At 60.6% G+C, this 44,752-nt stretch carries 45 protein-coding genes (1 of these 45 only partly in view); 20 read left to right on the top strand and 25 right to left on the bottom strand.

The annotated features are described in order from the left end of the window. From AC1RDQ_RS24285 to AC1RDQ_RS24330, 10 genes are all read right to left on the bottom strand, one after another. On the bottom strand, window positions 1-243 hold the beginning of the coding sequence (locus AC1RDQ_RS24285; protein WP_057715914.1) for a flagellar basal body P-ring protein FlgI. It extends 846 nt beyond the left edge of the window; the window shows 243 of its 1,089 coding nt (coding positions 1-243); the start codon lies at window positions 241-243; its stop codon lies beyond the left edge, outside the window. Window positions 244-270: 27 nt separating this feature from the next. Then, on the bottom strand, window positions 271-966 hold the full coding sequence (gene flgH, locus AC1RDQ_RS24290; RefSeq protein WP_057715915.1) for a flagellar basal body L-ring protein FlgH: 696 nt from the start codon (window positions 964-966) through the stop codon (window positions 271-273). A gap of 52 nt (window positions 967-1,018) precedes the next feature. After that, complete coding sequence (flgG, locus tag AC1RDQ_RS24295; protein WP_057715916.1) at window positions 1,019-1,804, bottom strand: flagellar basal-body rod protein FlgG; 786 nt, start codon at window positions 1,802-1,804, stop codon at window positions 1,019-1,021. Window positions 1,805-1,849: 45 nt separating this feature from the next. Beyond that, window positions 1,850-2,590 (bottom strand): flagellar basal body rod protein FlgF, encoded by a 741-nt coding sequence (locus tag AC1RDQ_RS24300; protein WP_090453789.1) that lies wholly within the window; start codon window positions 2,588-2,590, stop codon window positions 1,850-1,852. 203 nt (window positions 2,591-2,793) lie between these two features. After that, a complete protein-coding gene (locus AC1RDQ_RS24305; RefSeq protein WP_085723386.1) occupies window positions 2,794-3,390 on the bottom strand; it encodes a cytochrome c3 family protein in 597 nt (198 codons plus the stop codon). Between the two features lie 9 nt (window positions 3,391-3,399). Continuing rightward, window positions 3,400-3,861, bottom strand: a complete 462-nt coding sequence (locus tag AC1RDQ_RS24310) for a nitrate reductase cytochrome c-type subunit (RefSeq protein ID WP_371319448.1) — start codon at window positions 3,859-3,861, stop codon at window positions 3,400-3,402. Window positions 3,862-3,902: 41 nt separating this feature from the next. Continuing rightward, complete coding sequence (gene napA / locus AC1RDQ_RS24315) at window positions 3,903-6,407, bottom strand: nitrate reductase catalytic subunit NapA (RefSeq protein WP_492588341.1); 2,505 nt, start codon at window positions 6,405-6,407, stop codon at window positions 3,903-3,905. Then, window positions 6,398-6,664 (bottom strand): chaperone NapD, encoded by a 267-nt coding sequence (locus tag AC1RDQ_RS24320; RefSeq protein ID WP_492588343.1) that lies wholly within the window; start codon window positions 6,662-6,664, stop codon window positions 6,398-6,400. Before AC1RDQ_RS24320 ends, napA begins: the two co-directional genes overlap by 10 nt. A gap of 37 nt (window positions 6,665-6,701) precedes the next feature. Further along, the gene (locus tag AC1RDQ_RS24325; RefSeq protein WP_173677902.1) at window positions 6,702-6,869 is read right to left on the bottom strand and encodes a periplasmic nitrate reductase, NapE protein; all 168 of its coding nucleotides are present in this window, start codon (window positions 6,867-6,869) and stop codon (window positions 6,702-6,704) included. Window positions 6,870-7,026: 157 nt separating this feature from the next. Then, window positions 7,027-8,586 carry a sigma-54-dependent transcriptional regulator gene (locus tag AC1RDQ_RS24330; RefSeq protein WP_057715922.1) on the bottom strand — a complete coding sequence of 520 codons (1,560 nt, stop codon included), beginning with the start codon at window positions 8,584-8,586 and terminating at the stop codon, window positions 7,027-7,029. Window positions 8,587-8,970: 384 nt separating this feature from the next. On the opposite strand from AC1RDQ_RS24330, the gene phhA reads away from it, so the two are divergent. The 5 genes from phhA (at window position 8,971) to AC1RDQ_RS24355 (ending at window position 13,376) form a co-directional block, all read left to right on the top strand. After that, entirely contained in the window at window positions 8,971-9,762 is a 792-nt protein-coding gene (phhA, locus tag AC1RDQ_RS24335; protein ID WP_489339993.1) for a phenylalanine 4-monooxygenase, read from the top strand. A 105-nt stretch (window positions 9,763-9,867) separates the two neighbouring features. Continuing rightward, window positions 9,868-10,224, top strand: a complete 357-nt coding sequence (locus AC1RDQ_RS24340; RefSeq protein ID WP_007938547.1) for a 4a-hydroxytetrahydrobiopterin dehydratase — start codon at window positions 9,868-9,870, stop codon at window positions 10,222-10,224. Further along, window positions 10,224-11,417, top strand: a complete 1,194-nt coding sequence (locus AC1RDQ_RS24345) for an amino acid aminotransferase (RefSeq protein WP_492588345.1) — start codon at window positions 10,224-10,226, stop codon at window positions 11,415-11,417. The genes AC1RDQ_RS24340 and AC1RDQ_RS24345 overlap by 1 nt, the downstream gene beginning before the upstream one ends. 474 nt (window positions 11,418-11,891) lie before the next feature. Then, window positions 11,892-12,077: a hypothetical protein gene (locus AC1RDQ_RS24350; RefSeq protein ID WP_057715925.1), complete on the top strand. Its 186-nt coding sequence runs from the start codon at window positions 11,892-11,894 to the stop codon at window positions 12,075-12,077. A gap of 99 nt (window positions 12,078-12,176) precedes the next feature. Further along, complete coding sequence (locus AC1RDQ_RS24355) at window positions 12,177-13,376, top strand: MFS transporter (protein WP_492588346.1); 1,200 nt, start codon at window positions 12,177-12,179, stop codon at window positions 13,374-13,376. Here the strand turns inward: AC1RDQ_RS24355 and arfB are convergent. The 7 genes from arfB to AC1RDQ_RS24390 form a co-directional block, all read right to left on the bottom strand. After that, entirely contained in the window at window positions 13,373-13,786 is a 414-nt protein-coding gene (arfB, locus tag AC1RDQ_RS24360) for an alternative ribosome rescue aminoacyl-tRNA hydrolase ArfB (RefSeq protein WP_489339992.1), read from the bottom strand. The genes AC1RDQ_RS24355 and arfB overlap by 4 nt on opposite strands. Window positions 13,787-13,944: 158 nt before the next feature. Beyond that, the gene (locus AC1RDQ_RS24365) at window positions 13,945-15,366 is read right to left on the bottom strand and encodes an amino acid permease (RefSeq protein ID WP_057715928.1); all 1,422 of its coding nucleotides are present in this window, start codon (window positions 15,364-15,366) and stop codon (window positions 13,945-13,947) included. Between the two features lie 770 nt (window positions 15,367-16,136). Continuing rightward, complete coding sequence (rluB, locus tag AC1RDQ_RS24370; RefSeq protein WP_057715929.1) at window positions 16,137-17,357, bottom strand: 23S rRNA pseudouridine(2605) synthase RluB; 1,221 nt, start codon at window positions 17,355-17,357, stop codon at window positions 16,137-16,139. Window positions 17,358-17,645: 288 nt separating this feature from the next. Next, window positions 17,646-18,617: an SMC-Scp complex subunit ScpB gene (scpB, locus tag AC1RDQ_RS24375; protein ID WP_492588347.1), complete on the bottom strand. Its 972-nt coding sequence runs from the start codon at window positions 18,615-18,617 to the stop codon at window positions 17,646-17,648. An 11-nt stretch (window positions 18,618-18,628) separates the two neighbouring features. After that, the gene (locus tag AC1RDQ_RS24380) at window positions 18,629-19,447 is read right to left on the bottom strand and encodes a segregation and condensation protein A (RefSeq protein ID WP_007984128.1); all 819 of its coding nucleotides are present in this window, start codon (window positions 19,445-19,447) and stop codon (window positions 18,629-18,631) included. Beyond that, the gene (locus AC1RDQ_RS24385) at window positions 19,448-20,077 is read right to left on the bottom strand and encodes an L-threonylcarbamoyladenylate synthase (RefSeq protein WP_032829738.1); all 630 of its coding nucleotides are present in this window, start codon (window positions 20,075-20,077) and stop codon (window positions 19,448-19,450) included. It lies immediately after the preceding gene. A 13-nt stretch (window positions 20,078-20,090) separates the two neighbouring features. Further along, entirely contained in the window at window positions 20,091-20,954 is an 864-nt protein-coding gene (locus tag AC1RDQ_RS24390) for a PHP domain-containing protein (protein WP_489847433.1), read from the bottom strand. Window positions 20,955-21,041: 87 nt separating this feature from the next. Here AC1RDQ_RS24390 and AC1RDQ_RS24395 point away from each other — a divergent pair, with 87 nt between their 5' ends. From AC1RDQ_RS24395 to AC1RDQ_RS24420, 6 genes are all read left to right on the top strand, one after another. Then, window positions 21,042-21,638 (top strand): septation protein A, encoded by a 597-nt coding sequence (locus AC1RDQ_RS24395; protein WP_057715933.1) that lies wholly within the window; start codon window positions 21,042-21,044, stop codon window positions 21,636-21,638. Window position 21,639: 1 nt separating this feature from the next. Next, on the top strand, window positions 21,640-21,939 hold the full coding sequence (locus tag AC1RDQ_RS24400; RefSeq protein ID WP_053156484.1) for a YciI family protein: 300 nt from the start codon (window positions 21,640-21,642) through the stop codon (window positions 21,937-21,939). Window positions 21,940-22,061: 122 nt separating this feature from the next. After that, complete coding sequence (locus tag AC1RDQ_RS24405) at window positions 22,062-22,475, top strand: SH3 domain-containing protein (RefSeq protein ID WP_057715935.1); 414 nt, start codon at window positions 22,062-22,064, stop codon at window positions 22,473-22,475. A gap of 7 nt (window positions 22,476-22,482) precedes the next feature. Continuing rightward, window positions 22,483-23,160, top strand: a complete 678-nt coding sequence (locus tag AC1RDQ_RS24410; RefSeq protein ID WP_007984138.1) for a response regulator transcription factor — start codon at window positions 22,483-22,485, stop codon at window positions 23,158-23,160. 248 nt (window positions 23,161-23,408) lie between these two features. Beyond that, a complete protein-coding gene (locus AC1RDQ_RS24415; protein WP_090453778.1) occupies window positions 23,409-23,858 on the top strand; it encodes a Spy/CpxP family protein refolding chaperone in 450 nt (149 codons plus the stop codon). Between the two features lie 176 nt (window positions 23,859-24,034). Next, window positions 24,035-25,378 carry a sensor histidine kinase gene (locus AC1RDQ_RS24420; RefSeq protein WP_057715937.1) on the top strand — a complete coding sequence of 448 codons (1,344 nt, stop codon included), beginning with the start codon at window positions 24,035-24,037 and terminating at the stop codon, window positions 25,376-25,378. 138 nt (window positions 25,379-25,516) lie between these two features. On the opposite strand, the gene AC1RDQ_RS24425 is transcribed toward AC1RDQ_RS24420, so the two are convergent. Continuing rightward, complete coding sequence (locus AC1RDQ_RS24425; protein WP_090453776.1) at window positions 25,517-26,083, bottom strand: NAD(P)H nitroreductase; 567 nt, start codon at window positions 26,081-26,083, stop codon at window positions 25,517-25,519. A 121-nt stretch (window positions 26,084-26,204) separates the two neighbouring features. Here AC1RDQ_RS24425 and AC1RDQ_RS24430 point away from each other — a divergent pair, with 121 nt between their 5' ends. Next, entirely contained in the window at window positions 26,205-27,659 is a 1,455-nt protein-coding gene (locus AC1RDQ_RS24430) for a TrkH family potassium uptake protein (protein ID WP_057715939.1), read from the top strand. Here AC1RDQ_RS24430 and AC1RDQ_RS24435 read toward each other — a convergent pair. Continuing rightward, a complete protein-coding gene (locus AC1RDQ_RS24435; protein WP_079246791.1) occupies window positions 27,616-28,677 on the bottom strand; it encodes an AraC family transcriptional regulator in 1,062 nt (353 codons plus the stop codon). The two genes, AC1RDQ_RS24430 and AC1RDQ_RS24435, sit on opposite strands and share 44 nt — an antisense overlap. A 159-nt stretch (window positions 28,678-28,836) precedes the next feature. On the opposite strand from AC1RDQ_RS24435, the gene AC1RDQ_RS24440 reads away from it, so the two are divergent. Together AC1RDQ_RS24440 and AC1RDQ_RS24445 are read left to right on the top strand one after the other, a co-directional pair. Next, entirely contained in the window at window positions 28,837-29,148 is a 312-nt protein-coding gene (locus AC1RDQ_RS24440) for an Mpo1-like protein (protein ID WP_008051185.1), read from the top strand. A gap of 27 nt (window positions 29,149-29,175) precedes the next feature. Then, window positions 29,176-29,766, top strand: a complete 591-nt coding sequence (locus AC1RDQ_RS24445) for an HD domain-containing protein (protein ID WP_492588348.1) — start codon at window positions 29,176-29,178, stop codon at window positions 29,764-29,766. Between the two features lie 177 nt (window positions 29,767-29,943). Here AC1RDQ_RS24445 and AC1RDQ_RS24450 read toward each other — a convergent pair whose 3' ends face one another. Continuing rightward, complete coding sequence (locus AC1RDQ_RS24450) at window positions 29,944-30,759, bottom strand: UDP-2,3-diacylglucosamine diphosphatase (RefSeq protein WP_057715943.1); 816 nt, start codon at window positions 30,757-30,759, stop codon at window positions 29,944-29,946. Between the two features lie 134 nt (window positions 30,760-30,893). Between AC1RDQ_RS24450 and AC1RDQ_RS24455 the strand changes: the two genes are divergently transcribed. Further along, a complete protein-coding gene (locus AC1RDQ_RS24455) occupies window positions 30,894-31,652 on the top strand; it encodes a helix-turn-helix transcriptional regulator (RefSeq protein ID WP_090453771.1) in 759 nt (252 codons plus the stop codon). A gap of 77 nt (window positions 31,653-31,729) precedes the next feature. Then, the gene (locus AC1RDQ_RS24460; protein WP_150813390.1) at window positions 31,730-32,623 is read left to right on the top strand and encodes a DMT family transporter; all 894 of its coding nucleotides are present in this window, start codon (window positions 31,730-31,732) and stop codon (window positions 32,621-32,623) included. Here AC1RDQ_RS24460 and AC1RDQ_RS24465 read toward each other — a convergent pair. The 4 genes from AC1RDQ_RS24465 to recQ all read right to left on the bottom strand — a co-directional run bounded on the left by AC1RDQ_RS24465 (window position 32,617) and on the right by recQ (window position 36,993). Further along, window positions 32,617-32,904, bottom strand: a complete 288-nt coding sequence (locus AC1RDQ_RS24465; protein ID WP_056721456.1) for an Rdx family protein — start codon at window positions 32,902-32,904, stop codon at window positions 32,617-32,619. The two genes, AC1RDQ_RS24460 and AC1RDQ_RS24465, sit on opposite strands and share 7 nt — an antisense overlap. 33 nt (window positions 32,905-32,937) lie before the next feature. Next, window positions 32,938-34,185: a type IV pilus assembly protein FimV gene (locus AC1RDQ_RS24470; protein WP_492588350.1), complete on the bottom strand. Its 1,248-nt coding sequence runs from the start codon at window positions 34,183-34,185 to the stop codon at window positions 32,938-32,940. A gap of 127 nt (window positions 34,186-34,312) precedes the next feature. Beyond that, the gene (locus AC1RDQ_RS24475) at window positions 34,313-34,747 is read right to left on the bottom strand and encodes a MarR family transcriptional regulator (RefSeq protein ID WP_492588351.1); all 435 of its coding nucleotides are present in this window, start codon (window positions 34,745-34,747) and stop codon (window positions 34,313-34,315) included. Between the two features lie 119 nt (window positions 34,748-34,866). Further along, window positions 34,867-36,993, bottom strand: coding sequence for a DNA helicase RecQ (gene recQ / locus AC1RDQ_RS24480; protein WP_057715948.1), 2,127 nt, complete (start codon window positions 36,991-36,993; stop codon window positions 34,867-34,869). A gap of 427 nt (window positions 36,994-37,420) precedes the next feature. On the opposite strand from recQ, the gene AC1RDQ_RS24485 reads away from it, so the two are divergent. The 4 genes from AC1RDQ_RS24485 to lapD all read left to right on the top strand — a co-directional run bounded on the left by AC1RDQ_RS24485 (window position 37,421) and on the right by lapD (window position 41,347). Continuing rightward, window positions 37,421-38,008: a UPF0149 family protein gene (locus AC1RDQ_RS24485; protein WP_057715949.1), complete on the top strand. Its 588-nt coding sequence runs from the start codon at window positions 37,421-37,423 to the stop codon at window positions 38,006-38,008. 10 nt (window positions 38,009-38,018) lie between these two features. Then, window positions 38,019-38,414 carry a YbaN family protein gene (locus AC1RDQ_RS24490; protein WP_057715950.1) on the top strand — a complete coding sequence of 132 codons (396 nt, stop codon included), beginning with the start codon at window positions 38,019-38,021 and terminating at the stop codon, window positions 38,412-38,414. Window positions 38,415-38,670: 256 nt separating this feature from the next. Next, window positions 38,671-39,378 (top strand): cysteine protease LapG, encoded by a 708-nt coding sequence (gene lapG / locus AC1RDQ_RS24495; protein ID WP_218497002.1) that lies wholly within the window; start codon window positions 38,671-38,673, stop codon window positions 39,376-39,378. Between the two features lie 22 nt (window positions 39,379-39,400). Further along, window positions 39,401-41,347 carry a cyclic di-GMP receptor LapD gene (gene lapD, locus AC1RDQ_RS24500; protein WP_057715952.1) on the top strand — a complete coding sequence of 649 codons (1,947 nt, stop codon included), beginning with the start codon at window positions 39,401-39,403 and terminating at the stop codon, window positions 41,345-41,347. Between the two features lie 82 nt (window positions 41,348-41,429). Here lapD and AC1RDQ_RS24505 read toward each other — a convergent pair. Further along, a partial coding sequence (locus AC1RDQ_RS24505; protein WP_492588353.1) for a cadherin-like domain-containing protein occupies window positions 41,430-44,752 on the bottom strand: 3,323 nt, incomplete at its 5' end.

Consider the following 44,752-nt stretch of genomic DNA (forward strand, 5'->3'; position numbering starts at 1 on the left):
GACGTTCTTCAACTGCACGTTGCCCGAACCCGGCGGCACCTTGATGCCGAACTGCGAGAGCATGTTGTTGAAGGTCTGCAGGGTGAACGGGGTCTGCGTCGTCTGGTCGCCGGTGCCGTTCAGCCCGACCACCAGGCCGTAGCCGATCAATTGGTTGGAACGCACGCCGGAAATGCTGGCGATGTCCTTCAGGCGCTCGGCTTGAACGTTGAACGCTGCGGACATCAGGAACGCAGCCATCATGAGACTTCTGAAATTCAACGTAACCACCTAGAAAGGGAACAGCGGGCTGAGGAAGAAACGGTCGAACCAGCCTGGCTGACTCGCATCGGCAAACGAACCGGTGCCCGAGTAGGTAATGCGCGCATCGGCGACACGGGTCGACGGCACGGTGTTGTCGGTGGCGATGTCATCGGCGCGAACCAGGCCGGCAATCCGCACCAGTTCGTCACCGGTGTTGAGGGTCATCCACTTCTCGCCGCGTACCGCAATAATGCCGTTGGGCAACACATCGGCGACGGTGACAGTGATCGAACCGGTCAGGGTGTTGCCCTGAGCCGCCTTGCTGTCCCCCTTGGTCGCGCGGTCACCTTCGTAGCTGGCACTCAGGCTCAGGTCGCCATCGCTGAACGGGTTGTTGGTGGTGGCGCTGCTGCCGAACAGCGAACTCAGGCCGATGTTGGCCTTGCTGTTCTTGCCAATTTGCGAGTTGGCGTTTTTGCTGGCCTGGGTCCTTTCGTTCAGGGTGATGGTGATGATGTCACCGACCCGGAACGCCTTGCGGTCGCTGTAGAGGTTCTGTTCGAAACCGGCCTGATAGATCGAGCCATTGTTCGCGGCCGCCGGCAACGGCGTGCGCGGCAACACCGGAGCGTAGTAAGGGTCATTGGGCTTGGGCGTCGCAGGCACGCAACCTGCGAGCGCGGTGATCCCACTCAGTGCCAGAACAGATACATAGCGATTCATGACCCTACCTCACGGTGTTGCAGGCGACCCAATGGCCGCCACATAGACTTGATTACAGATTCTGCGTTACGAACGAGAGCATCTGGTCGGCGGTGGAGATCACCTTGGAGTTCATCTCGTAGGCGCGCTGGGTGGTGATCATGTTGACCATCTCCTCAACGGTGCTGACGTTGGACGTTTCCAGGGTGTTCTGCAGCGTGGAGCCGAAACCGTTCAGGCCCGGAGTCCCGACTTGCGGCGCGCCACTGGCGGCGGTTTCCAGGAACAGGTTGTTGCCCACCGCCTGCAGGCCGGCCGGGTTGATGAAGTCGGCGGTTTGCAGGTTGCCGATCACCTGGGCTGCCGGGTTGCCGGCAACGGTGATGGACACGGTGCCGTCGCGGCCGACCGTGAAGGTCTGCGCGTCGTTCGGAATGACAATGGCCGGCTCCAGGGCAAAGCCGCTGGCGTTGACGATCTGGCCGTTGGAGTCCAGGTGGAACGTACCGTCACGGGTGTAGGACGTGGTGCCGTCCGGTTGCAGGATCTGGAAGAAACCACGGCCGTCGATGGCCATGTCCAGCGGCTGCTCGGTAGTTTGCAGGCTGCCGGCGGTGAAGTTTTTCTGGGTGCCAACGATGCGCACACCGGTACCCAGTTGCAGACCCGACGGCAGTTCGCTGTCCTGGGTCGACTGGGCGCCTGGCTGGCGCTTGATCTGGTAGAGCAGGTCCTGGAACTCGGCGCGGTCACGTTTGAAACCCGTGGTCGACACGTTGGCCAGGTTGTTGGAAATGGTGGTCAGGTTGGTGTCCTGGGCGGACAGACCTGTTTTGGCAACCCATAGAGCCGGAAGCATTCGATTCTCCTCGTGCGCCTGTTTTACGGCGCGACGTTCTGGTAATTAGCTGATCTGCAAGACCCGAGCCATGGCCTGGTCATCGTCTTTGGCGGTGTTCATCATCTTGATGTGCAGCTCGAACTGCTTGGCCAGGGCCAGAACGGAGGTCATCTCCTCCACGGCATTGACGTTGCTCGATTCGAGGAACCCGGACACCAGCTTGACGTTGGCATCGGCCTGCGCAGGCGCGCCGTCCTTGGTGTGGATCGAACCATCCAGGCCCTTGGTCATGTTCTTGAAGTCCGGGTTGACCAGCTTGATGCGGTCGACTTCCGCCATCACCCGGGGACCTTCGCCCATCGCGCGGATGCTGATGGTGCCGTCCTCGCCGACTTCGATCTGCTGCTCCGGCGGCACGGAAATCGGCCCGCCATTGCCCATGACCGGCATGCCGTTGCCGGCGCGCAGCACACCCAGGGCGTCAACGTTCAGGCTGCCGGTGCGCACGTAGCTTTCACCGCCATCGGGATTCTGTACGGCAATCCAGCCGTTGCCTTGCACGGCAACGTCGAGGTCGCGGCCGGTTTCCACCAGTGAGCCGGGGGAAAAATCCGTGGCCGGGCGTTCGGACATGGCAAACGCACGCGCCGGAAAGCTGTCACCGAACACCGGCATCGAACGGGCCTGCTCCAGGTCTTTCTGGAAGCCGTTGGTGGAGATGTTCGCGAGGTTGTTGGCATGAGCCTTTTGCGCCAGTGCATTCTGGCTGGCGCCGGTCATTGCCACATAAAGGTACTTGTCCACACTCTTTCCTCTGCCTGCCGGACGTTTGCCGCCCACTGCTGTGTTGCGCAGGCTGTAGCAATTTGCAGACCAACTTGCGCGCAGCGGCTCCAACCCCCTTTAAACAGAGGGCTGGAGGCTAATCAGAAGGGAATCGAACGATGTATCGAAGACGAAAAACCGGCGCGGTTATGCCGCTTGGCGGCAACGCCTTGAAAAGCCGGCTACCAACCTTTCACGCCGCTCATGTCGGGCAATTTGTGGGCAATGCCTTTATGGCAATCGATACAGGTCGCCTGGCCGCTGGCCAATGAGGTGGAGTGCATGTTGGCGGCGCGTTTACCCTGGCGTGTGAAGTCCATGAACTCGAAGTTATGGCAGTTGCGACACTCCCGGGAATCGTTGGCCTTGAGCCGTGCCCACTCGTGTTCGGCCAGCTCCCGGCGCATGCCCAGAAACTTGTCCCGGGTACTGATAGTGCCGAACAGCTTGCCCCAGACCTCCTTGGAAGCCTGCATCTTGCGGGCGATCTTGTGCGTCCACTCGTGGGGGACGTGACAGTCCGGGCACGTGGCGCGCACACCCGAGCGGTTGGTGTAGTGAATGGTTTCCTGCAACTCGACAAAAACGTTGTCACGCATTTCATGGCAGGACGTGCAGAACTTCTCGGTGTTGGTCGCTTCCAGCGCGGTGTTGAACCCACCCCAGAAAATCACCCCGGCGATAAACCCGCCGAGAGTCAGGAAACCCAGGCTGTAATGCACGCTGGGCCGACGCAGCACACCCCAATAATCCTTGAGCAAGGCAAGCAAAGATTTCATGGCCTTTCCTCAAGGTTTCGGCTGGTGGTTGATTTCGTCTTGCAAGACCTGGTCGATGTTCTTGAAGCTGTTGCTCACCAGTGGCTTCACATCCTTTTGCGGCACGTGACACTGGTTGCAGAAGTATCGGCGCGGCGACACCGCCGCCAATGCCTGGCCGTCACGGTCCATGTAGTGAGTGATGCTGATCATCGGCGCCTGGGTACGCGCACTGTTGGCGCGACTGTGGCAGGTCAGGCACTTGTTGCTGTTCATGTCGATGGCATACCCGCGAATGCTGTGGGGTATGGTGGGCGGTTGATCGGGGTAATTGCGCTCACGCTTGAGGTCCTTGTTCTCGTCTTCGGCAATGGGCGGTGCCGGCAGCTCCTGGGTCAGGGTCCCGCCGACTCGCCGTCCATCCGGTGCCGGCGCATCCAGTGGGTAACCGGGTTCTGCCGCAAATGTCGCGGGCAGCCACATCAGCAGCATGACAAGCAAGGACAGCGAACGATAATTCATGAAAGCTCTCCTTATGCCGTCTTGATCAACTCAATCCTGATCGCGCATTTCTTGTAATCGGTCTGTTTGGAGATCGGGTCCGTCGCATCAAGCGTGACTTTGTTGATCAGCTTGTTGGCATCGAAAAACGGCACGAACACCAAGCCTTGGGGCGGCTTGTTGCGCCCCCGAGTTTCAATCCGTGCACGCATTTCGCCGCGCCGACTGATCAACTTTACTTCGCTGCCACGCCGGGCATTCAAGGCCTTGGCATCGGCCGGGTGCATGTAGACCAGCGCATCGGGGACCGCCTTGTAAAGTTCTTCGACACGCTGGGTCATAGTCCCGGTGTGCCAATGCTCAAGCACCCGACCGGTGCTCAACCAGAACGGGAAGTCCGCGTCCGGGGCTTCCGCAGGAGGCTCGTAAGGCAGCGCGAAGATGATTGCCTTCTTATCGGGGTAGCCGTAGAACTGCACGCCACTGCCCTTCTCGACATACGGATCGTAACCTTCGCGGAAGCGCCAAAGCGTTTCCTTGCCTTCGACGACAGGCCAGCGCAACCCGCGCTCGGAGTGATAACGATCAAAGGGCGCCAAGTCATGACCATGTCCACGGCCGAACTGGGCATATTCTTCGAACAGGCCTTTTTGCAGGTAGAAACCGAAATCCCGGGCTTCGTCGTTCTGATAGCCCGCCGCCATTTGTTCAACAGGGAACTGATCGACCTGGCCATTCTTGAACAGCACCTCATACAGGGTCTTGCCCTTGTATTGCGGTGAGCCGGCCAACAGTTCCTGCGGCCAGACCTCGTCGGTTTTAAAGCGCTTGGAAAACTCGACCAATTGCCAAAGGTCCGACTTGGCGTCACCCGGCGCCGAGACCAGTTGATGCCAGAACTGCGTGCGCCGCTCCGCGTTGCCGTAAGCGCCCTCTTTCTCGACCCACATCGCCGTCGGCAAAATCAGATCGGCCGCCTGTGCCGAGACGGTGGGATACACATCCGACACCACCACGAAGTTCTCGGGGTTGCGCCACCCCGGCAGCACTTCCTGCATGATGTTGGGCCCGGCCTGCATGTTGTTGCTGGCCATCGTCCAATACACATTGAGCACGCCGTCCTTGAGCATGCGACTCTGCTGCACGGCATGGAACCCGACCTTTTCCTTGATGGTGCCCGCCGGGAGCTTCCAGATTTTTTCCGCGGTGGCGCGGTGCGCCGGATTGGTGACCACCAGGTCGGCCGGCAAACGATGGGAGAACGTGCCCACTTCACGTGCCGTCCCGCAGGCCGAAGGCTGGCCCGTCAGGGAGAAAGGACTGTTGCCCGGCTCGCTGATTTTCCCGGTCAGCAGGTGAATGTTGTAGATCAGGTTGTTGGCCCACACACCCCGGGTGTGCTGGTTGAAGCCCATGGTCCAGAACGAAACCACCTTGCGCTTGGGGTCGGCGTACAGTTCGGCCAATGCCTTGAGGCGCTCGGCCGGCACACCGCTTTCTTTCGCGGTGCGCTCAAGGGTGTAGGGTTTTACAAAAGCGGCGAATTGCTCGAAGTCGATGTCGGTCCAGGTGTTCGCCTTGTCGGCATTTTTGGCTTTCATCTCCAGCGGATTATCGGCACGCAAACCGTAGCCGATGTCATCCGTGCCTTTGGCGAACTTGGTGTGTTTGCTGACGAAGTCTTTGTTGACCGAACCGCTTTCAATGATGTGATTGGCGATGTAGTTGAGAATGAGCAGGTCAGTCTGCGGCTTGAACACCATCGGAATGTCGGCCAGTTCAAAACTGCGATGTTCGAAAGTAGAGAGCACGGCCACTTTCACATTCGGCTGGCTTAAACGGCGATCAGTGACCCGACTCCACAGAATCGGATGCATTTCCGCCATGTTCGAACCCCACAAGACGAATGCATCGGTGACTTCGATATCGTCATAACAGCCCATTGGCTCATCGATACCGAACGTGCGCATAAAGCCCATGACCGCCGAAGCCATGCAATGGCGTGCATTGGGATCGATGTTGTTCGAGCGAAACCCCGCCTTCATCAATTTGTTGGCCGCGTACCCTTCCCAGATCGTCCACTGTCCGGAGCCGAACATGGCGATAGACTCCCCGCCCTTGTTCTTCAGTGCCTCCTTGTACTTCAACTCCATCACATCGAACGCCTGTTTCCAGGACACCGGGTGAAACTCGCCTTGTTTGTCATATTGCCCATTGGTCATGCGCAACAGCGGCTGAGTCAGCCGATCAACGCCGTACATGATCTTGGACAAAAAGTAGCCTTTGACGCAGTTCAACCCGCGATTGACCTCGGCTTTTACGTCGCCGTGGGTTGCAACAACCCTGTTGTCCTTGGTCGCCACCATGACGCTGCAACCGGTGCCGCAAAAACGACAGGGCGCCTTGTTCCAGTCCAGGGCGACCATGTCTTGTTCGGTAATCAGGTTGCTGGCAGAGGTAAACACCGGGAGGCCCGCAGCTGCTGCCGCGATCCCGGCAGCCTGGGCTTTGACAAACTCTCGCCGCGTCATAGGCATGTGCTTTCTCCCGTTACATCGAGAATCTCGTGATAAACCAGGGCGGCATTGAGCACGCCTGGCAAGCGATTGATCTGATCGATTCGCTGAAGAATCTGGCTTTCGTGATCGGTTTCCAGCACAACCACCAGTTTGCCGGCGGAACTTTCCTGATGAAGTTCAACGCCCTTGAGCAAACGCAAGTTGGCTTTCACCGCCTCGAACAGGGCCGGACGGGCATGTACTACCAGACTGGCAATGTGCAGCGTCTTTCCCATGTCCCGTACTCCCTGCTGAATTAGAGATAGATGGCGATCAGTTGGGGGGGCCTGGCGGACCGAGGAGCATTTGCAGGAACCAGACAAAAAAACCGTAACCACCGACTATCGCCACCGATAACAGTGGAAACAGAACAATGATCAGGAAATAGAAGAGGCGTGTTTCTTTGCGAACTCGCTGGGTAGAGTCATCCATTGATGGCATGGTCAGCACTCCTGCCAAACTTTGAGAGGAGCCTAGATGGCTTCCTCTATAAGTTCCATGATTCAGATCAATAGCAGAAGCTTTAGCGCTTTAAATGCGAACTGACAGCACTGGACAAATATTGACACTCGAGAAGAGTTATTATTTGAGTGAGTTTTTAACGCTCCAGTTTGCCTATTTCATATTCACGCAACTTGTTGGCAATCGTTGTGTGGGAAACCCCCAGTCGCTTGCCGAGCAATCGGCTGCTGGCATGTTCCGAATAAAGCCGTTCCAGTACCGCCTTCTCGAAACGCCCGACGATCTCGTCCAACCCACCCTCCAGCGAAAAATCGCCAAGGGGCTGACGCACGCCATAATCCGGCAGACGAATATGCTCGGCCTTGACCGTGCCGCCGTCGCATAGGGAAACCGCCTGGAATAGCACATTCTCCAGTTGCCGCACGTTACCCGGCCAATGGTAATGGCTGAGCCGCTCCATGGCCGCCGGCGCCAGCTTTGGCAACGAGCAGCCGATCTGCCGACTGGCCTGATCGAGGAAGTGCTCCACCAGCGGCGTCAAGCCGTCGAGGCATTCGCGCAACGGCGGGATGTGCAGCGACAACACATTCAAGCGGTGGTAGAGGTCCTGGCGGAACTCACCGCGAGCGCACAATTCGGACAGGTCGACCTGGGTCGCGCAGATCACTCGCACGTCGAGGTAGACCTCTTCATCACTGCCCACACGACGGAAGCAACCGTCCTGCAAAAAACGCAGCAATTTCACCTGCAAGCGCGGGCTCATTTCCCCGACGCCATCGAGAAACAGCGTGCCGCCCGCCGTCAGCTCCAGCAGCCCGAGCTTGCCTTCGGCCCGCGCCCCTTCAAAGGCGCCCGGGCCGTAACCGAACAGTTCCGTCTCGGCCATGGACTCCGGCAGACCGGCGCAATTGAGCGCCATCAACGGCGACTGCCCTCGAGGACTGGCCAAGTGGCAGGCCCGCGCCAGCAACTCTTTGCCGGTGCCGGTTTCCCCTTCGATCAACAGCGGTGCATCCAATGGCGCCATGCGTCGCGCTTCGCGCACCACGGCGGCCATGACTTTCGAGCTTTGGAAGATGCTGTCGAAGCCGCGCAACTCCTGCTTGCGCACGTTGTAGATGCGCTCGCCCACCCGGTCGGCGCGGTGCAATGTCAGCACCGCACCGGCCATGGCCTCGCTGTCGTCATGCTCCGATTGCAGCGGCGCGATGTCGGCCAGGAACACATCCCCCTTGACCTTGACCCGCAGCCCGTTGATCCGCGACTTGTTGGCGCGCACCAGTTCCGGCAAATCGAAATCCTCGGCGTACCGCGACAGGGGAATCCCCGGCACCTCGTCGACGCGCACCCCGAGCAACTGCGCCGCCGCACGGTTGGCCGCGACAATGGAACCGCCCATGTCGATCGACAGCACCGGAAACTCCAGCGCACCGAGCAGTGCATTGAGTTCCATGTGCCGACGCTCGCTGGGCATCAGCCCTACACGCTTGACGCCAAAGACCCCGGCAATCGCTTCGAATTTCGGACGCAAGGCCTGGAACTGAATGTTGATCAGGTTTGGGCAATGCAGGTAGATGGCATTGCCATGCTCCCCCCCCACCTCACCGCGGGCCACGTTGATCCCGTACTCCACCAACAGGTTGAGAATGTCGCGCAGGATGCCGATGCGGTTCTGGCAGTGGACTTTGATACGCATATTAAAGGCCCGAAAAAACGATGAATGGGGTGCGTAACCTGTAGGAGCGAGCCTGCTCGCGATGGAGTCGAGCGCAACGCGTTTATTCAGGATGAACGCGTTTTCGTTAACGTCCATCGCGAGCAGGCTCGCTCCTACGGGGATTATTTTTCTGCTGAGGTGCTCAGATAGTCGTCAAGATTATGTGACAGGTACGATGCTTTTCAAACCCGAAAAACTCAACATCTGCGCCACAGCAGTTAATCCGTAACGAAAAATTTACGAAAAACGGTAAATCTTCCTGCGAATTACCAGAGTCACCTGCTGCAACAGCGCAATTCTTGAGGTATTTCTAGGTCCATAGCAGTACATAACAAGAACGAAATCCCCTAGCAGGAGAGCAGCATGAAGCAGACGCAATACGTGGCTCGCGAGCCCGATGCGCAAGGTTTTATCGACTACCCCGCCGAAGAACACGCGGTGTGGAACACGCTGATCACTCGTCAACTGAAAGTGATCGAAGGGCGTGCGTGCCAGGAGTACCTGGACGGTATCGAAAAACTCGGTCTGCCCCACGACCGCATTCCTCAACTCGGCGAAATCAACAAGGTCCTCGCTGAAACCACCGGCTGGCAGGTTGCCCGGGTTCCCGCACTGATTCCCTTCCAGACCTTTTTCGAATTGCTGGCCAGCAAGCAGTTTCCGGTGGCGACTTTTATTCGTACCCGCGAAGAACTGGACTACCTGCAAGAGCCGGACATTTTCCACGAGATCTTCGGTCACTGCCCGCTGCTGACCAACCCGTGGTTCGCCGAATTCACCCACACCTACGGCAAGCTCGGCCTCAAGGCGTCCAAGGAAGAACGCGTGTATCTGGCGCGCCTGTACTGGATGACCATCGAGTTCGGCCTGCTCGACACCCCGCAAGGCCAGCGCATCTACGGCGGTGGCATCCTGTCCTCACCGAAAGAGACTGTCTACAGCCTGTCGAACGAGCCTGAACACCAAGCCTTCGACCCGCTGGAATGCATGCGCACGCCTTACCGCATCGACATCCTGCAACCCCTGTATTTCGTTCTGCCGAACCTCAAGCGCCTGTTCGACCTGGCCCACGAAGACATCATGGGCATGGTCAAGCAAGCGATGCAGATGGGTCTGCACACGCCGAAATTTCCGCCAAAACCAAAAGCTGCGTGAACCGCGACTTTTGCTGACAAGTGAGTCTGTCAGTCACCGTCGCTTTGGTTTAGCGTGACGGCACTGTCGACCGATATAAAAACACTCGATTACAGGAAACACACCATGTCCACTTTGAACCAAGCCCATTGCGAAGCCTGCCGCGCCGACGCCCCACAAGTCAGCGACGAAGAACTGCCGATCCTGATCAAGCAGATCCCGGACTGGAACATCGAAGTACGTGACAGCGTCATGCAGCTGGAAAAGGTCTTCCTGTTCAAGAACTTCAAGCACGCCCTGGCGTTCACCAACGCCGTCGGCGAAATCTCCGAGGCCGAAGGCCATCACCCGGGCCTGCTGACCGAGTGGGGCAAAGTGACCGTGACCTGGTGGAGCCACTCGATCAAGGGCCTGCACCGCAACGATTTCATCATGGCCGCGCGCACCGACGAAGTGGCGAAGGACGCTGAGGGGCGCAAGTAATGCATTTCGACGCCATCGGTCGAGTGCCTGGCGACCCGATTCTGGGCCTGATGGAGGCCTACGCGCAGGACCCGAACCCGCGCAAGTTCGATTTGGGCGTGGGTGTCTACAAGGACGCCCAGGGCCTGACGCCGATTCTCGAGTCGGTGAAGCTTGCCGAGCAGCGCCTGGTGGATCACCAGTCCACCAAGACCTACATCGGTGGTCACGGCGAACCGGCGTTCGGCAAAGCGATCAATGAACTGGTGCTGGGTGCCGACTCGAAGCTGATCAGCGCACAACGCGTCGGCGCCACCCAGACTCCGGGCGGCACCGGGGCTTTGCGCCTGAGCGCGGACTTTATCGCCCAATGCCTGCCAGGGCGCGGCGTGTGGTTGAGCAACCCGACCTGGCCGATCCACGAAACGATTTTTGCCGCAGCCAAGGTCAAGGTCAGCCACTACCCGTACGTGGGCAGCGACAACCGTCTCGACGTCGATGGCATGCTGGCGGCGCTCAACGAAGCGCCCAAGGGTGACGTGGTCTTGCTGCACGCCTGCTGCCACAACCCGACGGGTTTCGACCTGTCCCAGGATGACTGGCAACGGGTGCTGGAGGTCGTACGCAAGCGTGAATTGCTGCCGCTGATCGACTTCGCGTATCAAGGATTCGGCGATGGGCTGGAACAGGATGCCTGGTCGACCCGGCTGTTCGCCGCCGAGTTGCCGGAACTGCTGATCACCAGTTCCTGCTCAAAGAACTTCGGCCTCTACCGCGACCGCACCGGCGCGCTGATTGTCTGCGCGAAAACCGCCGACAAGCTGGTGGATATCCGCAGCCAACTGGCCAACATCGCCCGCAACCTGTGGTCGACGCCGCCGGATCATGGCGCTGCCGTTGTAGCGACCATCCTCGGTGATCCAGAGCTGAAACGCCTGTGGGCCGACGAAGTTGAAGCGATGCGCCTGCGTATCGCCCAACTGCGCAGCGGTTTGGTGGAAGCGCTGGAGCCTCACGGTTTGCGCGAGCGCTTTGCCCATATTGGCGTGCAACGCGGGATGTTCTCCTACACCGGCCTGTCGCCTGAGCAAGTGAAGAACCTGCGTGATCATCACAGCGTTTACATGGTCAGCTCGGGCCGGGCCAATGTGGCTGGCATTGATGCCACGCGCCTGGATTTGCTGGCCGAGGCGATTGCCAGCGTCTGCAAGTAACTCACAAGCACTGCAAATCCCCTGTAGGAGCGAGCTTGCTCGCGATGGACGCCAGAACACCGCGGGGTGTCAAGCACCCCTGCGTTATCGTTGACGTTTTTCGCGAGCAAGCTCGCTCCTACATTTGTTTCAACCTGTCTAGACAATCCCATCCGTCGAAACAAATGGATATAAAAGTCCGTTTGTCATTTTCAGTGCTGTATCCTGCCCAGGCTTTTTTAAAGCGCGGATCTACCAGATCTATCAACAGACTTAGCGAGGAGCGCAACCATGCACGAGATTCCTAATCTCCCCTTCCCAAGCCTGCACGTACCTGAGCAGACGACCACGCAGCAAGCCGGAGCCCAACAGCCCGAGCCGAAAGAAGCCACTGACAGCCGCCAGGCTGACAGAGAAGACTGAAACACCCGCCGTACAGACCGTGTGGAAAGCGCTACCATGCGCTTTCCACACTGCCTGAAACGAGAACTTTCCATGACCGATGAATTCAGCGAAGCGCAGGCCAGCGTCCTGATCGGCACCGCCGAGAAAATGATCGAGATCTGGAATCGCCTCTCTCCCGAGAAACAAGCCGCTTTGCTCGCCCGCTTCGGCACCCAGGAAAATGCGCTGGCCGCCCTGGTCACCACGCAACTGGTCGCTCCCGTCAAAGCTGAATGACACCGCCCGGTAAATAGTTTTACTTTTTCACAACCGACGACCGTCCACACCGCTATCATAAGCAGCCTATCTATCCTGCTTTACCGTGGACCTTTACCCATGCCTGAAAACCAGCGCCCCCTGGCGGTCACGCTGCAAGTCGTTTCCATCGTCTTTTTCACCTTCATTGGCTACCTGAACATCGGCATCCCCCTGGCCGTATTGCCCGGTTACGTCCACAGCGACCTGGGCTTCGGTGCGGTGATCGCGGGTCTGGTGATCAGCGTGCAATACCTGGCCACCCTGCTCAGCCGCCCCTATGCAGGGAAGATCATCGACAACAAGGGCAGCAAACTGGCTGTGATGTATGGCCTGGCCGGTTGCGGCTTGAGCGGTGTGTTCATGCTGGTCTCGGCCTGGACCCAGAGCCTGCCGACCTTGAGCCTGATCAGCCTGTTGATCGGCCGTCTGGTTCTCGGCAGCGCGGAAAGCCTGGTGGGCTCGGGCTCGATTGGCTGGGGTATCGGCCGGGTCGGTGCGGCGAACACCGCCAAAGTCATCTCCTGGAACGGTATCGCCAGCTACGGCGCACTGGCCGTCGGCGCGCCCCTGGGCGTGTTGATCGTCCATCAACTGGGCTTGTGGAGCATGGGCGTCAGTATTGTGTTGCTGGCCGTGCTCGGTCTGCTGCTGGCCTGGCCGAAAACCGCCGCGCCGATCGTTGCCGGTGAGCGCCTGCCGTTCATGCACGTGCTCGGGCGGGTCTTCCCCCACGGCTGCGGCCTGGCCCTCGGCTCCATCGGTTTCGGCACCATCGCCACCTTCATCACCCTGTATTACGCCACGCGACACTGGGATAACGCCGTACTGTGCCTGAGCCTGTTCGGTGCCAGTTTCATCGGCGCGCGCTTGCTGTTCGGCAACCTTATCAATCGCCTCGGCGGCTTTCGCGTGGCCATTGCCTGCCTGTCAGTGGAAACCCTGGGATTGCTCCTGCTGTGGCTGGCACCGGATGCCCATTGGGCACTGGCGGGTGCGGCGCTGAGCGGCTTCGGCTTTTCGCTGGTGTTTCCGGCACTGGGCGTGGAGGCGGTCAACCTGGTCCCGGCCTCCAGCCGTGGTGCAGCGGTCGGCGCCTATTCGCTGTTCATCGACTTGTCGTTGGGGATCACCGGACCGGTCGCTGGCGCCATTGCCGCCGGGTTCGGTTTCGCTTCGATCTTCCTGTTCGCCGCCATTGCCGCATTGAGCGGATTGACGCTGAGCGTTTACCTGTACCGGCAGGCAACGAAGCAACGCGAGGCACGGGACGCCCGTTAGAAATCGACCTTGCCGCGCCCGGCCTTGATGTTGCCGCGCTTGCTCTTGGATTCGAGGCGACGGGTCTTCGAGCCGAGGGTCGGCTTGGTCGGACGGCGCTTCTTCTCGACCTTGGTGGCACTGAGGATCAACTCGGTCAGCCGCAACAGCGCATCGGCGCGGTTCTGCTCCTGCGTCCGGTACTGCTGGGCCTTGATGATCAACACACCGTCGCTGGTGATGCGACTGTCGCGCAGCGCCAGCAGCCGCTCCTTGTAGAACTCGGGCAAGGACGACGTCGGAATGTCGAAGCGCAGGTGCACGGCGCTGGAAACCTTGTTGACGTTCTGCCCACCCGCGCCCTGGGCGCGAATGGCCGTCAACTCGATCTCGGCATCCGGCAGCTGCACGTTGTTGGAAATCACCAGCATGGAAAAGCGTCCGTATTCAGAGTGTGCAGGATACCGCGAATAGATGGGAGGAATCCGGACCTTGTGGGAGCGAGCTTGCTCCCACAAAGGGATTTATGTGAACCCCGAAAACAACAAACCCGGCACATGGCCGGGTTCGTTGTTTCTGCGCTCTGCGTTTACTTCGCCGCAGAGCCGGCAACCTGCAGTGCATGTTGCGCACTGCGCTTGTTCTTGATGCCGTAGCAGACCCACATGAACACGAGCCACACTGGAATCGCGTACACCGATGTCTGGATCCCCGGAATCAACAACATCACGCCAAGGATGAACAACACGAACGCCAGGCAGATGTAGTTGCCGTACGGATACCACAAGGCCTTGAACAGCGGCGTCTGTTTTGTCTTGTTCATGTGCTGGCGGAACTTGAAGTGCGAGTAGCTGATCATCGCCCAGTTGATCACCAGGGTGGCCACCACCAGCGACATCAGCAGTTCCAGCGCGCTGTGCGGAATCAGGTAGTTCAGCAGTACCGCGATCAGAGTCACGGCGGCCGAGGCCAGGATCGAGCGCACCGGCACACCGCGCTTGTCGATCTTCGCCAATGCCTTTGGCGCATCGCCTTGCTCGGCCATGCCCAGCAGCATGCGGCTGTTGCAGTAGGTGCCGCTGTTGTACACCGACAGCGCAGCGGTCAGGACCACGAAGTTGAGGATGTGCGCGGCGGTATTGCTGCCCAGCATCGAGAACACTTGCACGAACGGGCTGCCGCTATAGGAATCACCGGAAGCGTTCAGGGTGGTCAGCAAGCTGTCCCACGGCGTCAACGACAGCAGGATCACCAATGCACCGATGTAGAAAATCAGGATCCGGTAGATCACCTGGTTGATCGCTTTCGGAATCACGGTTTTCGGCTTGTCGGCTTCGGCAGCGGTGAAACCGAGCATTTCCAGGCCACCGAAGGAAAACATGATGAATGCCATGGCCATCACCAGACCCGTGACACCGTTCGGGAAGAAGCCACCGTGGGACCACAGGTTGCTGACCGCAGCTTGCGGGCCGCCATTGCCACTGACCAGCAGGTAGCTACCCAGAGCAATCATGCCGACGATCGCCACGACCTTGATGATCGCAAACCAGAACTCGGCCTCGCCAAAGACTTTGACGTTGGCCAGGTTGATGGCGTTGATCAGCACGAAGAAGGCAGCTGCGGAGGCCCAGGTCGGGATGTCCGGCGCCCAGTAGTGGATGTACTTGCCAACCGCGGTCAGCTCGGACATACCCACCAGAATGTACAGGATCCAGCAGTTCCAGCCCGACAGGAAGCCGGCAAAGCCGCCCCAGTACTTGTGCGCGAAGTGGCTGAAGGAGCCGGCCACCGGGTCTTCGACGATCATTTCACCCAGTTGGCGCATGATCATGAAGGCGATGAAGCCGCAGATGGCGTAGCCGAGGATCATCGACGGGCCGGCGGATTTCAGCACCCCGGCCGAGCCGAGGAACAAGCCGGTACCGATCGCGCCACCGAGGGCGATCAATTGAATGTGGCGATTTTTCAGGCCGCGTTTCAGCTCGCCTGATTGCGGGTTTTGTCCACTCATGAAAAGGGTCTCACGCAAGGTTTGATGATGTTCAGTAGACGTTGCTGCTCAAGAAAGGCGTTAAGCGGCACCGATCAAACCCCAGCGCAGGCACCAGGAGTTCAGCGTAATTACAACGGTCATGCGTCACCTGTTTGTTTTTATCTGTGACGAAATCGAACCCGACGCGCTCGTGACGCGACGGAGTGAACAAGGCGGATAGCCTTGAGGTTTGCGCAGATGCGCAGGAGGTCACAGGTAAAACGCGGCGCATTGTACACCTGTAACCCCCTGCTGCCAGACCCGCTGGACAAGCGTGTCTATGGCCGGGATTGCCTGTGTCCGCCCCGAGAGGCTCGGGCGGCTGCAAAAAATGGGTCAGATCCTTGCGGATCATCGACGCAGACGGCGCCAAACACGCCACTCGCGGAGAGATGAAAACGGATTGCGGCGTTCATTGCGCCTCCTTTTTGTTATGCACCTGCACGACAGGCATGGCGCGCATAACACCCTGCATGGAGCGGTGAAACAAGCGGGCCAGAGGGTCGGAAGGAGGAAGGAAGACGCTGAAGCGTAAGCGTTTTCTTACGGTATCCAGGGAGTGGCGAATCCACGGGGTTAATCCGTGGTTTTTGTCAGGATTTCTTTACATCGCGTAAACCATGATTTCCATATTGGAGGTCTCAGCGCGATGGCGCCCTCAAAAACAATACGGACATAAAGCCAGACGAAAAAAAACGCCAACCCGAAGGTTGGCGTTTTTCACTTGCCGCTAACAGCTTACCGCTGCCTCACTCCGGCTTGCGACGACCGAAGCCTGGACGCTGGCCGGAACCGGCCGGTGCGCCACGGCGCTTGCCCGATGGCGTGTCACCGTCGACCAGCTTGATCCCTGGACGCTTCGGCGCAGGCTTGGCCGGGCGCTTGGTGTCGGCCGGGCGATCGGCTACCGGCGTACCACGACCTTCGCCACGCTCGGTACGGCCGTTGGCCGGACGTGGCGTACGTGGACCGCGTTCGCCGTCCTGACGGGCAGCAGGCTTGCGCCCTGGACGCTCGCCTTCGATCTGCGGCTCGCGGCTGGCACGAGGCGCGGCAGGTGCGGCGGCTGCACCAGTGGCTGGACGCAGGGTACGAACGCGTTCGGTCTTGGCCATCGGACGCGACGACTTGCGCTGCATCCGGTCAAGCTTGTCCTTGCTCTTGGCGTTCATCTGCGGCATCGCGACCGGCGTCAGGCCGACCTCGGCACTCAGGATGTCGACTTCGTACTGGCTCATTTCGCGCCAGCGGCCCATCGGCAGGTCGGAGTTGAGGAACACCGGGCCGAAACGCACGCGCTTCAGACGGCTGACCACCAGGCCCTGGGATTCCCACAGGCGACGAACTTCGCGGTTACGACCTTCCATCACCACGCAGTGATACCAGTGGTTGAAACCTTCACCACCTGGCGCCTGCTTGATGTCGGTGAACTTGGCCGGGCCGTCTTCAAGGACAACACCAGCCTTCAGACGCTCGATCATCTCGTCATCGACTTCACCACGCACACGTACCGCGTATTCACGGTCCATTTCGTAGGAAGGGTGCATCAGGCGGTTGGCCAGTTCACCGTCGGTGGTGAACATCAGCAGACCGGTGGTGTTGATGTCCAGGCGACCGATGTTGATCCAGCGGCCTTCTTTCGGGCGCGGCATCTTGTCGAACACGGTCGGACGGCCTTCAGGGTCAACGCGGGTGCAGATCTCGCCGTCGGGCTTGTTGTACATGATCACGCGGCGGACCGACTCGGCAGCCTCTTCGCGCTTGATCACCTTGCCATCGATGGTGATGGCGTCGTGCATGTCGACACGCTGGCCAAGGGTGGCGTCTTTGCCGTTGACCTTGATGCGGCCGTGGCTGATCCAGGCTTCCACGTCACGGCGCGAGCCGACGCCGATACGGGCGAGGACTTTCTGCAGTTTTTCGCCTGCTGGGCCGATTGGCTGGTCGTCTTGCTGGTCTTTGATACTCATCTGGGCACCTCCCGGTGTGGTCTGAAAACTGGGTACTTGGGCGAAGGGATCGCCGAAGGGTCGCGAATCATACGCGCATGAGGGCGTTTGCGCATCAGAGACTAGCTGATCAAGGCAAGGTTATTTGCTTTTCCGCCGACCGGTGACACGCAACTTGATCATTCGGCGATCACAGCCCCCTGTAGGAGCGAGCTTGCTCGCGAAAAACCCAATGGCGCCACGGGCATCCGGATGTGCGCGTCATCGTTCACGACCATCGCGAGCAAGCTCGCTCCTACAGGATCGGTGTCAGTCCTCGAACTGGCGCCGTTCGGCCTCGATGGCTTCGGCCAGGGCCTGGGCTTCGGCTTCTTCGTCCGACAGTTCGGGCTCGGGTTTCGGTTGTTCGAGAGCGGCAACGGCGGCCAGGAGCTTTTCCCGGGCTTCGGCGACACCGAGGATGTCGTCTTCTTGCTCCGGTTCAATTTCCGGTTCAGGCTCGGGCTGTGCCGCTTCGACTTCTGGCTCGATGACCGACTGTTCCGGATCGAATTCAGGCGACACCCCATCACGCAGCAAATCGTCGAAATCGGTCTTGATCCCCTCCTCCATGCTGTCCAGCTCCAGCAGCAGCGTGTGGAAACTGGTTTCTTCCTTGGGTTCTTCCGGTTCGGCACTGGCGTCGGCCAGTTCCTGCAGGGCTGCCGGTACCGGGGCATCATCGAAGTCGAGCACCGGATCCGGTTCCAGCTCGCGCAGTTCCGCCAGCGGTGGCAGGTCGTCGAGGTTCTTCAGGTTGAAGTGATCGAGGAACGCCTTGGTGGTGGCGAACATCGCCGGCTTGCCGGGCACATCGCGGTAGCCGACGATGCGGATCCACTCGCGCTCCATCAAGGTCTTGACGATATTGCTGTTGACCGCCACGCCCCGCACGTCTTCGATTTCACCGCGGGTGATCGGCTGGCGATAGGCAATCAGCGCCATGGTTTCCAACATGGCCCGAGAGTAACGCTGCGGGCGCTCTTCCCACAGACGCCCGACCCAAGGCGCAAATTTCTCGCGAATTTGCAGGCGATATCCCGAGGCCACTTCCTTGAGTTCAAACGCGCGGCCATCGCAGGACTTGGCGAGAATCGTCAGGGCCTTCTTGAAGACCGGTGGCTCCGGGCGTTCGCCTTCTTCAAAGAGTTCGAACAGGCTTTCCAAAGATTGCGGCTTTCCCGAGGCCAACAGAAAGGCTTCAAGCAAGGGTGCCAGATCACGGGGTTCAGTCAGGTTCATGTTTCGACTCGTTATTCGGCTCGGGCTCGCACGTGGATCGCGGCAAATGGCTCATTCTGCACCAGCTCGACCAGGGATTCCTTGACCAATTCAAGGATCGCCATGAAGGTCACCACCACCCCCAGACGCCCTTCTTCAGCGGTGAACAGCTCGACAAACGGTACGAAACCGCCGCCCTTGAGCCGTTCCAACACATCGCTCATGCGTTCGCGGGTCGACAGCGCTTCGCGGCTGACCTGATGGCTTTCGAACATGTCGCCACGGCGCAACACCTCGGCCATGGACAACAGCAGCTCTGACAAGCGCACATCCGGCAACAGCTTGCGCGCCCGGGCCTCCGGGGCGTCAAGCTTAGGCACCACCACATCACGGCCGACGCGACTCAGGCCGTCGATGCCTTCGGCGGCAGCCTTGAAACGCTCGTATTCCTGCAAGCGGCGGATCAGTTCGGCGCGCGGGTCTTCCTCTTCGTCTTCGACGGTTTCGGCCCTTGGCAACAGCATCCGCGACTTGATCTCGGCCAGCATCGCGGCCATCACCAGGTATTCGGCGGCCAGCTCCAGGCGCACCGACTGCATCAATTCGACGTAGCCCATGTACTGGCGAGTGATTTCCGCCACCGGGATGTCGAGGATGTTGATGTTCTGTTTGCGGATCAGGTACAGCAGCAGGTCGAGCGGGCCTTCGAACGCCTCGAGAAAGACTTCGAGGGCATCCGGCGGGATGTACAGGTCCAGCGGCATTTCCATGACCGCCTGGCCATAGACCATGGCGAAGGGCAGTTCCTGCTGGGCTCCGGCCTGACTGTCGACGGGTTCTACTGCGGACATCTAGGCCTCGACCATGAACGGCGCAGGGTCGCCGCAACCAACGCGAATGACTTCCGGCTCGCCGTCGGCGAGGCTGATCACGGTGGACGCCTTGATCCCGCCGAAACCGCCATCGATGATCAGATCGACCTGATGTTCGAGCAACTGGCGCATTTCGTGCGGATCGCTCAACGGATCTTCATCACCTGGCATGATCAGGGTTACGCTCATCAACGGTTCGCCCAGTTCAGCCAGCAGCGCCAGGGCAATCGGGTGGCTCGGCACACGCAGGCCGATGGTGCGTTTCTTCGGGTGCAACAACAGCCGCGGCACTTCGCGGGTGGCGTTGAGAATGAAGGTATACGGCCCCGGCAGATGGGCCTTGAGAATGCGGAAAGTGCCGGTGTCGATCTTGGCGAACAGCCCCAGTTGCGACAGGTCGCTGCAAATCAGCGCGAAGTTGTGCTTTTCATCCAGCTGCCGCAGACGCCGAACGCGCTCCACGGCTACCTTGTCGCCGATCTGGCAACCTATGGCGTAGGAAGAGTCCGTGGGATAAATCACCACCCCGCCCTTGCGGATGATCTCGACCGCCTGTTTGATCAGGCGCGCTTGCGGGTTTTCCGGATGAATCTGGAAAAATTGACTCACATTCTCTACCTGTTCAGACGGCGGCAATAATTGGGTCATGTTTGAATCGACACCATAGCGGTGGCAGATCCTCCGGGAGTGGCCGGTATTCACCGATCTCCGACCAGCCTCCGGGGCCATGAAAATCACTGCCGGCACTGACCAGCAGACCGAACTCGCGGGCCAGAATGGCCAGGCTGCCCACTTGCTCGGCAGGCTGGTAACCATTGACCACTTCGATGGCGTGGCCCCCTGCTTGAATATAGTCGGCAATCAGGCGACGTCGCTTGCTGCGCGTGAAATCATAGTGCCATGGGTGTGCCAGACTGACCCAGGCCTTGGCCGCGCGCAGGGTTTCGACGGTTTCCTCCAGGGTCGGCCAGTGTTGCTTGACGTCGCCCAGCTTGCCGGCGCCCAGCCATTTGCGGAACGCCTCGGCGCGATCCTTGACAAAACCTTCACGCACCATCCAGTCGGCGAAATGCGGGCGAGCCGGCGCGTTACCGCTGTCGCCCAGCTCCTGCTGGATCTCCCTGGCGCCATCCAGCGCCCCCGGCATGCCTTTCAATGCCAGTTTGCGGCTGATTTCCTCGGAGCGTAGCCAGCGGCCATCATGCAATCTGGCGATGGCCTCGACCAACGGCGCGGCGTTGACGTCAAAACCGTAGCCCAGGATATGAATGGTCGCGCCGCCCCAGGTGCAGGACAATTCGACGCCGTTGACCAGTTGCATCCCCAGCGCGGTAGCCGCGTGCCGGGCCTCGTCGAGGCCCTCAAGGGTGTCGTGATCGGTCAAGGCCAGGACTCGCACGCCTTTCTCGAACGCCCGCGCCACCAGAACCGCAGGCGCCAGGGCGCCATCGGAGGCCGTGCTATGGCAGTGCAAATCAACATTCACAGGGCTTTGTAACCTCAAATCAGCTGGCGCTATCGCGCGCCCATATGTTTGTTATTATGCCGCCACATCCTGCTTCTGGCTGCCACTGTGAAACAATTCATCGATTTCATCCCGCTACTGCTGTTTTTCATCGTCTTCAAAATCGACCCACAGGTCGTCGACATCGCCGGTCATGAGATCACTGTAGGCGGTATTTACAGCGCCACCGCGATGCTGATCGTCAGTTCACTGGTGGTCTACGGCACACTGTTCATCAAGCAGCGCAAGCTGGAGAAGAGCCAGTGGCTGACCCTGATCGCCTGCCTGGTCTTCGGCAGCCTGACGCTCGCGTTCCACAGCGAGACGTTCCTTAAGTGGAAAGCCCCGGTGGTCAACTGGCTGTTCGCCCTTGCGTTCATCGGCAGCCACTTCGTCGGTGACAGCCTGCTGATCAAACGCATCATGGGCCACGCGCTGACCTTGCCGGAGCCGGTCTGGACGCGCCTGAACATCGCCTGGATCGCCTTCTTCCTGTTTTGCGGTGCCGCCAACCTGTTTGTCGCGTTCACCTTCCAGAGCTACTGGGTCGACTTCAAGGTCTTCGGCAGCCTGGGCATGACTTTGCTGTTCCTGATCGGCCAGGGCATCTACCTGTCCCGTCATCTGCACGATGCCGACACCACAACGCCAAAAACCGAGGACTGACATGCTTTACGCAATCATTGCCACAGACGTCGCCAACTCCCTGGAAGCCCGCCTGGCCGCTCGGCCTGCACACCTCGAGCGCCTGCAAGCGCTCAAGGGCGAAGGTCGCATCGTACTGGCCGGCCCACATCCGGCGATCGACAGCAATGATCCGGGCGCGGCGGGTTTCACCGGCAGCCTGATCGTCGCCGAATTCGATTCCCTGAGCGCCGCCCAGGCCTGGGCTGACGCTGATCCGTACATCGCCGCTGGCGTCTACGCCAACGTTCTGGTCAAGCCGTTCAAGCAAGTCCTGCCGTAACTTTCTTCTCGCAATGCCCCCACGCGGTGAACCATATCGGTTCATCGCGTTCTCAATCGCTCATTATTCTCGTTTGCCGGCCGACAACTTTCCCAATACTCGTATTGGAACCAGGAGTCGCCATGCGCAAGGGTCCGTTGTGCCTGATGTTGGTCACGTTGTCGATCGTGGCGCCCGCCCACGGTGAAGAAAACGCCGAGGGGGGCAACTCGACGCCGCTTTCCTTGAGCGCCGGAAGCCAGATCACCGAGCTGCAGCAACGCTTGAAAGAAAGCGAACGGCAACGGGAAGAACTGAACAAACAATTGCAAACTGCCGATGGCGAACGCGAAAGCCCGCTCCTGGCCCGGTTGCGCCAGGAGAACCAGCGTTTGAAGCTGCAACTCAAGGAAGCCCAGGCCAGCAGTCCGCTGCCGCGCCTGCTGACCGACCAGCAACAATGGTTCGTCATTGGCGCCGGGGTAGCGCTATTGGCTCTGCTCTGCGGTATCTTCGCCAGTGGAGCAAGTCGAAAACGTCGACAATGGCTAAATTGAGTGAGTCATGAGCGAGCTGTTACTTATTGATGATGACCAGGAGCTGTGTGAGCTCCTGAGCAGTTGGCTGAGCCAGGAAGGGTTTCAGGTTCGGGCCTGTCACGACGGCCAGAGCGCACGCCGCGCGCTGGCTGAAACCGCCCCGGCGGCCGTGGTGCTGGATGTGATGTTGCCCGATGGCAGCGGCCTGGAACTGCTCAAGCAGTTGCGCAGCGATCACCCGGATTTGCCCGTACTGATGCTCTCGGCCCGGGGCGAACCGCTGGACCGTATCCTCGGCCTGGAACTCGGCGCCGACGATTACCTGGCCAAGCCCTGCGACCCACGGGAACTGACCGCCCGCCTGCGCGCAGTCCTGCGCCGTAGCCACCCGGCGGCGGTGTCCAGCCAGATGGAACTGGGCGACCTGTGTTTCAGCCCGGTGCGCGGCGTGGTCAGCATCGACGAACAGGAATTCACCCTCACCGTCTCCGAAAGCCGCCTGCTGGAAGCCTTGCTCAAGCAACCGGGCGAGCCCCTGGACAAACAGGAACTGGCGCAGATCGCCCTCGGCCGCAAGCTGACCCTGTACGACCGCAGCCTGGACATGCACGTCAGCAACCTGCGCAAGAAGATCGGCCCACACCCCGATGGCCGCCCGCGTATCGTCGCCCTGCGCAGCCGCGGTTACTACTACAGCCTGTAGGAGCAGCCGGTCGACGCTCGATTGCTCGCGATGGTCTCACAGTCAACGCGCTTTTCCAGACAGCACGCGTAATCGTTCAACTCCATCGCGAGCGAGCTCGCTCCTACAGCAAGGCACCTGGACGTTTTGTCAGGTCGGCGCAAAATCATCTTTACCCAAGCTTTACGTACCGCTGACCGCCGCTGACCTTGATCTGCGTAATCTGTACTCATCCGGAACGTACCGGGAACGAGACAAGGAGATACACCATGCGCAAGACTCTTATCGCTCTGATGTTCGCTGCTGCCCTGCCGACCGTTGCCATGGCCATGCCTGAAGGCACGGGCCCCATGGGTGGGTCGATGGACGGTTCGCGCCACGGCGGTCAGATGCACGGCATGCACGGCAAAGGCCCGTACAGTGAACTGGACCTGAGCCGCGAACAGCGCGAGCAGATCCGCAAGATCATGGGCGAGCAGATGCACGAGCGTAAGCAACTGGTCGACAAGTACCTGGAGAAACTCTCGCCAGCCGACCAGAAAGCCATGAAGGACGAGATGGCCGCCAACCACAAGAAAGCGGAAGCGGATGTGCGCGCCTTGCTGAAACCGGATCAACAGAAGAAATTCGACGAGATCCAGAAAAAACAGGCTGAACGTCGCGCCGAATGGGCCGAGTTCAAGGCCTGGAAAGCGCAACAACCGCAAAAGGCGCAATAATGCGCTGACCCCGGACCCGACGGCTGAACACCGTTGGGTCTGACACCACACAATTTAAATGTGGGAGCGAGCTTGCTCGCGATAGCGTCAGCACGTTCAACATCAACGTGACTGAAAGACCGCCATCGCGAGCAAGCTCGCTCCCACATGGATTTGTGATCGTTTGAGGATTTCCTGTGCGTTCATTGTTCTGGCGTATCCTGGCCAGCTTCTGGCTGGCCATCGCCCTGGTTGCAGGGCTTTCCATCCTGCTCGGGCACATGCTCAACCAGGACGCATGGATTCTCAGCCGCCACCCGGGCCTCAACACGCTGGCCGAAGAGTGGACGCAAACCTACGAAAGCCAGGGTGAAGACGCCGCCCAGGACATTCTCCAGCAACGCAAACGCCAGTATCACATCGACGTTCAGGTGCTTAACGAAAGCGGCGATCCGCTGGTGCGCGGCACTTTCCCCAAACGTGCGGCGGCCTTTGAGGCGCGCCAGAACAATGAGGACCGGCGCCTGCCGTGGCGGCGTCTGACCGATGAGTTCACCAGCGAAAAAACCGGTGACACCTACCTGTTCATCTACCGCATCGCGCACCCGGAACTGGACGCCTGGCACCGCGAGAGCCTGCTCTGGCCGCTCAGTGCGCTGGGGATCGCCCTGGTGGTGCTGACCCTGTTCAGCCTGCTGGTGACCTTCTCCATCACTCGCCCGCTCAGCCGTCTGCGCGGCGCGGTGCATGACCTGGGACAAACCACGTATCAACAGAACAGCCTGGTCAAGCTGGCCAACCGTCGCGATGAGTTCGGCGTCCTGGCCAACGACTTCAACCGCATGGGTGCGCGCCTGCAAAGCCTGATTGGCAGTCAGCGGCAACTGCTGCGGGATGTGTCCCATGAACTGCGCTCGCCCCTCGCCCGCCTGCGTATCGCGCTGGCACTGGCCGAACGGGCCACCCCGCAAGAACGGGAACAGCTGTGGCCGCGCCTGACCCGCGAGTGCGACCGACTGGAAGCGCTGATCAGCGAAATCCTGGTACTGGCGCGGGTCGACTCCGATAACGCCAGTGCGGAAGAGGTGGACCTGAACGCCTTGCTCAATACCCTGCAAAAGGATGCGCAACTCGGTTCACCCGAGCAACTGGTCCACCTCGAAGCCGAATCGCAACTGAATCTGAAGGGCTGGCCGACCATGATCGAACGGGCCGTCGACAATCTGCTGCGCAATGCACAGCGTTTCAATCCGGTAGGTGGCCTACCGATCGAAATGCAGGCGCTGCGTCAGGGTGAGCGGATCGTCGTGACTGTGCGCGATCATGGGCCCGGTGTCAGTGCCGAATACATGAGTCAGCTCGGTGAGCCATTCTATCGGGCGCCGGGGCAGACTGCGGCCGGACACGGCCTGGGCCTGGCCATCGCCCGGCGCGCGGCGGAGCGACATGGCGGCAGCCTGGTGCTGGCCAATCACCCGGAAGGCGGGTTCATTGCCAGCCTGGAATTGCCGTTGGTGCCGGGGGCTGTCGTACAGCCCTGAAACGGACACCCTTTGATGTGAGCTACCTGGATCTACTGTGGGAGCGAGCTTGCTCGCGATGACGCAGGCACTCTCAACAATCAAATTGACTGACCGGCCGCTATCGCGAGCAAGCTCGCTCCCACAGGTTTTGCGGTGTCAGACTTTGCCCGGCCAGGCGCTAACGAATTCGGCCAGGTCGACTTTCTCGGCCACACGCGGTTCTTTCTGCGGCGTGCCGAGGTACAGGAAAGCAATCACCTCTTCCCCCTCCGCCAGGCCCAAACCCTTAGCCACATGCGGCGAGTAGGCCAGGTCACCGGTACGCCACACCGCACCAATGCCCTGCGCATACGCCGCCAGCAAAATCCCGTGGGCTGCACAGCCCGCCGCGAGCAACTGCTCTGACTTCGGATACTTGACGTGATCCTGCAACCGCGCGATCACCACCACCACCAGTGGTGCACGCAGTGGATTATTGCGCGCCTTGTCGATGGCCGCTTCGCCGACTTCGCTGTCTTGCAGTTTCGCCGCCTCGGCCAGCAACTCGCCCATCTGCTCTCGCGCCGCGCCTTCCACCGTCAGGAAACGCCAAGGCTGCAAGTGACCGTGATCCGGGGCGCGCATGGCGGCGCCAAACAGCACCTCGCGCTGCTCGGCAGTGGGTGCAGGGTCAATCAGTCGTGGAACGGAAACACGGTTGAGCAAAGCGTCGAGAGCCTGCATCGGCCACCTCCTGAAAAATTTGTGCGGCTATTCTAGCTGTAACTGTCGCAGCAGTGCCGGTTTACATGCCCTGCCCCGCAGGTAGAATGGCGCCCTTTCCACTATCAGCCGAGCGGACCTCATGGCGTTGCCGACCTTACGGATCATTGGTTTCATCATCGGCATCTTCCTGATCACGCTGGCGATCTCCATGGTCGTGCCCATGGCCACGCTGGTCATTTTCGAGCGCACCAGCGATCTGCCGTCGTTCCTCTGGGCCAGCATGATCACCTTTGTCGCCGGTTTGGCGCTGGTGATTCCAGGGCGCCCCGAACATGTTCACCTGCGCCCCCGGGACATGTACCTGCTGACCGTCAGCAGTTGGCTGGTGGTGTGCATCTTCGCCGCGCTGCCATTCCTGCTGACCCAGCACATCAGCTACACCGATTCATTCTTCGAAAGCATGTCCGGCATCACCGCCACTGGCGCAACCGTGCTCAACGGCCTGGACAACATGTCCCCCGGCATCCTGATGTGGCGCTCGTTGCTGCACTGGATCGGCGGCATCGGCTTCATCGGCATGGCGGTGGCGATCCTGCCGCTGTTGCGCATCGGCGGCATGCGGCTGTTCCAGACCGAATCGTCGGACCGCTCGGAAAAGGTCATGCCCCGCTCACACATGGTGGCGCGGCTGATCGTGGCGGCCTACGTCGGCATTACCATTGTCGGCAGCCTGGCGTTCTGGTGGGCCGGGATGAGCCCGTTCGACGCCATCAACCATGCGATGTCGGCCATTTCCACCGGCGGCTTCTCGACCTCCGACCAGTCTTTGGCCAAGTGGCCGCAACCGGCGGTGCATTGGGTAGCGATCGTCATCATGATTCTCGGTGCCCTGCCGTTCACCCTGTATGTAGCCACGTTGCGTGGAAACCGTCGGGCGCTGATCAAGGACGAACAGGTTCAAGGCCTGCTCGGCATGCTGCTGGTGACCTGGCTGGTGCTCGGCACCTGGTATTGGTGGACTACCCAGCTGCATTGGCTGGAGGCGTTGCGGCATGTGGCGCTGAACGTGACATCGGTGGTGACGACGACCGGTTTCGCGCTGGGGGACTACAGCCTCTGGGGCAATTTCTCGCTGATGCTGTTCTTCTACCTGGGGTTTATCGGCGGTTGTTCCGGCTCGACCGCGGGCGGGATCAAGATTTTCCGCTTCCAGGTGGCCTATATCCTGCTCAAGGCCAACCTTAACCAGCTGATTCACCCGCGGGCGGTGATCAAGCAGAAGTACAACGGTCACCGCCTCGACGAAGAAATCGTGCGGTCGATCCTGACCTTTTCGTTCTTCTTTGCAATCACCATCTGTGTGATCGCGCTGCTGCTGTCGCTGCTCGGCGTGGACTGGATGACCGCCCTCACCGGCGCGGCCAGTACCGTGTCCGGTGTCGGCCCGGGGCTCGGCGAAACCATCGGCCCGGCGGGCAACTTCGCCACCCTGCCGGATGCCGCCAAGTGGATTCTCTCGTTCGGCATGCTGCTGGGCCGACTGGAGATCATTACGGTGTTTGTGCTGTGTATTCCGGCATTTTGGCGTCATTGACCGCGTCAGGTGCTTGCATCAGCCGCATCCGGTACTCACCGGGTGTGGCATCGAACCAGCGGCGGAAAGCACGAAAGAAGTTGCTCGGATCGGCAAACCCCAGCAAGTAGGCAATTTCCAGCAAGGTCATGTTCGGTCGTGCCAGGTACTGTTCGGCCAGTTCGCGCCGGGTATCGTCCAGCAGCGCCTGAAAACTCGTGCCCTCTTCCTGCAAGCGCCGCTGCAAGGTGCGCTGGGACAGATGCAGCGTCTGCGCCACGGTATCGCGCTTGGGTTCGCCTTGGGGCAACAGGCGGCACAACACCTGCCGCGCCTTGTGGGTCACGCGGCTTTCGGAAAAACGCGCCAGGTACTCGCCGGCAAAGCGGTCATGCAGCAATGCCATGGCCTCGTTGGCCGTCGGCAGCGGCGCTTCCATATCGGCGGGTTCGAAAATCAGCGCATCGTAAGGCGCGTTGAACACCAGCGGTGCATGGAAAGCTTGTTTATAGGGTTCCAGATTGACCGGCTCGGTACCTTGCAACAATACTTTGCGCGGTTGCAACGTACGCCCGGTCAACCAGCCACACAGCGCCAAGGCACAGGCCATTGAAGCTTCGGCGCTTTGCCGGGTCGGTGGCAAATGATCGCCATGCACCGTCAGAATCAGCCCGTAGCCTTCTTCCAGCAGCTGGAAACTCAGGTCGGCACTTTCGGCGATGATCCGCTGATAGCGCACCAGACGCTGAAAGCCTTCGGCCAGGGTCCGGCTGGACATCAAGGCGTAACCGGCCACATGAAACTGCGCCGGTCGCAGCACCTTGCCCATGTTCAGGCCGATGGCCGGGTTGCCGGACAGCTCGACCGCCCGTTGCCACAACCGGGTCATGGAATCCTGGGGGAAGCGTGCGTCCGGATCATCCAGTGCCGCGTAGTCGAGCCCCAACTGCTTGAACAGAGCCCGGCAATCCAGGCCGTCCATCTCCAGCGCTTTGACAATCCCCATCGCCCAGCTTGCAGAAGTCGTTCGTTCGCTCATGGCGTTTTCTTACATGGTGGCCGCATGCTACGGCTATTGACCGAAGGATACTAAAGTGGCGCCTATTGTCAGTGGCTGATGCCATTGATCACTCTAGACTCAAATAAGCTACCCGCAGAACAACTTGCAGCAAGAACAATAACCACAGAGATCGCTGTCGTGGAAAACGTCAAACGATTCAACAGCTTCGCTGAGTTCTATCCTTACTACCTCAGTGAGCACAGCAACAGTACCTGCCGCCGTTTACACTTTATCGGCACGACCCTGGTTATCTTGATTCTGACGCTGACCATTGGTCGCGGAGCCTGGATGCTGTTGTGGGCCCTGCCACTGGCAGGCTACAGCTTTGCCTGGGTCGGGCATTTCTTCTTCGAGAAGAACCGCCCGGCAACGTTCCAACACCCCTTCTATAGCCTGCTCGGCGATTTTGTCATGTACCGGGACATGGTCTTGGGGCGCGTTCCGTTCTAGCTGACTTGCGTCACAAGAGAGTTGCCGATGAATGCCAATGCCCGCTTCACCCACATGAAGGACGGCACACAGGAAGACTGGGCGATCATCGCCGCGGACTTCAGTGCCTACGCGCGACAATTGCCGACAAGGATCGTGGCGCACCTGAAGTTGCTGGCGGGGGATTTTGGCGGCTTCCCGGTGGATCGCCTGACCCACTCCCTGCAAACCGCCACCCGCGCCTGGCGCGATGGTCGCGACGAGGAGTACGTGGTCTGCGCCCTGCTCCACGATATCGGCGACACCCTGGGCACCTACAATCACCCGGACATCGCGGCGGCGATCCTCAAGCCGTTCGTCAGCGCCGAGAACTTGTGGATGGTGGAAAAGCACGGGATTTTCCAGGGCTACTACTTCTTCCATCACTTGGGTATGGATCGGCACTTGCGCGAGCAATTCAAGGACCATCCGCAGTACCAGGCGACCGTCGAGTTCTGCGCCAAATACGATGCGGCGGCGTTTGATCCGGCGTACGACACGCTGCCGTTGAGCTTTTTCGAGCCGATGATGGAGCGCCTGTTTGCGCACCCCAGGAATTCGATCTACAAGGCGGCGATGGAAGAACAGGCTCCAGCGTGATGACCTATGGCGACCATTGTGGCGAGGGGGCTTGCCCCCGTTGGGCTGCGCAGCAGCCCTAAAGCCATTCACCGCAGATCACCAGATAGATCGCGCTCACAGGTTCACGGCGGCTTCGCCACCGAACGGGGCGGTGCGGCGTTCCGACAAGCCCCCTCGCCACAAAAATCAAATCAATCAGGCCAACTCCGCAACCCTGCCCGCCTTCATCTGTGCCTCGCGCGCCTGGGCATCCGCCAGTCGATACAACTCGATCGAGCCATCCCAGTGCTCGATCAGCGCGGTGCACGATTCCACCCAGTCGCCGCAATTGAGGTAGTCCACCTCGCCGACCTTGCGAATCTCGGCATGGTGAATGTGCCCGCACACCACTCCGTGCAGCTCGCGCTTGACGCATTCATGGGCGATGGCTTCTTCGAAGTCGCTGATGAAGCTGACCGCGGTTTTCACCTTGTGCTTGAGGTAGGCCGACAACGACCAGTAGCCGTAGCCATATCGCGCGCGCCAATGATTGAGCCAGCGGTTGAGGGTCAGGGTGAATTCGTAGGCCGAGTCACCGAGAAACGCCAGCCAGCGATGGTAACGGGTGATCACATCGAACTGATCGCCGTGTATCACCAGCAGGTGCCGGCCGTCGGCGGTGACGTGCACGGCTTCGTCGACCAACTGGATGTTGCCCAGGATCAGCTTCGAATAGCGGCGCAGGAATTCGTCGTGGTTGCCGGTGACGTAGATCACCTCGGTGCCACGCTTGCTCATGGTCAACAGGCGGCGGATGACGTTGGTGTGCGCTTGCGGCCAGTACATGCCGCCGCGCAGTTTCCAGCCGTCGATGATGTCGCCGACCAGGTAGATCTTGTCTGCGTGGTAGCTCTTGAGAAACTGCGACAGGTGTTCAGCCTGGCAATCCCGGGTGCCCAAATGCACGTCGGAAATCCATAAAGTCCGTACGCGTTGCTTACGGGTGGGTTTGGCGAGCTCGGCGCTGGTCATGGGCAACCCTCTGACAAGTTTTGCCAAGTCTGCCCCGGCCCGGTTAATGGTCCATGACAGCGTCAAGTCAGTCCTGTGACAGCGCTTGTTGGCCCGCTCGGTGTAGACTGACGCCCTGAACCGGGAGACCCGCGATGAGACCGATCCTCACGCTTCGCCAATACAGCCACGACCTGATCGTCCATAGCCACGAACACGCGCAACTGGTGTTCGGGCTCTCGGGCGCCCTGGATTTCGAGGTCGACGGCCGTGGCAGCCAGGTGGTACAGCAGAGTTTCGTGGTGGTGCCCTCCGGAGCGCATCACGCGTGTGGCAGCACCAATGGCAGCCGTTGCCTGGTGCTGGATGTCCCCAGCGAACAATGGGTTGCCCAGTCGTTGGGCGATCACGCCGACTCCAGCCGACGCCTGCTCGACAACGCCGGGCGCCTGCCTCTGGACGCCGGGCAAAGCCAATTGGTCAGTTGGCTGGCGAACAGTCCGGTCGATGATCCGCTGATCGCTCAACAAGGCGCGGTGCTTTTGCTGGCCAGTCTCAACAACGCCAGGCCCGAGGCCGTCGGCGGTCGGCGCCTGCCCTATGCGGCGCTGAACGCACACATCGATCAGTACGCGGCGTACCCGTTGCAAGTGGCCGACCTGGCCCGGGTCGCCGGCCTTTCCAGTGCCCGTTTGCATGCGCGGTTCGTGGCCGAATGCGGGCAGACGCCGATGGACTACATCCGCAGCCGACGCCTGCACATCGCGGTGGGCTTGCTGCGCAATTCGGCGTTGCCCATCGGCGAGATTGCCAGCCGCGTCGGCTACAGCTCCCAGAGTGCCTTTGCGGCGGCGGTGCTGCGCGAGTTCGGGGCATCCCCCGGAAAACTGCGGCGCGAGGCTGGCGACAAATAACGCGAGTTTGCCGACAGACTTGATGGGCCATTACGCGCTTCAATGAGGCCTCTGTTCGTTTGTCGTTAAGGATTGCAATGACTCCCCGTACCGCCCTTGGCGCCTTGCATATAGGCGCATTGATGTTCGGCCTGACCGGTGTGTTCGGCAAACTGGCCGCTGCGTCCCCGGCGATCATCGTTTTCGGCCGTGCCGCTTTCGCCGTGCTCGCGCTGGCGTTTTTTGCACGGTTCGCCAGCCAGACGCGCTGGCAGAAACTCGAGGCCATGGACTGGCGTCGGCTGTTGCTCAGCGGCTTGTTGCTGGCCGGACACTGGGTGAGCTTCTTCATTGCGGTGAAAGTCGCAGGCGTGGCGATTGCGACGCTCGGTTTCGCCAGTTTCCCGGCCTTTACCGTGATCCTCGAAGGGTTGATCTTCCGCGAGCGCATTCGCGCCAATGAGATCGTACTGGTGCTGCTGGTGAGTGTCGGCCTGGTGCTGGTCACGCCCGATTTTGACCTCGCCAGCGGCGCCACCACCGGCCTGCTGTGGGCCGTGGGTTCCGGATTGCTGTTCGCCCTGCTGTCACTGACCAACCGTGCCAGTTCCGGGCGAGTTCCGCCGGTACAGGCGGCGCTGTGCCAGAACGTGGTGGTTGCCCTGTGCCTGCTGCCGGTGGCGGCGCCTCAATTGAGCGAAGTGCGCGCCATCGACTGGCTGTGGATCGGTCTACTCGGTGTGTTCTGTACCGGTGTCGCCCACAGCCTGTTCGTCGCCAGCCTCGCGGTGATCAAGGCACGCACTGCCGCCGTGGTGTTCGCCCTGGAGCCGGTCTACGGCATCACCGTCGCCTGGCTGCTGTTCAACGAAAACCCGACCCTGCGCATGTTGCTGGGGGGTGCGCTGATCATTGTGGCGATTGTGGTCTCCAGCCGGTTCTCAAGTGGCACAAGCAAGAAAGCCGTTGCAGCCGAGGCCGCGTCTCACTGAGTGCGGTCGTTGTGCCCCAGGTCGCGGTCCGGGTCGATCTGGTCGCGGACCCGCTGCTTGAGCACTTTGGCCTCGGGGAAGCCACCGTCCGCCTTGCGCTCCCAGATCTGTACGGCGTCACAGTAGATATGAAAGACCCCGCCGGTGCCCGGCACCAGGGAGACTTTACCCAGGTCATCACCAAAGGTGCTGAGCAGTTCCTGGGCCAGCCAGGCCGCACGCAACAGCCATTGGCATTGCGTGCAGTAGGTGATGATGATTTCCGGTTTGCTGACGGTCATGATGGGACCTGACTCCAGAGTTTGACGACGCCGCTATGATAGCCCGACCGGAGGCTGTCGAGACGGCGCAACGGGTTGCATCTCCAACTCGAACTCAGGCTCGATCATGGCCAGAACCGCCGACTGCGGGTTCTCGGTCAGACTGATCACGTCCCAACTCGACGCCATGGACAGCTCCTCCAGGTTGAGCCGGTACTCATCGTCCGTAGCGGATTCGCCGGATATCGCCAAACCCGGAACCACCGCCATGGCAACAGCAACCGGGACGGAATGATGGCTATCGACCCGCTCAAGCTCTTCGTTGGCCGGCACCCCGTCGCGTTGCACAGTGGATGGTTGCATGACGGAGGGCCACATCACTGGCTCGGTAAAGAGCTCAGCCAGCGGTTCATGCTGCGACGGCAGCGTCTCTGACGCTGTGGCTTGATGCTGCTGGCGGCGAACAAACCAGCCCAGCGCCAGCAACGCTATCAGCGCCGACAAACCGGCAATCGGCAGCCAGCCAATCCCGGGGGTTTCAGCAATAACGGGGGCTGGCGTCGCCACGTCGGAAGCAACCGGTTGGGCCTTTACCTTCTGGAGCTCCGCGAGTTGGGTTTGCAGTTCGGCCAAATGTTTTATCTGGCCGGCGATCAGCTCATCCTGGCCTTGAAGCTTCGCGTTGAGCTCATCGACAGTGGTTTGCAACTGGTGGTTTTGCAGGGCGCTGGCGGCCAGTTGTTCGACAGCGGGATCAACCACTGCGACGTCCGTTTCCGGCGTCGTCCTGGCCACGGGTGACGGCGCCACGACCGGTTTCACACGAGGGAATGCGGACGCCGGGGAACCGGATGCCGCTTCATCGGCGGCGGGAACTACCCCAGGCGCACCCGGCGGATCGATCAGTAACGTGTACTCACGCAGCAATCGCCCATTAGGCTGATTGAGCTGCACGAGGAAATTCAGGAACGGCTCACTCACCGGTTTGTTGGAGGTCACCTGGATCACGCTGCGATTACCGCGCAACACCGGGGTGAACTTCAGGTTGCTGAGGAAAAACGCCCGGTCGACCCCGGCACGGCTGAACTCGTCTGCCGTTGCCAGGCTCACAGACAGCTGGTTTTCCTCCACGCCAGCAGCATCCACCAGTGCGATATCGGCACGCAGCGGTTGATTCAGCGCCGAATGCAGGGTGATTTCACCCAGGCCCAGCGCAGGTGCCCATGCCGAATAAGTGACCGCGGCCCCGGCTAGCAACCACTGAGAACCACCGCGTAAAACCAATCGCCAACACTTGAGCATGAGCATCCTTGAGATCTACAGAAACCATCCGCACGGGTTCGTACATCCGTTACGAACACGATATTGCCGAGTAGTTCTTATAGTCTGTCCAATGCGGTCTCTCAAAAACCTGGCGCTCGGTTATGCCTCAAGACTTTTCAAGGTTGCCCAGGATGTGCCCGTGAACCCGCATGCACACCTTCAAATCCGCCTCATCGACGCCTTCGAACAGTTCGTGACGCAGTTGCGTGGCAATGGTTTCAATTTGTTCGATCAGGGGACGCGCTGGCGCGCAGAGCACGATTTTCTTCGCCCGACGGTCTTCCAGCACTGCCTGGCGTTGCACCAGGCCCTGGCTTTCCAGGCTGTCGAGTAAACGGGCCAGGGTCGGACCTTCGACGCCGACGCTTTGTGCCAGCTCACGCTGGGTCGGTGCGTCTTCGAAACGGGCCAGGTGCAGCAGCACCAGCCAGCGTGCCTGGGACAAGCCCATGCCCGCCAGTCGGCGGTCCAGTTCGGCACGCCAGCCACGGGACATCTGGGCCAATTGCATGCCAAAGCGGTGTTGATCGGTTAACGGCATAAAACACTCATGATCAGACTGAAATAAATAAAAACTAATTATTAGTCAGCTAAGCATGAGCCTCGACTTGAGGCAAGGCTTGATCTGTAGTGAATCGTTACATCAGCACTACGGATGTCTCAAATCTCGAACTCCGACTGCAAGGCAGCGCGAACGCAGTACAACACCCCTTCCGGCACCCGGCCCGCGAACAGCGCGGCGATCTCGGAAACCGGCGGCAACTCGCCTTCGCCGTCGAGGAAGGCGTCCTGGACTTCACCCATCAGGTCTTCAGGCAGATCCAGCGCCTGCTCCAACGACAACTGCTGCTTGCCGATCGCTTCGGCCAGCATGGTGTAGACGTTCTTTTCCGAGCACTGCAATTGACCGGCGATCTGCACCGGCGTCATCCCGGCCCGCGCCAGCGTGATCAGTTCGTGACGTACGTCGGCCACCGGTTTCGGCGCCTCGACCTGGCCGCCGAGCACTTCGAGGAAGGCCTCGCCGTAACGCTCCAGCTTGCGCGCGCCGACACCACTGACCGTGGCCATTTCCGCCAGCGAGGTCGGCTGGCTGCGCAGCATCTCCAGCAAGGTCGAGTCGGGGAAGATGACATACGGCGGCACGCCATGTTCTTCGGCGAGCTTGCGACGCAGGGCGCGCAAGGCTTCCCATTGTTCGCGCTCCTCGCCACGGACCAGCTGGCTCGCCTGGCTCTTGCTGCTTTTCGCCACGGTTTGCGCCTTGAGATCGCGGCGCAGTTCCAGGGTCACTTCACCCTTGAGCAGCGGCCGGCAGCTGTCGCTCAGGCGCAGGCCACCGTAGCCTTCGAGGTCGATATCCGCCAGACCACGGGCCACCAGTTGGCGGAACAACGAGCGCCATTCGCCCTCCGCCATCGTCTTGCCAACACCATACACCGACAGGTGCTGATGGCCGAAGCTGCGGACCTTCTCGTTGTCCTTGCCCAGCAATACATCCACCAGGTGCCCGACGCCGTAGCGCTGACCGGTGCGGTAGATCGCCGACAGCGCCTGACGCGCAGGCTCGGTGGCATCCCAGGTCTGCACGCCGTCGACGCAGTTGTCGCAATGACCGCAGGGCTCGGGCATGTCTTCGTCGAAGTAGGCCAGCAGCGTTTGCCGACGGCAGCGGGTTTCTTCACAGAGCGAGAGCATGGCGTCGAGCTTGTGCTGCTCCAGACGCTTGTGGCGTTCGTCGCCTTCGGAGTTCTGCAGCATCTGCTTGAGCATCACCACGTCTTGCAGGCCGTAGGCCATCCAGGCATCCGCCGGCAGACCGTCACGGCCACCACGACCGGTTTCCTGGTAATAGGCCTCAAGGGATTTCGGCAAATCGAGGTGCGCGACAAAACGCACGTTGGGCTTGTCGATGCCCATGCCGAACGCCACCGTCGCGACCATGATCAGGCCTTCCTCATTGAGGAAGCGCTTCTGATGGTAGGCCCGCAGATCATTGGGTAGCCCGGCGTGGTACGGCAACGCCGGGAAGCCTTGCTCGCTGAGGAACGCGGCGACTTCCTCGACTTTCTTGCGCGACAGGCAATACACGATGCCCGCATCGCTACGGCGCTCGGCGAGGAACGCCAGCAACTGCTTGCGCGGCTGTTCCTTGGGCACGATGCGATAAAAGATGTTCGGCCGGTCGAAGCTCGACAGGAAGCGCTCGGCGTCTTGCAGGTGCAGCCGGGTGACGATTTCTTCCCGGGTGCGCTTGTCGGCCGTGGCGGTCAGGGCGATGCGCGGCACGTCGGGGAACATTTCCGCCAACTGGCCCAGTTGCAGGTATTCCGGGCGGAAATCGTGGCCCCATTGCGACACGCAGTGCGCTTCGTCGATGGCGAACAGAGAGATGTCCAGGCCCTGCAGGAAGGACAACATACGCGGCTGGACCAGGCGTTCCGGCGCCAGATAGAGCATTTTCACTTCACCGCGGCGGATACGGGCGGCGAGGTCGCGTTGCTGCTCGGCACTGAGGGTGGAGTTCAACGCGGCGGCGGCCACGCCCAGTTCTTCGAGGGTAGCGACCTGATCGTCCATCAGTGCGATCAGCGGCGAGACCACCACGGCCAGGCCTTCGCGCAACAGCGCCGGAACCTGGAAGCACAGGGACTTGCCGCCGCCGGTAGGCATCAGGACCAGGGCATCACCGCCGCTGGCCACGCGCTCAATGATTGCACCCTGGCGGCCACGGAAACTGTCGTAGCCGAAGATGTCCTTGAGGACGCGTTGAGCCTGTTCGAGCATAAAAACTCCAAAAATCACCGAAACATCCCTGCAAGGCTGGTTCAGAACCCGCGACGCTGCACCGATAAATCGTAAGTGCGCATTGCATGACGCTTCACATTTCAGCCGTGACGCCAGCAGGGCATCACAAAACGCGCGAGTATACCCGAGCCCCGTCCGGCAAAGGGCACCGCTGAGAAGACACCGACAAACCCGATGTACATAAAAACTGTGGGAGCGAGCTTGCTCGCGATGAGGCCATCACAGTCAACATTGATTTCGCCTGAACCACCGCTATCGCGAGCAAGCTCGCTCCCACAGGGGTAGCGCTTGACCGAACTGCAAGGGGAGCAGCTCCCACAAACGGGCAAATATGCCGTGCGGCTGGCCCAAGTGCTCAAGAAGGCCTAGAATTCCCGCATCGAACATTCCCCAAGGTAGTCCTTTAATGTCCTTCGCTGAGCAACTAACCCGCCTGCAAGTCTTCCTCGACGCTGATGAACTGCATGACGAGGCGCTGGACTACGTGGCCGCCCACGGCTACCTCACCGCGCTGTCGATCTGTTCCGAAGTCGTTCCTGATCGTGAGTGGATCGACGCACTTTTCGCCGAGGAGCCGCATTACAGCAGCGAAGCCCAGCGCGAAGAGATCGAAGCCACCCTGATCGGCCTCAAGGCCCACATCGCTCGCCAGCTGGCCTCCGATGAAGAATTCGAACTGCCATGCGACCTGGACCTGGGCGACGAGCCGGACGATTCCGACCTTCGCGGCTGGTGCATCGGCTTCATGGAAGGCGTATTCCTGCGCGAAGCGGCCTGGTTCGAAAGCGCCGAAGACGAAGTCAGCGAAATGCTGCTGCCGATCATGGTCGGTTCGGGCCTGTTCGACGAGCAGCCGGAGTTCGAAGACATCGCCAAAGATGCCAACCTGATGGACGACATGATCGTACAGATCCCGGAAGCCCTGACCGCGCTGTACCTGCTGTGCAACGCGCCAGACGAAAAACCGGCGATTCTCAAGCCCCGCCACCACTAAGGTTCTGCCTATGGACAACCCCATAGGCAACCGCCCCCTGATGTTGCGCTACGTGCTGCTGGCCATCGGCTGGCTGAGCGTGGCGCTGGGGGTGATCGGGATTTTCCTGCCGGTATTGCCCACCACCCCTTTCCTGCTGCTGGCGGCCGCCTGCTTCGCCCGCAGTTCGCCGCGCTTTTATCAATGGCTGGTCGAGCATCCACGGCTTGGCCCGTGGATTCGCGATTACCTCAACGGCAACGGCATTCCGCTCAAGGGCAAGGTCTACGCCATTGGCCTGATGTGGCCGAGTATCCTGTTCTCCTGCTACCTGGTACCGCTGTACTGGGCACGGTGCTTCATGCTGACTAGTGCGGTGCTGGTGACGATTTACATCCTCAAGCAGAAAACCCTGCGCAAATCCTGAAATTTCCCGCGACCATTGTGGCGAGGGGGCTTGCCCCCGTTGGGTTGCGCAGCAGCCCTAAAGCCATTCACCGCAGATCACCAGATAGATCGCGCTCACAGGTTCACGGCGGCTTCGCCACCGAACGGGGCGGTGCGGCGTTCCGACAAGCCCCCTCGCCACAAAAAACTCAGTGAGCGTCCTTCGGCCGACGACCTGCCCCGCCCCGGCAAAAACACCACCTAAACTTCACAAACCTACACTCGAGCAGCCAGACATGGCCCGCAGTCTGCGTAGTCCAGGATGGCCAACGCTCCGACTTCGGCTCGGCGGCTGGTTGCTGCTGGCTGGTTTGGTACTGACTGTATGCAACGGGGTCCGGGCCGACTGGGATTTCGCGCAGATCCTGCAAACCGTTGAAAAACGCTACGGCCCCCTTGGACCGGCGCGAGGCCGGATCGAGGCCTGGAGTCAAATGCTGCAAAGTGCACGCGGCGCCCCCGAACGCGAGCAGCTCAACGCGGTGAACCGCTTCTTCGATCAACAGCTGAACTTCCAGGACGACACGCGCATCTGGCAACAGACCGATTACTGGGCCACACCCGTCGAAGCCCTGATCAAGGGCGCCGCCGATTGCGAAGACTATGCTCTGGCGAAGTATTTCAGCCTGCGCCGGCTTGGTATTCCCAGCGAAAAACTGCGCATCACCTACGTCAAGGCCTTGAGCCAGAACCAGGCGCACATGGTGTTGACGTTCTACAGCACCCCCACGAGCGAACCACTGGTGCTGGACAACCTGATCGGCGATATCCGCCCCGCCTCCCAACGCAAAGACTTGCTGCCGGTGTACGCCTTCAATGCCGAAGGCCTGTACCTGCCGGGTAAAAACGGCGGCCAGCGCAGCAGCGACTCGAAAAAGCTGTCGCGCTGGCAGGACGTGTTGAAAAAGATGCAGGCCGAAGGGTTCGACATCGGCGACGGCTAACCGCCTTGGCAAGGAGCGAAGCATGACACTGCGTAAACAGTTGTTCCTGGCAATCTGCCTGTTCCTGCTGGTGGCGTTCAGCGGCAGTTTTTTTGCCAGCCTGGAAAGCTCCCGCGAACAAACGCTCAGCCAACTGCGCGCCCACGCCCAGGACGCGGCCACCGCGCTGGGGCTGTCGCTGACGGCACAGGTCGATGACCCGGCAATGATGGAACTGATGGTCAGTTCGATTTTCGACAGCGGCTATTTCAGCAGCATCCGCGTCATCAGGCTCAAGGATCAGCAAACCCTGGTGCAACGCTCCGCACCGACAAAAATCGACGGTGTGCCTGACTGGTTCGTCAACCTGGTCGACCTGCGCCCGGAAGGTGGCGACGCCCTGATCATGCGCGGCTGGGAACAACTGGCACGGGTCGAAGTGCTGAGCAATCCGCAATTCGCCCTGGCCAAGCTCTGGGAAAGCACCCTTGGCAGCCTGATCTGGCTGCTACTGTGCGGGCTGTTCAGCGCCGTGATTGGAGGATGGATGCTGCGCCGGCAATTTCGCCCACTCGACAGCATGGTCCGACAAGCCGAGGCCATCAGCAAACGCGAATTTCTCAGTCTGCCGAAACTGCCGCGCACACCGGAATTGAAACGGGTCGTGCTGGCGATGAACCAGATGGTCGAGAAGCTCAAGGCGCTGTTCGTCGAGGAGGCTGCACGCAGCGAAAAACTGCGGGCCGAATCCTATCTGGACAGCCTCACCGGCCTGGCCAACCGACGCCTGCTCGACGAGCAACTGGCCGACCATTTACGCGTGTGCGAACAGAGCCGTGACGGCCATTTGCTGATGTTGCGAATCAACGACCTGAACGGCCTCAACCAGCGCCTGGGTGGCCAACGGACTGATGCGCTGATCACTGCCGTCGGCGAATTGCTCAAGCGCCTGACTCAATTGCCGGAGCGTCGAACCTGGCTGGCGGCGCGCAACCGTGGCGGCGAATTCAGCCTGCTGACACCGGGTCTGGATGCTGAAAGTGCCGCGCGCCTGGCCGCCGATGTCAGCGTCAGCCTGGAGAACCTGCGCCTGACCGGCGCCAGCGATTGCATGCCGGTTGCCCATCTGGGCGTTGTCGCCTACCGCCCCGGTGAGCCGATCAGCACCGTTCTCCTGCGCCTTGATCAGGCGCTGACGGAGTCCCGGCAGCATCCCGAACGCCCCTGGGTTCATTTGAGCCATCGTGACACGGCACCCAATCACTCCCAGCACGACTGGCGCACCTGGATCGACGACGCCCTGACCCATGGCAAAGTGCAGCTGTACTTTCAGCCCGTCGTGCAATGCGCCGACACCCGCCAGATGCTGCATCACAAAGTACTCGCACGCCTGCTCGACCCGCAGGGCGAAGCGATTGCCGCGGGGCATTTCCTGCCGTGGATCGAGCGTCTTGGCTGGTCGGGACGGTTCGACCTGGCGATGCTCGAAGCCACGCTGGACGAGCTGGTGGTCAACCGCAGCCCCTTGGCATTGAGCCTGTCCGGGAGCACCCTGCGCGATCCGGTGCAATGGAGAACAATTCTCGACCTGCTCGAATCCCTTCCCGAACTGGCGCCGCTGTTGACCCTGGAAATCGACGAGCGCCAGTTGCCCTCCCCCGAAGTGCTGCAGAACCTTTGCAGCACATTGCTCAAGACCGGTTATCGAGTCGGCCTGCAACACTTTGGCGGGCGCTTCAGCCAGATCGGCAACCTGACCCAATTGGGCTTGGCGTACCTGAAAATCGATGGAGCCTACATTCGCAACATCGACGAGCAGCCTGACAAACGGCTGTTCATCGACGCGATCTTTCGCGCGACCCACAGCATAGATTTGCCGCTGATTGCGGAAATGGTCGAGACGCGTGGGGAACTGGAGGTCATCAGTGAGTTGGGAATATTCGGGGCCATGGGTCGATTGATCGGGGCGCCCAGGTTTTCTAACCACTGACCGGGCATCGACCATTGTCCCGGGCAACAAAAAACCCGCCTCCCCTTCACAGGGATGGCGGGTTCTTTAGCGGGTTTTCAGGTCACACGGTATCCACCTTCAACGAATGATCGTTGAGCATGCCGTTGATAATGGTCCCCGTGTCATGCCCACCCGCGATCACCCCACCCGCGCCTGGCGTTACACCGTATTGACTGGCGAGGTCGACGCCGGCCAGGTCGATGGTCTGGTTCGGCGCGGCACCGGCCATGGCGCTGACGTCGATGCTGGTCACTGTCGATGGCCCGCTGCCGGTGACGGTGAAGTGCAGGTAGTCATCCAGCGAAGCCGTGGTGCCGCTTTCCCCTTGCAGCAGTTGCGACAGGTCGAGTTTGTCGGTGCCGGGCGTGAAGTCAGTGATCACGTCATGGCCACTGTTGCCCTTGAACCACTGGAAGGTATCGCCCCCCGCCCCCCCGCTCAGGGTGTTATTGCCCAGGCCACCAATCAGCAAGTCATCGCCGCCCCCGCCGCTGAGGATGTCGTTGCCAAGACCGCCATTGATCGTGTTGTTAGTGTTGTCGCCGGTCAGGGTGTCGTTGAGGTTCGAGCCGATGAGGTTTTCGATACCGCTCAGGGTGTCAGTGCCGGCACCGAGAGTGTTTTGCCCACCCGACAGGCTGAGACCGACCGTCACCCCAGCCGTGGCGTGGGCGTAACTGGCCGTGTCGATACCCGTGCCGCCATCAAGGATGTCATTGCCCTGGCCGCTGAAGAGCAGATCATTGCCGGCGCCACCATGCAGCTCGTTGTTGCCGGAACCGGCAGTGAGCACATCGTTGCCGTCGCCGGCATTGATGATGTTGTTGCCCGTGCCCGCCACCAGTACGTCATCCCCACTGGTACCGGTGAGGGTATGGCCGTCCTGATAGCTGATGGTCAGGTTGGCCGAGTCGCTGCCGCCGTGGTTGTCGTTGGCGGTGTAGGTGCCGTGGAAGTCCGTAGTGACTTCGTGTGCTCCGGCGTAGTTGACGGTCATGGTCAGTTCGTAGTTTTCTGCCCCATTCTTATTGCCGCCACTGGAATTGGCGATGTTGGTCACGTGGATCTGGTAAGTGCCATCGGCGCCTGCGGTGATGGTGTCACCATCGGCGATGCTTACGAACGCCCCACCGTTGAGCGAATACTCCATCGTGATGTGCCCGGCATCCAGGTTGTGATTGAGGTTGAGTGTCTCACCTTGATTCAGCTTGACCGTGATGAAGTCTTCATTGTTGCCATTGGAGTTGTTCGCTGCGCCAAGATAACCACTGACCACCAGCAGCGCCGTCATGGTCGCCGCGTTGGCCGCAAAGGCGTTGCGCACGTTGGCCAGATTCTGGTTGCCGGGGTTGTTGTTTTCGCCGGCGAAGCTGATCGCGCCGGTGCCGGTGAAGTCCGCGCCTTTCACGACCCAGCCGGTGTTGAACGAGGTCGGTGTCGCCGAAAGTTGGTCGCCATTGGGGTCGGTGTCGTTGGCCAGCAACAGTTCGCCCGGCACCACGATGGTGCCCGAGAGCACGTTGGTGATGACGTGGTCGTCCACCGCCACCGGAGGCGCGTTGGGGATCACTTTCACGGTCAGCGTCGAGCTGGCGAGGTCGCCATCGTTGTCGCTGGCGGTGAAACCGATGTTCTCGGTGATCACCACCGCAGTGGTTTTCTGCGAGGTGTAGTTGTAATCGCCAGTGTCGAGGTTGATCACCAACGTGCCGCCGTTGTTGGTGGCGATGCTCACCGTGTTGTTCACGGTGTTGAAGGTGCCGTGGTTGGTGCCGCCGCTTGATGTCAACGAACCCTGGCCGCTGAGGGCGTTTGGATCGTAAGTGTAGGTAGTGCCGTCGACCACGATGGATTTGATGAAACCGCCATCAGCGCCGAACGTGCCGCCCTCACCCAGCAACGAACCGGTGACCGGTGAGCCGACCACGGTGCCAGACAGCACCGAGTTGAGTTGGTTGAGGTCAGTGACCACCACCGCATTGGTGTTGGTGTGGCTGATGCCGTCGTAGGCCAGCGGATCGAGGTTGGCGTTGCTCACGCCACTGCCCAGGCCGATCGCGTAGTTCTTGATGTTGTTGGCATCGAGGAAGGCTTTCAGCGCGGTTTCGTCGGCGGTGCCGATTTCCTGGCCGGTGGTGGGCTTGCCGTCGGAGAAGAAGTAGCCGACGTTTTGCGCACCGGTCAGTTTGCCCGAGGTGTTGAACGCGGCCTGCATGGTCACCACGGCCGCGTCGTAGTTGGTCCCGCCGTTCGCGGTGAGGCTGGCCAGCAGCGTCTTGGCGGTCGCGACATCGACCCACACAGAGGTCATGTCGGTAGCGCTGCTGCTGAAGGTGACGAGCTGCACTTTCACATCGCCGAGGTCATCGTATTTATCCAGCAAGGCACTGATGGCCTGCTTGGCCAGGGCCAGGCGCGACAGGCCCGACACGCCGGATGGGTCGGCCATGCTGCCGGAGACGTCGAGCACGATCAGCAGGTTGGAATCGATCTCCACCGCCGCCACCGAGCGAACCGTTGCCACCGCCTTGGGCACGTCATCGACAATGTTGACCACGATGGTGCTGGTGCTGCTGTTGCCCAGCGCATCGGTCGCTTTGTAGGTGAAGCTTTCACTCAGGCTGTTCGGCCCGTCGTTGGCATTCGGCAAGGTTTTCGGAGCCGAGGTCAGGGTGTAGGTATAGCTGCCGTCGGGGTTGATCAGGATCTTTCCGTAGGTGCCTGTCGCGCTGCCGACCAGGGTGTAGGTGAGCGCGCCGCTGGCACCCGAGACCGAACCGACCAGGGTCCCGGACGCGGTTTCGCCAGTGTTGCCCGGGTCGCTACCGGTGACCGTACCGGCGACCAGGTCCAGCCCGTCCTTGCTCAGGTCGAGGGCTTTTTCGTAGACCGTCACGTCGCTATCGGGGTTGGCCTTGATCGTGCTGCTGGCGACGTCGATGGTGATGGTGGTGGTGCTTTCATCGCCATCGGCATCACGCACGGTGTAGGTGAACGTGTCAGTGGCACCCGGATCGCCGACGGAATCCTGGTTGCTGTGATACACCGCGTTGCCGTTGGCATCGAGGGTCAGGTAGCCATAGGTGCCGTTGATCTGGTTACCCAGTCCGCCGATGGCCGAGGTCGAGGTGTTGCCGCCGGCACGTACGCCGACCACCGTCGCCGGACCATCGGCGCCGCTGGCGTCATTGCCCAGCACACTGATGTTGACGGTGCCGCCCTCCACTACCGACGACGAGTCAGGTTTGGCGTTCGGCAAGTCATCGATGATGTTGACGTTGATCTGCCCGGTCGCCGTGTCGCCATTGCTGTCGGTAGCGACGACGTTGAAGTTCTCGGTCAGGCTGTTGGTGCCGTTGGCGGTTGGATGGGCTTCGTTATCGT

The organism is Pseudomonas sp. GW823-FHT02E01 (genome assembly GCF_058797535.1).

What these genes read in the sequence shown, in the direction of transcription:
- flgH (WP_057715915.1), bottom strand. Translation starts at nt 966, where the DNA reads ATGAATCGCTATGTATCTGTTCTGGCACTGAGTGGGATCACCGCGCTC.
- flgG (WP_057715916.1), bottom strand. Translation starts at nt 1,804, where the DNA reads ATGCTTCCGGCTCTATGGGTTGCCAAAACAGGTCTGTCCGCCCAGGAC.
- AC1RDQ_RS24305 (WP_085723386.1), bottom strand. Translation starts at nt 3,390, where the DNA reads ATGAAATCTTTGCTTGCCTTGCTCAAGGATTATTGGGGTGTGCTGCGT.
- AC1RDQ_RS24310 (WP_371319448.1), bottom strand. Translation starts at nt 3,861, where the DNA reads ATGCTGCTGATGTGGCTGCCCGCGACATTTGCGGCAGAACCCGGTTAC.
- napA (WP_492588341.1), bottom strand. Translation starts at nt 6,407, where the DNA reads ATGCCTATGACGCGGCGAGAGTTTGTCAAAGCCCAGGCTGCCGGGATC.
- AC1RDQ_RS24320 (WP_492588343.1), bottom strand. Translation starts at nt 6,664, where the DNA reads ATGGGAAAGACGCTGCACATTGCCAGTCTGGTAGTACATGCCCGTCCG.
- AC1RDQ_RS24325 (WP_173677902.1), bottom strand. Translation starts at nt 6,869, where the DNA reads ATGCCATCAATGGATGACTCTACCCAGCGAGTTCGCAAAGAAACACGC.
- AC1RDQ_RS24330 (WP_057715922.1), bottom strand. Translation starts at nt 8,586, where the DNA reads ATGCGTATCAAAGTCCACTGCCAGAACCGCATCGGCATCCTGCGCGAC.
- phhA (WP_489339993.1), top strand. Translation starts at nt 8,971, where the DNA reads ATGAAGCAGACGCAATACGTGGCTCGCGAGCCCGATGCGCAAGGTTTT.
- AC1RDQ_RS24340 (WP_007938547.1), top strand. Translation starts at nt 9,868, where the DNA reads ATGTCCACTTTGAACCAAGCCCATTGCGAAGCCTGCCGCGCCGACGCC.
- AC1RDQ_RS24345 (WP_492588345.1), top strand. Translation starts at nt 10,224, where the DNA reads ATGCATTTCGACGCCATCGGTCGAGTGCCTGGCGACCCGATTCTGGGC.
- AC1RDQ_RS24350 (WP_057715925.1), top strand. Translation starts at nt 11,892, where the DNA reads ATGACCGATGAATTCAGCGAAGCGCAGGCCAGCGTCCTGATCGGCACC.
- AC1RDQ_RS24355 (WP_492588346.1), top strand. Translation starts at nt 12,177, where the DNA reads ATGCCTGAAAACCAGCGCCCCCTGGCGGTCACGCTGCAAGTCGTTTCC.
- arfB (WP_489339992.1), bottom strand. Translation starts at nt 13,786, where the DNA reads ATGCTGGTGATTTCCAACAACGTGCAGCTGCCGGATGCCGAGATCGAG.
- AC1RDQ_RS24365 (WP_057715928.1), bottom strand. Translation starts at nt 15,366, where the DNA reads ATGAGTGGACAAAACCCGCAATCAGGCGAGCTGAAACGCGGCCTGAAA.
- rluB (WP_057715929.1), bottom strand. Translation starts at nt 17,357, where the DNA reads ATGAGTATCAAAGACCAGCAAGACGACCAGCCAATCGGCCCAGCAGGC.
- scpB (WP_492588347.1), bottom strand. Translation starts at nt 18,617, where the DNA reads ATGAACCTGACTGAACCCCGTGATCTGGCACCCTTGCTTGAAGCCTTT.
- AC1RDQ_RS24380 (WP_007984128.1), bottom strand. Translation starts at nt 19,447, where the DNA reads ATGTCCGCAGTAGAACCCGTCGACAGTCAGGCCGGAGCCCAGCAGGAA.
- AC1RDQ_RS24400 (WP_053156484.1), top strand. Translation starts at nt 21,640, where the DNA reads ATGCTTTACGCAATCATTGCCACAGACGTCGCCAACTCCCTGGAAGCC.
- AC1RDQ_RS24405 (WP_057715935.1), top strand. Translation starts at nt 22,062, where the DNA reads ATGCGCAAGGGTCCGTTGTGCCTGATGTTGGTCACGTTGTCGATCGTG.
- AC1RDQ_RS24410 (WP_007984138.1), top strand. Translation starts at nt 22,483, where the DNA reads ATGAGCGAGCTGTTACTTATTGATGATGACCAGGAGCTGTGTGAGCTC.
- AC1RDQ_RS24415 (WP_090453778.1), top strand. Translation starts at nt 23,409, where the DNA reads ATGCGCAAGACTCTTATCGCTCTGATGTTCGCTGCTGCCCTGCCGACC.
- AC1RDQ_RS24425 (WP_090453776.1), bottom strand. Translation starts at nt 26,083, where the DNA reads ATGCAGGCTCTCGACGCTTTGCTCAACCGTGTTTCCGTTCCACGACTG.
- AC1RDQ_RS24430 (WP_057715939.1), top strand. Translation starts at nt 26,205, where the DNA reads ATGGCGTTGCCGACCTTACGGATCATTGGTTTCATCATCGGCATCTTC.
- AC1RDQ_RS24435 (WP_079246791.1), bottom strand. Translation starts at nt 28,677, where the DNA reads ATGAGCGAACGAACGACTTCTGCAAGCTGGGCGATGGGGATTGTCAAA.
- AC1RDQ_RS24445 (WP_492588348.1), top strand. Translation starts at nt 29,176, where the DNA reads ATGAATGCCAATGCCCGCTTCACCCACATGAAGGACGGCACACAGGAA.
- AC1RDQ_RS24450 (WP_057715943.1), bottom strand. Translation starts at nt 30,759, where the DNA reads ATGACCAGCGCCGAGCTCGCCAAACCCACCCGTAAGCAACGCGTACGG.
- AC1RDQ_RS24455 (WP_090453771.1), top strand. Translation starts at nt 30,894, where the DNA reads ATGAGACCGATCCTCACGCTTCGCCAATACAGCCACGACCTGATCGTC.
- AC1RDQ_RS24460 (WP_150813390.1), top strand. Translation starts at nt 31,730, where the DNA reads ATGACTCCCCGTACCGCCCTTGGCGCCTTGCATATAGGCGCATTGATG.
- AC1RDQ_RS24465 (WP_056721456.1), bottom strand. Translation starts at nt 32,904, where the DNA reads ATGACCGTCAGCAAACCGGAAATCATCATCACCTACTGCACGCAATGC.
- AC1RDQ_RS24470 (WP_492588350.1), bottom strand. Translation starts at nt 34,185, where the DNA reads ATGCTCAAGTGTTGGCGATTGGTTTTACGCGGTGGTTCTCAGTGGTTG.
- AC1RDQ_RS24475 (WP_492588351.1), bottom strand. Translation starts at nt 34,747, where the DNA reads ATGCCGTTAACCGATCAACACCGCTTTGGCATGCAATTGGCCCAGATG.
- recQ (WP_057715948.1), bottom strand. Translation starts at nt 36,993, where the DNA reads ATGCTCGAACAGGCTCAACGCGTCCTCAAGGACATCTTCGGCTACGAC.
- AC1RDQ_RS24485 (WP_057715949.1), top strand. Translation starts at nt 37,421, where the DNA reads ATGTCCTTCGCTGAGCAACTAACCCGCCTGCAAGTCTTCCTCGACGCT.
- AC1RDQ_RS24490 (WP_057715950.1), top strand. Translation starts at nt 38,019, where the DNA reads ATGGACAACCCCATAGGCAACCGCCCCCTGATGTTGCGCTACGTGCTG.
- lapG (WP_218497002.1), top strand. Translation starts at nt 38,671, where the DNA reads ATGGCCCGCAGTCTGCGTAGTCCAGGATGGCCAACGCTCCGACTTCGG.
- lapD (WP_057715952.1), top strand. Translation starts at nt 39,401, where the DNA reads ATGACACTGCGTAAACAGTTGTTCCTGGCAATCTGCCTGTTCCTGCTG.